Source organism: Mesorhizobium sp. PUT5 (genome assembly GCF_052216645.1).
Taxonomy (GTDB): Bacteria; Pseudomonadota; Alphaproteobacteria; order Rhizobiales; family Rhizobiaceae; genus Mesorhizobium.
This window is the reverse complement of the sequence record NZ_JBQOSO010000003.1, coordinates 2,681,955-2,737,533: the sequence shown is the minus strand read 5'-3', so window position 1 is coordinate 2,737,533 and position 55,579 is coordinate 2,681,955. Positions and strand designations below refer to the sequence as shown.

General features: G+C 64.4%; 56 protein-coding genes, 1 tRNA gene and 3 pseudogenes (2 of these 60 only partly in view). 44 read left to right on the top strand and 16 right to left on the bottom strand.

The genetic code is table 11. The annotated features are described in order from the left end of the window. Positions 1–1,063, bottom strand: the 5' portion of a protein-coding gene (locus ACTDI4_RS14900; protein ID WP_442841888.1) for a hypothetical protein. 464 nt of this gene lie to the left of the window's left edge; only the first 1,063 of its 1,527 coding nucleotides appear in the window; the start codon lies at positions 1,061–1,063; its stop codon lies beyond the left edge, outside the window. A 372-nt stretch (positions 1,064–1,435) separates the two neighbouring features. Here ACTDI4_RS14900 and ACTDI4_RS14895 point away from each other — a divergent pair, with 372 nt between their 5' ends. The 13 genes from ACTDI4_RS14895 to ACTDI4_RS14835 all read left to right on the top strand — a co-directional run bounded on the left by ACTDI4_RS14895 (position 1,436) and on the right by ACTDI4_RS14835 (position 10,587). After that, the gene (locus ACTDI4_RS14895; RefSeq protein WP_442843362.1) at positions 1,436–1,798 is read left to right on the top strand and encodes a transcriptional regulator domain-containing protein; all 363 of its coding nucleotides are present in this window, start codon (positions 1,436–1,438) and stop codon (positions 1,796–1,798) included. A 115-nt stretch (positions 1,799–1,913) separates the two neighbouring features. Beyond that, on the top strand, positions 1,914–2,360 hold the full coding sequence (locus tag ACTDI4_RS14890) for a DUF2285 domain-containing protein (protein ID WP_442843361.1): 447 nt from the start codon (positions 1,914–1,916) through the stop codon (positions 2,358–2,360). 154 nt (positions 2,361–2,514) lie between these two features. Continuing rightward, positions 2,515–2,784 (top strand): helix-turn-helix transcriptional regulator, encoded by a 270-nt coding sequence (locus ACTDI4_RS14885; protein WP_442841887.1) that lies wholly within the window; start codon positions 2,515–2,517, stop codon positions 2,782–2,784. Then, the gene (locus ACTDI4_RS14880; protein ID WP_442841886.1) at positions 2,785–3,861 is read left to right on the top strand and encodes a replication initiator protein A; all 1,077 of its coding nucleotides are present in this window, start codon (positions 2,785–2,787) and stop codon (positions 3,859–3,861) included. Beyond that, complete coding sequence (gene parA, locus ACTDI4_RS14875) at positions 3,858–4,511, top strand: ParA family partition ATPase (protein ID WP_442841885.1); 654 nt, start codon at positions 3,858–3,860, stop codon at positions 4,509–4,511. The genes ACTDI4_RS14880 and parA overlap by 4 nt, the downstream gene beginning before the upstream one ends. Then, positions 4,508–5,263: a DNA-methyltransferase gene (locus ACTDI4_RS14870; protein ID WP_442841884.1), complete on the top strand. Its 756-nt coding sequence runs from the start codon at positions 4,508–4,510 to the stop codon at positions 5,261–5,263. The genes parA and ACTDI4_RS14870 overlap by 4 nt, the downstream gene beginning before the upstream one ends. Then, positions 5,260–5,514, top strand: a complete 255-nt coding sequence (locus ACTDI4_RS14865; protein ID WP_442841883.1) for a hypothetical protein — start codon at positions 5,260–5,262, stop codon at positions 5,512–5,514. Before ACTDI4_RS14870 ends, ACTDI4_RS14865 begins: the two co-directional genes overlap by 4 nt. Beyond that, on the top strand, positions 5,511–6,029 hold the full coding sequence (locus ACTDI4_RS14860) for a DUF2840 domain-containing protein (protein WP_442841882.1): 519 nt from the start codon (positions 5,511–5,513) through the stop codon (positions 6,027–6,029). Before ACTDI4_RS14865 ends, ACTDI4_RS14860 begins: the two co-directional genes overlap by 4 nt. Further along, complete coding sequence (locus ACTDI4_RS14855) at positions 6,026–6,571, top strand: S26 family signal peptidase (RefSeq protein WP_442841881.1); 546 nt, start codon at positions 6,026–6,028, stop codon at positions 6,569–6,571. The genes ACTDI4_RS14860 and ACTDI4_RS14855 overlap by 4 nt, the downstream gene beginning before the upstream one ends. A gap of 35 nt (positions 6,572–6,606) precedes the next feature. Next, complete coding sequence (locus tag ACTDI4_RS14850) at positions 6,607–6,942, top strand: DUF736 domain-containing protein (protein WP_442841880.1); 336 nt, start codon at positions 6,607–6,609, stop codon at positions 6,940–6,942. Positions 6,943–6,946: 4 nt separating this feature from the next. Next, complete coding sequence (locus ACTDI4_RS14845) at positions 6,947–7,858, top strand: lytic transglycosylase domain-containing protein (protein WP_442841879.1); 912 nt, start codon at positions 6,947–6,949, stop codon at positions 7,856–7,858. Positions 7,859–8,171: 313 nt separating this feature from the next. Further along, positions 8,172–10,223, top strand: coding sequence for a relaxase/mobilization nuclease domain-containing protein (locus tag ACTDI4_RS14840; RefSeq protein WP_442841878.1), 2,052 nt, complete (start codon positions 8,172–8,174; stop codon positions 10,221–10,223). 163 nt (positions 10,224–10,386) lie between these two features. Continuing rightward, entirely contained in the window at positions 10,387–10,587 is a 201-nt protein-coding gene (locus ACTDI4_RS14835; protein ID WP_442841877.1) for a DUF2934 domain-containing protein, read from the top strand. Positions 10,588–10,980: 393 nt separating this feature from the next. Here ACTDI4_RS14835 and ACTDI4_RS14830 read toward each other — a convergent pair. From ACTDI4_RS14830 to ACTDI4_RS14795, 8 genes and pseudogenes are all read right to left on the bottom strand, one after another. Continuing rightward, positions 10,981–11,321: pseudogene (locus tag ACTDI4_RS14830) on the bottom strand (MgtC/SapB family protein); the annotation flags it as partial. Positions 11,322–11,365: 44 nt separating this feature from the next. Then, positions 11,366–11,890 carry a cytochrome b gene (locus ACTDI4_RS14825; protein WP_442841876.1) on the bottom strand — a complete coding sequence of 175 codons (525 nt, stop codon included), beginning with the start codon at positions 11,888–11,890 and terminating at the stop codon, positions 11,366–11,368. Further along, positions 11,887–13,419: a thymidine phosphorylase family protein gene (locus tag ACTDI4_RS14820; RefSeq protein ID WP_442841875.1), complete on the bottom strand. Its 1,533-nt coding sequence runs from the start codon at positions 13,417–13,419 to the stop codon at positions 11,887–11,889. Before ACTDI4_RS14820 ends, ACTDI4_RS14825 begins: the two co-directional genes overlap by 4 nt. Beyond that, positions 13,416–14,774 (bottom strand): MBL fold metallo-hydrolase RNA specificity domain-containing protein, encoded by a 1,359-nt coding sequence (locus ACTDI4_RS14815; RefSeq protein ID WP_442841874.1) that lies wholly within the window; start codon positions 14,772–14,774, stop codon positions 13,416–13,418. Before ACTDI4_RS14815 ends, ACTDI4_RS14820 begins: the two co-directional genes overlap by 4 nt. A gap of 8 nt (positions 14,775–14,782) precedes the next feature. Then, positions 14,783–17,152 (bottom strand): xylulose 5-phosphate 3-epimerase, encoded by a 2,370-nt coding sequence (locus tag ACTDI4_RS14810; protein WP_442841873.1) that lies wholly within the window; start codon positions 17,150–17,152, stop codon positions 14,783–14,785. Positions 17,153–17,186: 34 nt separating this feature from the next. Beyond that, on the bottom strand, positions 17,187–18,185 hold the full coding sequence (locus ACTDI4_RS14805) for a ribose-phosphate pyrophosphokinase (RefSeq protein ID WP_442841872.1): 999 nt from the start codon (positions 18,183–18,185) through the stop codon (positions 17,187–17,189). Positions 18,186–18,216: 31 nt separating this feature from the next. Further along, a complete protein-coding gene (locus ACTDI4_RS14800; RefSeq protein ID WP_442841871.1) occupies positions 18,217–20,328 on the bottom strand; it encodes a heavy metal translocating P-type ATPase in 2,112 nt (703 codons plus the stop codon). Positions 20,329–20,543: 215 nt separating this feature from the next. Continuing rightward, positions 20,544–20,699 (bottom strand): annotated as a pseudogene (locus ACTDI4_RS14795) (universal stress protein); the annotation flags it as partial. A gap of 339 nt (positions 20,700–21,038) precedes the next feature. On the opposite strand from ACTDI4_RS14795, the gene ACTDI4_RS14790 reads away from it, so the two are divergent. The 3 genes from ACTDI4_RS14790 to ACTDI4_RS14780 all read left to right on the top strand — a co-directional run bounded on the left by ACTDI4_RS14790 (position 21,039) and on the right by ACTDI4_RS14780 (position 23,389). Beyond that, positions 21,039–22,166: a YVTN family beta-propeller repeat protein gene (locus ACTDI4_RS14790; RefSeq protein WP_442841870.1), complete on the top strand. Its 1,128-nt coding sequence runs from the start codon at positions 21,039–21,041 to the stop codon at positions 22,164–22,166. 58 nt (positions 22,167–22,224) lie between these two features. After that, a complete protein-coding gene (locus ACTDI4_RS14785) occupies positions 22,225–22,848 on the top strand; it encodes a Spy/CpxP family protein refolding chaperone (protein WP_442841869.1) in 624 nt (207 codons plus the stop codon). A gap of 88 nt (positions 22,849–22,936) precedes the next feature. Continuing rightward, the gene (locus tag ACTDI4_RS14780; RefSeq protein WP_442841868.1) at positions 22,937–23,389 is read left to right on the top strand and encodes a DUF411 domain-containing protein; all 453 of its coding nucleotides are present in this window, start codon (positions 22,937–22,939) and stop codon (positions 23,387–23,389) included. A 173-nt stretch (positions 23,390–23,562) separates the two neighbouring features. Here the strand turns inward: ACTDI4_RS14780 and cueR are convergent, their stop codons facing one another. Then, positions 23,563–24,012, bottom strand: coding sequence for a Cu(I)-responsive transcriptional regulator (gene cueR, locus ACTDI4_RS14775; protein ID WP_442841867.1), 450 nt, complete (start codon positions 24,010–24,012; stop codon positions 23,563–23,565). 62 nt (positions 24,013–24,074) lie between these two features. Next, a complete protein-coding gene (locus ACTDI4_RS14770) occupies positions 24,075–26,573 on the bottom strand; it encodes a heavy metal translocating P-type ATPase (RefSeq protein WP_442841866.1) in 2,499 nt (832 codons plus the stop codon). Positions 26,574–26,731: 158 nt separating this feature from the next. Here ACTDI4_RS14770 and ACTDI4_RS14765 point away from each other — a divergent pair, with 158 nt between their 5' ends. Together ACTDI4_RS14765 and ACTDI4_RS14760 are read left to right on the top strand one after the other, a co-directional pair. Further along, positions 26,732–26,926: a heavy-metal-associated domain-containing protein gene (locus tag ACTDI4_RS14765; RefSeq protein ID WP_442841865.1), complete on the top strand. Its 195-nt coding sequence runs from the start codon at positions 26,732–26,734 to the stop codon at positions 26,924–26,926. A 246-nt stretch (positions 26,927–27,172) separates the two neighbouring features. Then, entirely contained in the window at positions 27,173–28,672 is a 1,500-nt protein-coding gene (locus ACTDI4_RS14760) for a multicopper oxidase family protein (protein WP_442841864.1), read from the top strand. 95 nt (positions 28,673–28,767) lie between these two features. On the opposite strand, the gene ACTDI4_RS14755 is transcribed toward ACTDI4_RS14760, so the two are convergent. After that, on the bottom strand, positions 28,768–30,105 hold the full coding sequence (locus ACTDI4_RS14755) for an ATP-binding protein (protein ID WP_442843360.1): 1,338 nt from the start codon (positions 30,103–30,105) through the stop codon (positions 28,768–28,770). A gap of 62 nt (positions 30,106–30,167) precedes the next feature. Continuing rightward, positions 30,168–30,893: a response regulator gene (locus tag ACTDI4_RS14750; RefSeq protein ID WP_442841863.1), complete on the bottom strand. Its 726-nt coding sequence runs from the start codon at positions 30,891–30,893 to the stop codon at positions 30,168–30,170. A 181-nt stretch (positions 30,894–31,074) separates the two neighbouring features. Between ACTDI4_RS14750 and ACTDI4_RS14745 the strand changes: the two genes are divergently transcribed. Together ACTDI4_RS14745 and ACTDI4_RS14740 are read left to right on the top strand one after the other, a co-directional pair. Beyond that, positions 31,075–31,560, top strand: coding sequence for a calcium-binding protein (locus tag ACTDI4_RS14745; RefSeq protein ID WP_442841862.1), 486 nt, complete (start codon positions 31,075–31,077; stop codon positions 31,558–31,560). Positions 31,561–31,765: 205 nt separating this feature from the next. Beyond that, entirely contained in the window at positions 31,766–32,152 is a 387-nt protein-coding gene (locus ACTDI4_RS14740; RefSeq protein WP_442841861.1) for a DUF302 domain-containing protein, read from the top strand. 289 nt (positions 32,153–32,441) lie between these two features. Here ACTDI4_RS14740 and ACTDI4_RS14735 read toward each other — a convergent pair whose 3' ends face one another. Then, positions 32,442–32,819, bottom strand: coding sequence for a hypothetical protein (locus tag ACTDI4_RS14735; RefSeq protein ID WP_442841860.1), 378 nt, complete (start codon positions 32,817–32,819; stop codon positions 32,442–32,444). 1,000 nt (positions 32,820–33,819) lie between these two features. On the opposite strand from ACTDI4_RS14735, the gene ACTDI4_RS14730 reads away from it, so the two are divergent. The 19 genes and pseudogenes from ACTDI4_RS14730 to ACTDI4_RS14640 form a co-directional block, all read left to right on the top strand. Then, positions 33,820–34,602, top strand: coding sequence for a Crp/Fnr family transcriptional regulator (locus ACTDI4_RS14730; protein ID WP_442841859.1), 783 nt, complete (start codon positions 33,820–33,822; stop codon positions 34,600–34,602). Continuing rightward, complete coding sequence (locus ACTDI4_RS14725) at positions 34,580–35,545, top strand: LysR family transcriptional regulator (RefSeq protein ID WP_442841858.1); 966 nt, start codon at positions 34,580–34,582, stop codon at positions 35,543–35,545. The genes ACTDI4_RS14730 and ACTDI4_RS14725 overlap by 23 nt, the downstream gene beginning before the upstream one ends. Before the next feature lie 122 nt (positions 35,546–35,667). Next, positions 35,668–37,662: a conjugal transfer protein TraG gene (locus tag ACTDI4_RS14720; protein WP_442841857.1), complete on the top strand. Its 1,995-nt coding sequence runs from the start codon at positions 35,668–35,670 to the stop codon at positions 37,660–37,662. Between the two features lie 9 nt (positions 37,663–37,671). Next, on the top strand, positions 37,672–38,136 hold the full coding sequence (locus ACTDI4_RS14715) for a CopG family transcriptional regulator (protein ID WP_442841856.1): 465 nt from the start codon (positions 37,672–37,674) through the stop codon (positions 38,134–38,136). A 145-nt stretch (positions 38,137–38,281) separates the two neighbouring features. After that, positions 38,282–39,265 (top strand): P-type conjugative transfer ATPase TrbB, encoded by a 984-nt coding sequence (trbB, locus tag ACTDI4_RS14710; RefSeq protein WP_442841855.1) that lies wholly within the window; start codon positions 38,282–38,284, stop codon positions 39,263–39,265. Next, positions 39,262–39,594, top strand: coding sequence for a TrbC/VirB2 family protein (locus ACTDI4_RS14705; protein WP_442841854.1), 333 nt, complete (start codon positions 39,262–39,264; stop codon positions 39,592–39,594). The genes trbB and ACTDI4_RS14705 overlap by 4 nt, the downstream gene beginning before the upstream one ends. Then, positions 39,594–39,857 (top strand): VirB3 family type IV secretion system protein, encoded by a 264-nt coding sequence (locus ACTDI4_RS14700; RefSeq protein ID WP_442841853.1) that lies wholly within the window; start codon positions 39,594–39,596, stop codon positions 39,855–39,857. Before ACTDI4_RS14705 ends, ACTDI4_RS14700 begins: the two co-directional genes overlap by 1 nt. Before the next feature lie 13 nt (positions 39,858–39,870). Further along, positions 39,871–42,309, top strand: coding sequence for a conjugal transfer protein TrbE (gene trbE, locus ACTDI4_RS14695; RefSeq protein WP_442841852.1), 2,439 nt, complete (start codon positions 39,871–39,873; stop codon positions 42,307–42,309). After that, entirely contained in the window at positions 42,306–43,067 is a 762-nt protein-coding gene (gene trbJ / locus ACTDI4_RS14690) for a P-type conjugative transfer protein TrbJ (protein ID WP_442841851.1), read from the top strand. The genes trbE and trbJ overlap by 4 nt, the downstream gene beginning before the upstream one ends. 10 nt (positions 43,068–43,077) lie before the next feature. Continuing rightward, positions 43,078–43,362 carry a putative entry exclusion protein TrbK-alt gene (gene trbK-alt, locus ACTDI4_RS14685; RefSeq protein WP_442841850.1) on the top strand — a complete coding sequence of 95 codons (285 nt, stop codon included), beginning with the start codon at positions 43,078–43,080 and terminating at the stop codon, positions 43,360–43,362. Between the two features lie 3 nt (positions 43,363–43,365). Beyond that, on the top strand, positions 43,366–44,715 hold the full coding sequence (gene trbL, locus ACTDI4_RS14680; RefSeq protein WP_442841849.1) for a P-type conjugative transfer protein TrbL: 1,350 nt from the start codon (positions 43,366–43,368) through the stop codon (positions 44,713–44,715). Continuing rightward, a complete protein-coding gene (trbF, locus tag ACTDI4_RS14675) occupies positions 44,712–45,401 on the top strand; it encodes a conjugal transfer protein TrbF (RefSeq protein WP_442841848.1) in 690 nt (229 codons plus the stop codon). Before trbL ends, trbF begins: the two co-directional genes overlap by 4 nt. Continuing rightward, on the top strand, positions 45,398–46,381 hold the full coding sequence (gene trbG, locus ACTDI4_RS14670; protein ID WP_442841847.1) for a P-type conjugative transfer protein TrbG: 984 nt from the start codon (positions 45,398–45,400) through the stop codon (positions 46,379–46,381). The genes trbF and trbG overlap by 4 nt, the downstream gene beginning before the upstream one ends. Beyond that, positions 46,378–47,532: a TrbI/VirB10 family protein gene (locus ACTDI4_RS14665; protein ID WP_442841846.1), complete on the top strand. Its 1,155-nt coding sequence runs from the start codon at positions 46,378–46,380 to the stop codon at positions 47,530–47,532. The genes trbG and ACTDI4_RS14665 overlap by 4 nt, the downstream gene beginning before the upstream one ends. A gap of 3 nt (positions 47,533–47,535) precedes the next feature. After that, complete coding sequence (locus ACTDI4_RS14660) at positions 47,536–47,757, top strand: DUF2274 domain-containing protein (protein ID WP_442841845.1); 222 nt, start codon at positions 47,536–47,538, stop codon at positions 47,755–47,757. A 145-nt stretch (positions 47,758–47,902) separates the two neighbouring features. After that, positions 47,903–48,247 carry a hypothetical protein gene (locus ACTDI4_RS14655; protein WP_442841844.1) on the top strand — a complete coding sequence of 115 codons (345 nt, stop codon included), beginning with the start codon at positions 47,903–47,905 and terminating at the stop codon, positions 48,245–48,247. Next, entirely contained in the window at positions 48,244–48,600 is a 357-nt protein-coding gene (locus ACTDI4_RS14650) for a toxin-antitoxin system TumE family protein (RefSeq protein ID WP_442841843.1), read from the top strand. Before ACTDI4_RS14655 ends, ACTDI4_RS14650 begins: the two co-directional genes overlap by 4 nt. Continuing rightward, positions 48,597–48,986, top strand: a complete 390-nt coding sequence (locus tag ACTDI4_RS14645; protein ID WP_442841842.1) for an HVO_A0114 family putative DNA-binding protein — start codon at positions 48,597–48,599, stop codon at positions 48,984–48,986. The genes ACTDI4_RS14650 and ACTDI4_RS14645 overlap by 4 nt, the downstream gene beginning before the upstream one ends. Continuing rightward, positions 48,983–50,023, top strand: a pseudogene (locus tag ACTDI4_RS14640) (recombinase family protein); the annotation flags it as partial. The gene ACTDI4_RS14645 and the pseudogene ACTDI4_RS14640, both read left to right, overlap by 4 nt. Positions 50,024–50,599: 576 nt before the next feature. On the opposite strand, the gene ACTDI4_RS14635 reads toward ACTDI4_RS14640, so the two are convergent. After that, positions 50,600–50,689: transfer RNA gene (locus tag ACTDI4_RS14635), tRNA-Ser, on the bottom strand. Between the two features lie 354 nt (positions 50,690–51,043). Here ACTDI4_RS14635 and ACTDI4_RS14630 point away from each other — a divergent pair. The 3 genes from ACTDI4_RS14630 to ACTDI4_RS14620 all read left to right on the top strand — a co-directional run bounded on the left by ACTDI4_RS14630 (position 51,044) and on the right by ACTDI4_RS14620 (position 53,263). Beyond that, positions 51,044–51,367 carry a hypothetical protein gene (locus ACTDI4_RS14630; protein WP_442841841.1) on the top strand — a complete coding sequence of 108 codons (324 nt, stop codon included), beginning with the start codon at positions 51,044–51,046 and terminating at the stop codon, positions 51,365–51,367. Between the two features lie 34 nt (positions 51,368–51,401). After that, positions 51,402–52,061 (top strand): peptide-methionine (S)-S-oxide reductase MsrA, encoded by a 660-nt coding sequence (gene msrA, locus ACTDI4_RS14625; RefSeq protein ID WP_442841840.1) that lies wholly within the window; start codon positions 51,402–51,404, stop codon positions 52,059–52,061. 212 nt (positions 52,062–52,273) lie between these two features. Next, on the top strand, positions 52,274–53,263 hold the full coding sequence (locus tag ACTDI4_RS14620) for a BMP family lipoprotein (RefSeq protein WP_442841839.1): 990 nt from the start codon (positions 52,274–52,276) through the stop codon (positions 53,261–53,263). Positions 53,264–53,393: 130 nt separating this feature from the next. On the opposite strand, the gene ACTDI4_RS14615 is transcribed toward ACTDI4_RS14620, so the two are convergent. Beyond that, positions 53,394–53,597 (bottom strand): SlyX family protein, encoded by a 204-nt coding sequence (locus ACTDI4_RS14615; RefSeq protein WP_442841838.1) that lies wholly within the window; start codon positions 53,595–53,597, stop codon positions 53,394–53,396. 198 nt (positions 53,598–53,795) lie between these two features. Between ACTDI4_RS14615 and ACTDI4_RS14610 the strand changes: the two genes are divergently transcribed. Both ACTDI4_RS14610 and ACTDI4_RS14605 read left to right on the top strand, forming a co-directional pair. After that, entirely contained in the window at positions 53,796–55,328 is a 1,533-nt protein-coding gene (locus ACTDI4_RS14610) for an ABC transporter ATP-binding protein (RefSeq protein WP_442841837.1), read from the top strand. Then, positions 55,325–55,579, top strand: partial view of an ABC transporter permease gene (locus ACTDI4_RS14605; protein ID WP_442841836.1) — the start only. The gene runs 903 nt beyond the window's last position; the window shows 255 of its 1,158 coding nt (coding positions 1–255); its start codon is at positions 55,325–55,327; its stop codon lies off the right edge, out of view. The genes ACTDI4_RS14610 and ACTDI4_RS14605 overlap by 4 nt, the downstream gene beginning before the upstream one ends.

Below are 55,579 nucleotides of genomic sequence, written 5' to 3'. Positions count from 1 at the left end.
CGAGTTGCCCGAGAGCCAGCTCCTGCTCGACCTCCTGCCTGAAGCCGGATGTGGAAGAGCCGGCGTAGCCGTCGAACATGGCCACGGAAGCATGTTTGTACTGGATCTTGCCGGCGACGACCCCGAAGGGCCGGTTTGCTATGTACCAAGCCAACGTCCGCCTGAACTGGCGGGTATTGAAGCGCCAGACGTCTTCTCCCACTCGGGGGATCGCAGGGCTATCGTCTGCGCCATATCGTTCATCAAGGTGTTCGCGGAACCGGTTGATCTTCTTGGCGATAAGGATCGGCGTTTCGGCATTGTTCGTCTCGCGGTCATCAAGGGCAAGCCAAAGCCGCTCTGTTCCTGCGCTTTGCCGGGATCGTTCCGAGAGACGTTCGGCAACCCTGATCGCCTGGACGGCGGGTTCGATGGTGATCCATTCGACCTGGTCGCCGCGAGCCCCGCGGTCCTTCCAGGTCACGCCCTCTATCGCCAACCGTTCCGGTTGCCCATCCCGGCCGAGACTGCGTTTCAGGCAACCGGCTTGCAGCGACTGCACCTCGCCGTCGCGCATTCCCGTCAGATAGCTACATACGATGTAGGCGGCCGTTTGCAGATGCCTTTCTTCCCGCGCCAGGCTGATGGTATCGAAGCGCTCCCGCCACGGCCGGCCAGTGTCGGGGTCGGGGGAGATCGGCGTGTCCATCCCGCCGACCTCGAATCCAAGTTCATCAGCAGCACGGTGAATCATCGACAACAATGCCGGGTCTTTAAAGACCGTCGTTAGATGCAGTCCGCACTGCATGGTCACGAACTTCAGATTGATGACATTGCCATTGAACTTGCCATCCCGTGACAGCCTACCGGTCACCCCTCCGATCGAAAGAGGCTTTTCCCAGACGGGAATGCCTCGTCCTTCGCGGCCACGCTTTTCGATCCAGGATTCGAGCATGACTGCGGGCCGCGTGTGGCGGCGGCGCGAACGAGCCGCGAAGCGGGCGCTCAGCGCATCTTCTTCAGCTCGCGCGGCCAAAATATCTTCGGCAAAGTGCCTTATATATTTGAGAGACCACCGCAGCATTGGGCCGATCACAGCCTCCGATATGCGCGCGGTCCGATTCTCCGCACCGCGTGTGCCCTGGCCGGTTGCCCGATAAACCGGCCGGCCGCGGGGACGGGCTCGAGCCCGCCCCGGCGGGAAAATCGCATCGCCTCACCTCAAGCGAAGAGGGATGTCGTCGACGTTGATCCTGTGCTGCGAACGTCACAGCGGTAAGACAGAACGCAGAGTCAGGATAAGAGCGTGATGCCCTCCGCCGAATATGACGGCGACGACGACACCATCATCAACGAGATCGACCCATTCGCCTGAGCCTGACGGGGCCATTGGCCCCCGCTGCCTTTGCGGCAGCATTCTTCGGGCGTCAGCCGTCATCGCAAAATCACGCAAACAATGTTAATAAGAAATATACCAATATTGATTGAGTTTCCAGATCAACATATCGGCTTACGCTGTCTTCAAATAATAGATCATGACGTCCAACCTCTTTATTCGGGCAATGCTTTGCATCGCCCGGAATCGAGAGGTAACGCCATGCTGAGCATCGATTGGCGTTTGCCGGCGGCCTACGACCATACAAAGATCATTCCCGCTGCCGGCTTCGCTTGGGACTATCTCCGCCGCGACGAAGACTATCATCGCGACTTCGCACGGATCAGACGCATCAGGAGACCGGCCGCACGGTCCTTGGCGATCTTTTCGCAGCGCTGGGGGTTGCGATTTCCCACGCGACCCAAACGTCCTGCCGGATCGTGAATCGCTGTTCTGGCTTCCGAGCCTTCAGCCGGAGGCCCTGCTTCTGGCCGTGACGCCGGAAGCCGGCACCGATGCGGCTGCGCCAGTCGCGTTGATCGCTCTTGACGGGCTCGATCTGCGCCATGCCGATGACGGCTGGCATGGCATCTGGCAGGTAGACGGCACCACACATCAATTCTGGCTGACCGAAGCGCCGCCCGACATGGCGGCCGATTTCGTCGTTACCTTGCCCCTCGACGCGCTGTTCGAGCTGCGCGCCCACGCGGCGCGGCGTTTCTGGCGGGCGCTCAACGGTCGCAATCCCGGCCACGCCTTCCGTGCGATGCCGGACCAGCTCCGGCAGTTTCATATCCTCTCGCTCCGCGCGCTCGACGCGCATCTGCGCGGCGAAAGCTACCGGACCATCGCGGAAGTGCTGCTCGGCTTTCACGGTGCCAAGGAAGATTGGGAAATCGACCCGCGCAAGAACCAGAGTCGCCGCCTTGTCGCCCATGGTCTGCGCATGATGCACGGCGGCTATCGCATCCTGCTTCACTATCCGGTCAAGCTGCGCCGCCGATAGGCGCACCTCATACGGCCTTTGCACCGATCAGGGGTGCCGCCAGAGCATACCCGCAAATGCGGCACGCTACCGGGCGTCGATCCTTCGCCATGGTTCGCCATAGCCCGCTGTCGCCACCCGACAGCCGCCCCAATGACGAACCAGAGGTGATCACATGCCCGACCTGACGGCGGAGTTGCCGCCACGACTCCTGCGCACGCCCGAAGCCGCGCGTTTCCTTGGAATCTCGCTTCGCACCCTTGAGAAGCATCGCACCTACGGCACAGGGCCGGTCTATCGCAAGATCGGCGGCCGCGTCGTCTATGCCGTTGAAGACCTGCAAGCCTGGTCGGCACTCGGCGCGCGTAAATCTCCGAGTGACAAGGACGCCGGTCGTGTGTTCCCGGCACGTCGCCTGACGCCGGCCGAGCGGAGCGGCCGCTAGATGCTGCGCGACGACAACCATCACCGCGAGCATCCGCCCGAGGCCAGCGAACGAACCCGCCTCGATCCCTTCGTGGTCGCAACCGGCGACGCCCCGCCGCGCGACCAGCGCGACCTGATGGAGCGGCCGTTTTTCTCACTGGCGAAGACGCCGCGCACGAAGCCGATCCTTTACAAAGCCGCCGATGTCGAGGTGCAGGTGCTCGGCATGCCCGAGCATGGCATGGCGACGATATGGGACGCCGACGTGCTCATCTGGGCCGCCTCGCAGATAGTCGAGGCCGAAAACCATGGGCTGCGAACCTCACGCTTCATCCGCTTCACGCCCTACCAACTTCTGCGCGGCATCGGCCGTCCGACCGGCAACCGGCAATATCTGCTGCTGAAAGCAGCGCTCACCCGCCTGCAGTCGACCGTCATCGCCACCACGATCCGCAATGGCGCGCATTGGCGGCGTCGGCAGTTCTCCTGGATCAACGAATGGGAAGAGACGACGCGCGCGGGCCGCGTCGAGGGCATGGAGTTCGTCCTGCCCGAGTGGTTCTACAACGGCGTCATCGACCGCTCGCTGGTGTTGACCATCGACCCGGCCTACTTCCGGCTGACCGGCGGCATCGAACGCTGGCTCTATCGCGTCGCCCGCAAGCACGCCGGTCGCCAGCATCACGGGAGGCTGTTCGAGGTTGCGCACCTTCACGCCAAGTCCGGCAGCCTCGCGCGCATTTCCGATTTCGCGCTCGACCTGCGCCGCATCGCCGCCCGCCAGCCGCTGCCCGGATACCGCCTTCTGATCGAACGCGAGGATCGCCGCGAGCTGCTGCGCATCCGCCCCGACCAACAATTCACAGTGCCTGTGGACAAAGGTGTGAATGGCATCGGCACATCAGGCGCAAAGGGTATCGGCACATCAGGCGCAGGACTATCGGCACATCAGGCGCACGAACCACAGTTAAGCCTCTGGCCTATAACGCTGAATCCGACTGCTAACTTAGAATCTAACAGAGAATCTAACTCTTCTTCTTTGACGCGCGCGCGTGCGACCCATGGTGCCGGTGCCGCCCGGAGGGGCGAGCCATGATCGTCGCGTTCCTCAATCAGAAGGGCGGTGTCGGCAAGACCACGTTAGCGCTGCATCTCGCCGGTGAATGGGCGCGACGCGGCAACCGCGTCACGTTGATCGACGCCGATCCGCAAGGGTCCGCGCTCGACTGGTCGCAGCAGCGGGCGCGTGAGGGAAGCCCGCGCCTGTTTGGCGTCGTCGGCCTGGCCCGCGATACGCTGCACCATGAGGCGCCCGAGCTAGCGCGCGATGCCGATTATGTCGTCATCGACGGGCCGCCGCGGGTCGCCGGTCTCATGCGCTCGGCGCTGCTCGCCGCCGACCTGGTGCTGATCCCGGTGCAGCCGTCACCGTTCGATGGATGGGCCTCGGCCGAGATGCTGGCGCTTCTCCGCGAAGCCCGCATCTACCGGCCCCAGCTCGCAGCCCGCTTCGTGCTGAACCGCTGCGCTACCCGCACCATCATCGCCCGCGAGACGGCCGAGACGCTGGCAGACCACGATCCGCCGGTGCTCGCCACGACCATCGGCCAGCGCGTCGTCTTCGCCGATGCCGCGCAGTCTGGCCGGCTCGCCTCCGAGATCGACGAAGACAGCCCGGCCGCGCGCGAGATCGTGGCGCTGGCCGCCGAGATCGACCGCCTGCGCATCGGGAGGGCCGCGCCATGACAGTCCTCACCGATACGATCCTAGCCGGCGACTGCCGCGCGCTCATGCCCGCGCACGGCCCATTCGATATGATCCTCGCCGATCCACCCTATGGTGACACCTCGCTCGCCTGGGACCGGCGCGTCGACGGCTGGCTGCCGCTGGCGCTCGCCGCGCTGAAATCCTCCGGCTCCCTCTGGGTGTTCGGTTCGCTTCGCAGCTTCATGGCGACGGCCGATCAGTTCGCCGCCGCTGACCTCAAGTACGCGCAGGAAGTTATCTGGGAAAAGCAGAACGGCAGCAGTTTTCATGCTGATCGCTTCAAGCGCGTGCATGAGCTGGCCGCACAGTTCTACCGCGTCGACACTCCGTGGAGCGCCGTCTTCAACGTGGTGCAGACGACGCCGGACGCGACCGCGCGCGCGGTGCGGCGCAAGCGCCGCCCGCCGCACACCGGCCATATCGACGCTGGCCACTATCTCAGCGAGGACGGCGGGCCGCGCCTCATGCGCTCGGTCATCTATGCCCGCAACTGCCACGGCCGCGCCATCCACCCGACCGAGAAGCCGTCCGCGCTTCTGGAAATCCTGATCCGCACGAGCTGCCCGGAAGGCGGCCTGGTCGGCGACTGGTTCGCCGGATCGGGCGCGGCCGGGGAAGCCTGCCGGCTCTCCGGCCGCCGCTATCTCGGCTGCGAGATCGACGCCGATATGGCCGAGTTGGCGCGGGCGCGTATCGCCGCCGTGCTGCCGTTCGACGGAGGCGCATCATGACCGGCCGCACCGGCAAGCGCGGCTTCGCGTCCCGTCCCACCGATCCCGAACACTGGATCAAGGCCGCCGATACGCCACCCGGTCGCGCCGAGGCGGCCGCGAATTTTACCGCCCGGCTGACCGTCGACATCACGCCCGAGATGCGCGGTCGCATCAAGGTCGCCGCCTTCCGGCGCGGCCAGACCGTCACCGACATGTTGCGCGACCTGCTCGCCCGCGAATTCCCGCCCACCGAAGGAGACACCCCATGACCGGCAATGCGGCCCGCCGCATGCGCGGCCGTCCGTTGCCGGACGGGCCTGCGCCTTTCACCACATTGGTCGAGCTGACCTGGCAGCAGAAGAAGATCGAGCATTGGATCAGGTTCGGCAACAAGAGCTACGAACAGATCCTCGACCGGCGCCGCAGCATCGTCGGCTTCCCGCCGAACTGCATCTTCGCCTTTGTTCGCTGGGCCTCCAACGACTTCGGCACGATCATCTCGCGCATCGACATCGTCCGCGCCATCGGCCGCGGCGAGCCTTTCCAGACGCTGCCCTTCGTGCGGCCCGGCGGCGACATCCTGTTGCGGCTCGATAGCTGGCCAAAGGTCGAGAAGGCGTTGCACGCGATCGACGCCGTGGAAGCCCTCGGCCTCGATCCAGCCGACGTGGCACCGGAGCACTGGCGGCACGTCCACAACCGTCTGACCGCCGGCCACGAGCTGCGCGCCTACTCGCCCGAGCAGCACGCCGCCTGGATCAAGCGGCGGAGGATCGCACCATGACCCGGTTCGGCTACGTCATGGTGACGTATTTCGTGACGATGGGCGTCGCCATCGCCGCCTTCATCCCGACGCCGACGAAGCTGATCTGGAACGCCAGCGCGAGCGCACCGATCGGATTCTACACGGTGCAGCCGGCCAGCCGGCTCGAGGTGCCGGAACTGGTCGCCGTCGATCCGCCCGAACCGCTGACGCGCTTCATGGCGGAGCGCGGCTACATCGCGCGGGGCGTACCTCTGCTCAAGCGCGTCCTCGGCCTGCCGGGACAGCGGGTTTGTCGTTCCGGGCGCACGATCACCGTCGATCACGTCGAGATGGGGGACGCTCTCGACCGCGACCGGATCGGCCGCGATCTGCCCGTCTGGCAGGGCTGCCGCGTGATCGCCGACGGCGAAATCTTCCTCATGAATTGGGAGGTCCGCGACAGCCTGGACGGCCGTTACTTCGGACCCATCCCCGCAAGTTCCGTCATCGGTCGGGCGACACCGCTCTGGACCGATGAGGAAGGCAACGGCCGCTACGAGTGGCGCGCGCCGACGCACTGAAACCCACCACCAAACTCAACCACAGGAGGCTTTCCATGGCACAGATCGGTCAGTTCACCGCCGAGAACTCTGGCTTCGTCGGGCGTGTTCATACGCTCACCCTCTACCGGGAAATCACCATCGTCCCGGCAGAACCATCGGACGCCGAGAACGCGCCGCAGTATCGTGTCCACCATGGCGCGGAAGACGGCCCGGAGATCGGCGCGGGCTGGAAGGAGGTCGGCGAGAAGGCCGGCGACTATGTTTCAGTGCTGATCGACGATCCGGCCTTGCCGACGCCGATCCGCGCCAACCTCTTCCAGAACGGCAACGACAAGACGGCCTGGTCACTGCATTGGAACCGCCCGAAACCCCGCGCCGGACGGGACTGAGGCCATGCGGTATCGCGTCATCCTCGCGTTCAAAAGCCTCATCCCTTTGTTCGCGGAAAAGCCGTCTCATCCCTTCGTCCCGCTCGGTGATCTGATGGCCGGCGCGCGCAGCGAAGGTCAGGGGCGGCCATCGGCCGGCGCTTCGCGCGCACCCTTGACCGCAGCGAGCACGCTGGCAGGCTGGCGTCGAAGCGGAGAAGGATCGCATGCGTTCATAGCGATCCTTCTCTTATCCGGCTTCGCGTTCATGCTCGCATCGCCCGCCGCGACCATGGCGCAGAGCGCGCCAGTCGCGCAGCCGATCGCGAGCCAACCCTATGCCGCCCATATCGCCGAGGCGTCGCAGCGCTTCGGCATTCCGACGGCATGGATCAGGGCAGTCCTGCGCGCCGAGAGCGCAGGCGATGTGCGCGCGATTTCGTCAGCCGGGGCGTTGGGCTTGATGCAGGTCATGCCCGACACCTGGGCCGCGCTGCGCATCCGCTATCGTCTCGGCCGCGATCCCTACGATCCACGCGACAACATTCTCGCAGGCACCGCCTATCTGCGCGAGATGTATGATCGCTACGGCAATGTCGACGCGATGCTGGCCGCCTATAATGCTGGTCCCGGTCGCTATGACGAGCATCTGGCGACGGGCCGCGCATTGCCGGCCGAGACGCGGGCCTATGTCGCGGTGATCGCTCCTCAGATCGACGGCGGCGAGATCACTGGCCCCGTCATGGTCGCTGCCGCCGATCCCAATGCCTGGAGGCAGGCGCCGCTCTTCGTGGCGCGTTCGGTCGACGGCCGCGCTGCCGAATCCATGCAGCCACGCGACGGTTCAACGGCTGTTCCGGTGCGCGATGTCACCGCCATCGCGCCGCAATCGAACGGCCTGTTCGTCGCGTCGGCCAGCACCGGAGAACCGCAATGATGACGGCGTGCTGGTGCGCGGCGGCGTGCATTCCGGTGTGCAGGAGGAAGGCGCAGGGTTCGGTTCAAGGGTCGGCAGGAGGGGCGGAAGGAGCAGGAAGGGCGGAGGGCAAGATAAAGGAAACCGGCACCATCTCGGCCCGGTTTCTGAAATTGTTGTTGTCTGCACACTGGTTAGGGTCGCCCGACGCGGCACCCCAATTTTTCGGGCATAGTGCCGGTCATTCTCTCAACGCCTTGGCTTTGCTGGCTTTCCAGCGGCACCATAGCCCGAAATCAGGAATTTCGGGGTGTTTCTGGCCGGAAGCACGACCATGAGCGCCGACGACGAGGACCGCTTCCGGCCGAAGCCCGGCCGTATCCGCTCCGATGCCCGAGGCGGCGCCCAGACCAAGAGCTTCTTCACCAAGGTCAGGAAGATTGCCCGGCAACAGAGCACCGTCCGATCGCGCCCGTCGACGTGGGGCAACGCCGGCGCCCCTGCAAAGAGCGGCACACGATCCAGCACCGCTGGCGGGCCTGGTGTCCGGCGCGGGCGCGGCGCCGCCTTCGTGCAATTCCGAAACCTCTCCGGCGGCTGGCGTCACAGCCAGCCCGGTAGCCGGCGCGTCGTCGTCAAAACCCGCTACGTCCAGAACGCCGGCCGGAGCGGCAAGGGCGCCGCCCATCTGCGCTACATCCAGCGCGATGGCACCTCGCGCGACGGCGAGCGCGGCCAGCTCTATTCGGCGACCGAAGATCGCGCCGATGGCGATGCCTTCCTCGATCGCAGCAAGGACGACCCCCGCCAGTTTCGCTTCATCGTCTCACCGGAGGACGGCACCGATCTGAGCGACCTGACCGCCCATACCCGCGACCTCATGAGCCAGGTCGAAGTCGACCTCGGCACGAAGCTCGATTGGGTGGCGGTCAACCACTTCAACACCGGCCATCCCCATGTGCATGTCATCATTCGCGGCCGCGACGACTTGGGCAAGAATCTGGTCATCAACGGCGACTATCTCGCCAACGGTATCCGCGAGCGCGCGAGCGAGTTGACGACGCTGGAACTCGGCCCCGTCACCGAGATCGAGCAGCGCCGCAAGCTCTCGGCCGAAATCGACCAGGACCGCTTCACCCGGATCGACCGTGCGATGACCGGGGAAGCAGAGGACAGGTTCCTCGACCTGCGCCACAAACCAGCCGATCCCGGCGGTCAGTTCGACCGGACGCTCCGGCTGCGTCGGCTCGACAAGCTGGAGCAGATGGGCGTTGCCACCGAGCACGCGCCGGGCGTCTGGGAACTGAGCGAACGGCTGGAACCGACCTTGCGCGAGCTGGGCGAGCGCGGCGACATCATCCGCTCCATGCACAACGCGCTCCGGGCCGATGGCCATGACCGCGACCCGATGACCTTCCGCATCCATGAGGCCGCGCCCGAGACACCGATCGTTGGCCGCGTCGTCGACAAATATCTGTCGGACGAGCTGGGCGAGAATCTCACCGTCGTCATCGACGGCATAGACGGGCAGACGCACCATGTCGCCGGCATCGAGCAATCGAAGCTGGAGGACGCGGGGATCGGCAGCGTCGTCGAGATTGGCCCGGCCGACACGGCAGGCCGCCCCTCGGATCGCGCCATTGCCGATATCGCCGAAGACGGCATCTACCGACCGAGCCGGCATCTGGAACAGGCGAAGTTCGAAGGCCGCGTGCCGGGCGGCGACGATGAGGGTTTCGTGGATGCTCATGTCCGCCGGCTGGAGGCGTTGCGCCGCGCCGGCATAGTCGAGCGGATAGACGCGAACCAATGGCGCATCCCCGACGATTTCGAGAGCAAGGCGGCGACCTATGACGCTGGCCGCAACCGGCAGGCCAATATCCGCATCCTCTCGACCTTCGATCTGGAAAAGCAGATCGGGGCGGATGGCGCCACCTGGCTCGATCGCCGGCTGATCGCTGGCGGCGCCTCCGATCTTGCGCCGGCTGGCTTCGGGCAGGAGGTGCAACAGGCGATTGATCGTCGCCGCGAGCATCTGATCGAACAGGGCGACGCCACCCGTCAGCGGAACGGCCGCGTCTTCTACCGCCGCAATCTTCTCGTCACCCTGCGCGAACGCGAGGTTGTCCGCGCCGGCGCCGAGGTTGCGGCGACCAAGTCCATGGCGTTTCGCGCGGCCGCAGACGGCGAGTCCGTCAGCGGCAAGTTCACCGGGACCTTGCAGCTATCGAGCGGCAAGTTCGCCATCGTCGAGAAGAGCCACGAGTTCACTCTTGTCCCCTGGCGGTCGGTTATTGACCGGCAACTCGGCCAGGAGGTCATGGGCGCTGTGCAGGGCGGATCGGTGTCGTGGCAGTTGGACCGAAAAAAGGGATTGGGATTGTGAACCCCCAAGACGCTGCACACGGATCTGCGCGATGCGAGGAAGGCGTTCTTCCTAAACTATGGAGTTTGGGTGCCAGCTTTAACCTGGATCAATGACTTCCTGCCGCGCGGACTGGATTCTGGCTCGCCTGAACCCTGTCCCACAATAGATGGAGATAACCCCAATGAGCGCAGAGCAGGAAGTGCTGGCCGACGAGTCGGTCCGGTTGAAGATCGAGCGTCGCGCATATGAGATCTGGGTGAGCGAAGGCAGCCCTAACGGTTGCGAGCTCGACCATTGGCTGCGGGCCGAAGCGGAGGTTGCGTCGGCAGAACCCGAAGGCGAACCCGCTCCCAAGAGCGCCGCACAGAAGAAGACCTCATAGTTTTCGAACCGTTGGCATCGAGAGGATCTCCATGGAAGAGCATATTAGACGTGAGCTTGGTATCCTCTGGTCTTGTTCTGCGTCGACGGGTGGCGGATTTGGGCACGAGCGATCCCGGATGGGGCGCTTGGCTACGATCAGGGCGGCTCGATCGAACTCGATGGACAAAGAGGGCGCTTGGTGAGAGCCCTCGAACCATTTCTCCGGCGGACACGGTTGCGTACTTCTCAATGGAGATTGCACTCCGTCCCGAGATTCGCACCTATAGCGGCGGGCTTGGCGTCCTGGCAGGCGAGACGGCCCGCTCGGCGGCTGATCTGAACCTCCCGATGGTCTTTGTAACCTTGATCAGTCGGGAAGGTTATGTTCGTCAGGAGCTGAGCGCCGGTGGCGGGCAGCCCCGCCGGCGGCGGCACGCTGATCTCCGACTGCGGCAAGGGCGCCCAGCGCGAACATGCCGAGAGCCGCGACGGTCCCGGTCACGCTGTAGTCCTCATCTCGGGAGGATTCGCGTGCCTTGTACCATGCGAAGACGGCAGTGAAGCCAAGGAAACCAGCGATCAGGATCGAGGGCGCATCAAGGCTGGCGCTGAGCGCTGCGAGAAGGCCGCCCAATAGTCCCGAAATCCCATATGTGCGGATGCCGGCAGTCGCACGCCGTCCGGTGTTTCACGCTCACGCCAGCCGCGTTCCAGGCCGACGAGCAGGCCAAGTCGAGGGATCAGCGAGTCCATAGCCTAAACCATGTCGAACGGACCGGCGTTGTGTGGGAGCGGGGTCATGACGCGCGCCTGATCATTCTGAGCAGCACATCGTCGCGTCGATAGATGTGATGCCAAAGGGCCGCCGCGACGTGGGCCAAAGCGACTGCCAGAAGCGCCCAGCTCAGCAAGCTGTGAAGAGGTGCGAACCTGAAGCTCAGATACATCGCGGCCGTGCCCGTGACCGGCAAGGCGATGATAAGTCCGTAGAGCATCGTGTGTATCGCCACAGCCGCCCATCGCTCAAGCCTTGCTGAGCCTTCGGGAGGTGGGGGCGTCCCATGCGTGAGGCGTAGCACGAGTTGCGCAATCGCGAAAAATAGGATGAGCCATCCGCTCCACGCGTGGACCTCGTGCAGAAAAAGATCGATCGGCTTCGGCTTGAAGAAAAGATGGGCCATGTGCGTGCGCTGGATCGCCCAGGAGGTGGGCACTTGGACCAAGCACAGGATAAGAACAGCCCAATGCATCAGCCGCCGGCCGATGCTGAACTCCGCCGCTTGCCGGAAGCTTCTTCTAAACGCGCCGAACCACCGCTTCACGGTTCGATCTCAACGATATCGCCGGACCGCGCAGCGTATTCCAGCGCATAGGCGAGCTCGCCTTTGGTCTCGGCGTGGACGTGCAGCATCGGCTGACTCTTGTCGATCTCCTGGCCGAGCCGAACCTCCATGTGAATGCCCGCGGCCTTGGCTTGAGGCGCCCCGGCAAGCTTGGCGAGCCGGGCCAGTTTGCGATTGTCGATATGGACGATCCGTCCGCCGCGCGGTGCATCCAGAGGATGGATGTTGGCGGCGACGGGCGGCGTGCGCATGCCGCCTTGCACTTCGCAGATCGCCTCGAACTTCTTCCAGGCCCGCCCATCGGCGAGGGTTTCAAGCGCTACGGCTGCGCCTTCCCCCTTCCCGGCCTTCCCGCCGATCTCCAGGGCAGCGCCGGCGAGTGTCGCGGAACGCCTGCGCAAATCGTCCGGTGCGTCGCTCACGTTTTGAAGAACTGCAAGAACATCAAGGGCCTCGAGGGCTGGCCCGATACCCCGGCCGACCGGCTGCGATCCATCGGTCTGGAGACATGTGGCGGTCAGGCCGAAACGAGCCGCGACCGCGGTCATGCGCTCGGCGAGGTGACGGGCAGCTTCCTCGGTGCGGACCTTGGCGGTCGGACCGACCGGGATATCCAGAACGACATGGGTAGAGCCGGCGGCGATCTTCTTCGACAGCACGGAGGCGATGAGTTGGCCTTCGGTATCGACGTCGAGCTCCCGCTCGACGCGCACGAAGATGTCGTCGGCAGGGCTCAGATGAACCGCGCCGCCCCAGGCGATGCAGCCACCTTCGGCCTCGACCACGCGTCTCAGGGTCGCGATATCGAGGTCTACTGGGGCGAGCGTCTCCATCGTGTCGGCCGTGCCCGCCGGCGAGGTGATTGCGCGGGACGACGTCTTGGGCATGATGAGGCCGTGCGCTGCGACGATCGCGACGACAATCGGGGTGGTTCGATTGCCCGGCAGCCCGCCGATGCAGTGCTTGTCTACGACGATCGGCGCATCCCAGCGCAAGCGGTCGCCGACCTCGACCATGGCGCCCGTCAGGTCGGCTGTCTCATCCTCGTCAAGAGGCAGGGCGGCGCTCGCCGTCAGGAAGGCGGCGAGATGCACATCGGTGTAGCGGCCGGCGACAACGTCTTTGACGATTGCCGCGAAAGCGGACGCATTAAGGCGATTGCCGTAGATGCGCCGGCGCACGCTTGCCAGCGATTCGAGCGCGGGGGCATGCGTGACCTCAACGGCCTCGCCGTCCGCGACGCCAAGGATCGCCCAGGCGGTCTCCGAGAGCGCGACCTCGTCGAGCGAGATCAACTCGTCGCCCTCGACCTGGAAGAGGGTTGCCTGCACCTCTCGGCCGCCGCACGAGACGAGAACCTGCGAGCGTGCGGCAAGACCCTCCGAACGGCAGACATGGCAGTCGGTGCGCATGATCACGACCGCCTGATGCTGTGTGTGCATGCGCAGACGCTTTGCGCGGAGCGTCGGCTGTGTAGGGCCGTCAGGCCGTTCGAGGGCTACGGTCATAGATCGAACACCTGATCCTGGCGTGGAACGGTGGCGTTCCATCCCAGATCTTTATCGATGCGGATGCGAAGCGCCTCGGCGGCCTCATCCTCACCATGCACGATGAACACGCGCGACGGACCGTGACGGAAGCCGGAGAGCCAGCGCATCAACTCGTGGGCATCTGCGTGAGCGGAGAGCATAGACAGGTCGTCGACCTCCGCGCGGACGGGAATCCATTGGCCGTGGATTTTGATCTCGCTTGCGCCCTGCAACATGGCGCGCCCGCGCGTTCCTGCGGCCTGGAAGCCGGAAAACAGGATCGTGTTCTTCTGTTCGGGCGCGAAAGCCCTGAGGTGATGGAGCACGCGGCCGCCGGTCGCCATGCCGCTCGCCGAGATCACCACTTTGGGATACGGGCTCGCCGTGATCGCCTTGGAGCCTTCAACATCCCTCGTATATGTGGCGATCCCGCAGATCGCATTGCAGACCTTCGGCGGCAGGCGATGATCGGCGCGATGGGCATGAAGCAGGTCGGTCGCGTCGATCGCCATCGGGCTGTCGAGATAGACCGGGATGTTCGAAAGCCGGCCGGCGGTCTTCAGCTTCCACAGGTGAAAAAGCAGCGACTGCGCTCGGCCGACGGCGAAGGCCGGGATCACGACGGTGCCGCCGCGCTGGACCGTGCGGTCGATGACAATGCCGAGGCGTTCGGTGGTGTCACCCGGCTCGTGGATGCGGTTTCCATAGGTGGATTCGATGACGATATAGTCGGCTTCCGGGACGGGTTCGGGATCGGGCATCACCGGATCGCCGTAGCGTCCAAGATCGCCGGAGAAGGCGATGCGACGCCCGGCCCATTCTATGTCGGCGGTCGCGGCGCCCAGGATGTGCCCGGCATGGCGGAACATCAGCGTCGCGCCGCCGGGAAGCTGAACGAGCTTCCCAAAGGGAACGGCTGACAAGAACTCCAGCGCGCGTTCAGCATCACGAATCCCGTAGAGCGGCAAAGCGGGCTTGTGCTTCGAGAAACCCTTGCGGTTCGCGTACTCCGCGTCTTTCTCCTGTAGGTGGCCACTATCCTTGAGGATCAGCTCGGCTACGTCGCTTGTGGCGCCGGTGGCGAAGATGCGGCCGCGAAAGCCGTCACGCACGAGCTTGGGCAGATAGCCGGAATGGTCGAGATGGGCGTGGGTCAGTACGACGGCGTCGATGCTGGCGGGCTCGACCGGTAAAGGTGCCCAGTTCAGCTCGCGCAGGTTCTTGAGGCCCTGGAACAGGCCGCAGTCGATCAGGATGTGTTTTCCATCATGAGTCAGGAGATGTTTCGAGCCGGTGACGGTGCCGGCACCGCCGAGAAAGGTCAGTGTGAGCATGGCGGTCCTCAGATCGCGGGTTGGGAGAGATCGGCGGGGTTGCCCCGGCCGTCGATTGCGGCGCGTTCAGCTTGCGTAAGCAGTTCGTCGCGCGACCATCCGGCAAGCTGGACCGCTGCATCGGTCAGATGCGCCCAGGAGCAGCGATTGGCGAACAGCATGCCGGCGACATCGAGCGTGCCGCCCCGGCTGATATAGCCACGCGCGACTGTCCGTGTCGGGCCGCCGTCCAGCCGGCGCAACAGGCCGAGCATCGGCTCGGGCCGCGTATGGGTTACGACGACGCGGGGCAGTTCCGTGGGAAACAACGCCGCCACCTCTTCGTCGTTTGCCGCGAAAGCGGCTTCGAGCGGATCGCGCGGCGCGCGGAAGCGGCCGGGCTCGCAAACAGCCGTCACCACGATCCGGTGGCCATGTCCCTTCAACCGATGGGCGGCCTTGAGTGCTTCCTCGAGCTGATAGGCGCCGACCGCCACCAACTGCAGGTCGGCTTCGCCGGGATCGCCATCGATATGGGCCGCGCCCTTGGTCACGAACCGACCGGCCGCCGCGCCATCGAGCCGGTGCGGCATGTCCCGCTTCGACACGATCAGGCAGGCCACCTGGCCGCTTCCGTCATAGACCGATCGCAGCGCGGCCATGGCGCTGTTCGCGTTGACCGGAAACAGCACCCGCGCGGTGTCCGACATCTCGCCGAGCAGCGCCTCGCCGATCGTCGGGTCCTGGTGCGATTGCTCGTTCTTGGAGTTCTCCCAGGTGTGGGAGGTGACGACGAGGGGCACCGAGATCCAGCCGGGCTCCAGGCCGATCTCGCGCTGACGCCGGGCGAAGACGATCTCCTGACGCAGGCCCCCGAGCATCTTCATCGCGAAGGCCTCGTAGCTGACGATCAGGTTGAGCCCGCCCTTGTTGGCGAGTGCGGCACCGGCCACCGCCTCTTCGTTCAGCGCGGTGATGACCGCGCCGTCCACGGCGTCGGCTATGCCAGTCTCCGATGTGTTGACGCGGTGCCGCAGACGATCGAGTGCAGCGCCCATGTGGTTGGAGCGCATCTCGTCGGGATTGCCGACCCGCGGCCGCAGGTCCGGATTGGCGTCGACGACGCGCACGAACCAGCGGTCGAGTGCGTGCATTGCACAGTCCGGCGGATCGCCCGCGCAGGTCCATTCAGGTTCGGGAAGCTGCGGCGTTTGCGGGCGTCGCAGTGCGAGCGGATGCCGGCTTTCAAGCGGCCGGTTCTGACCGTCGTGGACGGCCAGCGCGCCCACCGCGCGCTCGATCTCGCGCGGAGGCACGAAGAGCGCCGCCGCAGCCTCGTTGAAGGCGTTTTGCGCCGCGTCGTCGCGCGACGGATTGCCGTCGATCGGCAGGTTGTGCGCGGCATTGGTGCCGGCGCCCGGAAAGCCAAACCCCTTGACTGTCTCGGCGATTACGTAGGGGATGGGCGCGGGATATCTGTGGCCGGGATCGGCGGCGAACCGTTCAAGACGCTCCTCGGCCACGAGGATCGCCCAGGCAAAGGCGGCCGGGTCGCGGCCGTCAATGGCGAAGGGATCGAAGCCGTTGTGGCGAAGATGGGCGGCAAGCCAATCGGAACCGCCCTGCTGCGCAATCTGTGCGCGCTCCTCGATCCGCCGCCCATTAAGGATCATGACCGGGATTGCATGGCCGGAGTCCTCGGCTCGCCACCAGCGGGGCGTCCAGTCCGAGCCGCGCTGCTCCTCGAAAGCACCGTCGCTCAGGAAGGCGACGAGGCTCTCCCCCGGAAGCGGCATGTGGATATATTGAACCTCGGCGAAACCAAGATAGCCGCCCTCGGAGATCGCGCCGGCGGTATTGGGGCCGGCGTGGCTGCCGAGCGGGACCGCCGCGCGGCCCTCCGCGTCGATGGCGTAGGAATAGAAGTCGGCCGCGAGTTGAGACAGACCCTTCTCGGTCCGGTCGTAGCGGCCCTTCTGCCTCGGTGAGACGTCGCCGGTTAGCGCATTGATGGCCTCGATCGCCGCGACGCAATGGCCTTGCCCCATCAGCCAGGAGCGGGTGGTTCCAGTAAGCGCATTGGCAACGAGGTAGCCGACAAAGGCGGGGACCATGTTGAGCGAGCCGCCAGTATGGCCTTCGGGCGTCGGCTTGAAGGCGTCGGCGGGCAGAGGCGCGCCGGAGAGATCGACGCGCCGGGCATAGGACATGTGGACGACGGTCCACATCGCGGCCGAGGTCAGGCGGTCGGCGGCAGCAAGGATGCGGTAGAGGGCTTGCGGGTCAATGCGGCCGGACGCGGCCAGCGCATTAACGCGCTCCACCGTTTCATTATTGTGGGCAATTAGGCCATAGCCCTTGCGCCAGGTCTCGAATGATCCCGTTGTCGTCTCGCTCATGCCGTTACCGCTTTCAGTCAGTTTTTCTCGTTTGTCAGTTCACGCCGCCCGTCCAGGGCGGCGGATCGCTGGCGGGAAAGGAATCAAAGCCAGCCTGTTCCACTTCGTCCAACGGCTCCGGCGGACGCCGGTGACGCACAAGATCGCTGTCGCCGGCATCCGTGGACCCAATGGCGGCTGCAATCAAAGGGGCGAGCGTGACTGTATTGCTCTCGTGCTGCACGGAATCGGCCGAGACGATGCGGTCGCAGAGCGGGGCGAGGCGTTGGAAGGAATCCTCGGCGAATATCCCATGCACCACGGCAACGACAGGCCGGGCAAAGCCTTGAAGATATAGCTTTCCGGCAGCGTCAACTAGCGTGTTGCCAGAGGAGGCGATATCGTCGGCGAGCACAAGCTGTCGGCCACGCCATTCCGAAAGGTCCGGCAGCTCGATATCGACATTGCGGTCTCCATGGCGGACCTTGCGCAGCACAGCATGCGGGGCGCCGATGCGCGCGGCAATGGCGGAGACCCACTGTTCGCTTTCCTCGTCGGGGCCGACGATCAAAGGCTTCTCGACCTCGTCGGCGATCCAGTCAGCCAGGAGCGGCGCGGCATGCAGCGTATCCGTAGGGATCGTGTAGAGCGCCGAAAGAGCCGGATAGCGATGAAGATGCGGATCGACCGTGACCAGCCGGTCGAAGCTCGATGAGACGAGCCGCGCGAAGCTCCTTGAGGTCACCGCCTCACCGCGCTGGAAAAGGCGATCCTGACGCATATAGGAAAGGTACGGGGCAATCAGGTTGACCTCGCGCGCGCCGAGCGCGCGGGCGGCGTCGGCGACGAAGATCAGGCGCAGGAATCCGTCATCGGGCCGGACCAGCGTGCAGACTAGGTCGACGGCCTTGTCCTTCACCTCTGAGAGGATGCGAATATAGGTCTCGCCGTCGGGAAAGCGGCGCGTCTCCAGCGCGCCAAGCTCCCAATCTCCTTCGTCGGCAAGGCGTCGCGCGAATGCCTCGTTGTCCGGCAGCGGAAGGATCAGCCGCATGACGGAGTTCCAGGTCGTTCGTTGATCGCCGTCATTTGTGCCTCCGGTAGGAGCGCAGGAACTGGGCGTTGATTGCGACGATGACGGTGCTGGCCGACATGAACACGGCCGCCACCGCCGGCGTCATCATGAAGCCGGTTCCGAAGGTGATGCCAGCCGCCATTGGAATCGCGACTGCGTTGTAGGCCGTCGCCCAGATGAGGTTCTGCACCATCTTGCGGTAGGTGGCGCGCGAAAGGCCAAGGATCGCGCCGACGTCGCGTGGGTCGCTTCTGACCAGCACCACATCGGCGGATTCCACGGCGACGTCGGTACCCGCACCGATGGCGATCCCGAGATCGGCCACCACCAGCGCGGGCGCATCGTTCACGCCGTCGCCGACCATGGCGACGGAGAGCCCGCGCGCTTGCAGTTGCTCGATCTTCTGTGACTTCTGGTCCGGCAGCACCTCGGCGAAATATTCGGCAATGCCCAATTCCTCGGACACCGCCTTGGCAACCCCCTCGGCATCGCCGGTAAGCATCACGGAGTTGATCCCGAGTGCCTTCAACTCGGCGATAGCCGCCTTCGATTCCGATCGCACGATGTCGGCCAGCGCGAATAGCGCCCGCGGCTCGCCGTCGCGGACCAGGACTACTACGGTCTTGCCCTGAGCCTCCAACTGCTTGAGCCGCTCGTGGCCGATCGCTTTGCCTTGCCTCGCGAGGTGCCCGGGGCTCACGATACGAATGTCGTGGCCATCGACCTTTGCGACGATGCCCTCTCCGGTGATGTTGCTGACGTCGCTCGCCTTCAAGACGGTCAAGCTGCGAGCCCTGGCCTCGGCGACGATGCCATGGGCAATGGGATGCTCGGACTGGCTCTCGGCCGCTGCGGCCAAGGCGAGTTCCTCGTTCTCGTCACCGCCGGCGAGCAGCACGATGTCGCTGACGCCAAACCGGCCCTCCGTCAGCGTGCCGGTCTTGTCGAAGACCACCACGTTCAGGTTGCGCGCGCGTTCAAAGGCTGCACGGTCGCGGATTAGAAGCCCGTTACCCGCGCTGAGCGAGGTGCTGACGGCGACGACGAGCGGAACGGCAAGGCCGAGCGCATGCGGGCAGGCAACGACCATGACCGTCACCATGCGCTCGAGCGCGAACTCGAGCGGCGCGCCGAGAACGAGCCACCAGACGAAGAGCGTACCAAAGCCGACGGCGAGAGCGATGTAGGTGAGCCATGAGGCGGCGCGGTTGGCGATGTCCTGCGTCCTGGACCGCGTCGCCTGCGCCTTCTTCACCAAGTCGATGACCTGTGCAAGATAGGTGGCACCGCCAGTAGCGGTCACCTCGATGGTCACGGCGTTGGCGCCGTTGATCGCGCCGCCGATCGCGGTGGCACCGACCGTCTTGGAGACTGGGCGCGATTCGCCGGTCAGCATCGCCTCGTTGAAACCGGACGACCCCTCGATGATCTTCCCATCGACGGGCACCTTGGCACCGGGCCGCACCAGTACCCGGTCTCCTGGCTGGAGGGCGGAGATGGGAACCTCGTGCGTCGAGCCGTCGGCGTCGATTTTCGTCGCACTGTCGGGGAGCAGCCGGACCAACTCTTCAAGGGCGCGTGACGCGCCCATGACCGACCGCATCTCGATCCAGTGGCCGAGGAGCATGATGGCGACCAGCGTCACCAATTCCCAGTAGAAGGCTTCTCCCGGAAAGCCGAACGTCGTCGCGGCGGAGAAAAAGTAGGCGGCAGAGATCGCCAGCGCGATCAGCGTCATCATCCCGAGTTGCCGCTTGCCCAACTCGGCCATGAAGCCGGTGAGGAACGGCCATCCGCCATAGACGTAGACGATGGTGGAAAGGCCGAAGAGCACGAGCCCGTCACCGGGAAACGCCAATGTCTTGGCTAGGCCAAGCCAATGCTGGATCATCGGTGACAGCAGAAGAACGGGCGGTGTCAGGACCAGCGTGACCCAGAACCGCCTCCGGAAATCAGCGATCATCGCGCCATGGTCGTGGCCGCCGTGCCCGGCATGCTCGGAATGGCTGGAGCCGGCCGCGGCTACCATCTTCGGGTCGCTGTAGTAATCCTCACCCCCTCTATGCCCCGTTGCATGCGTCTGATGGTTCTTACGGCTATGGTGGGAATGCGGTGAACTCATCAGGATCTTCCTTGTTGTGACCGAAGCAGCGTTGGGCTGGCAAAATTCTACGACCGCTCGAGCAGACGCAAGGGTTGGGCAGGACTATCGCTCCAGTTTGGAACATCGTCGCTTCGTGCCTCTGAATCCTTGATCCAGGTTAAAGTCTGCTACAGCCCATAACTGGGCTCGGATCGAGGGGCCTCACGCGGCGTAACGACTGTCCCGTGGCGAAACTATCTCACAACCAAGACAGGGAGCGATGACCGGCTGACCACTTCGTGGGTCTGGCGGCCGAGGAGCAGGCGCCCGAGCCCGCGGCGGCCATGCGAGGCCGTGACGATCAGGAAGCACTCCTTCGCGGTTGCGGCTCCGAGGATTGCTTTAGCTGGCTACCCCAAGCCAACCGATCCTTGCGGAATCGAGCGCACCAAGTTCACGCGCCGTCGGTAGAACGCACTTGCGCTCGCCCGCTCGGAAAAGATTTTCAGCGTCTGCAAGTTCTACGCGGAGGGAATCTCCATCTTTGATCCAGGTTAAGTGCCGACACATCCCATTCATCTATGTCTTGAAAAGGGTGGCCGGTTGGCTCCGTCGAATTGCGGTTTAAACCACCCCGGTGCCAGCACTGGCGAATAGCTACCCACTCACCCCGGTGCCCACGAACGGCTTGGCGGGCGAGGAAAGCAACACAGCAAGTATGTCGGCAGAGAGCCGAGGAGAAGAGGATTATGACAAGGAACCATCTTAACAACACGACGGCAATAGCTGCTTCGCTTTCGGAAGACCGGACGACGATTCCGCGGCGCGCTGCCATACTTGCGCTTATCGCGGCATCTGCCATGGCCTTGGCGATGTCCTTCACATCTGTAGCGAAAGCAGAGCCCGCGGCGACGGGCATCGTCTACACGGCTGACGAATATGGTAATTCTGTCAGCCGCATCGACTTGGGAAGTGGAAAGGTCGATATCGTTCCGGTCGACATCACTCCACACAATGTCCAGTTCGTGCCTGGCAGCAACCTTCTGCTTGCAGTCGGAGTTCCCCTGCTGGACGGAAAGGAAGAAACACATGGAAACAGTAGCGGCGGCCACGGCAGCTCAATGGCGGCGGGCGAACTGATCCTCCTCAATACGGCTGACATCTTGTCCGGATCAAAGGTTTCGATCGCCGTCGGCGGCCATCCCGCCCATGTGATCGCCGATGCGGAAGGCAACCGCGCCTACGTCTCAAATTCCGAGGACGACACCGTGTCGGTCATCGACCTCGAGAAGGGCGAGGCTGTCGCGACCGTATCCACAGGCGACTATCCGCACGGCCTAAGGATGAGCCCGGACGGCAAGTCCATCTACGTCGCCAACGTTGAAGACGGCACTGTCTCGGTCATCGACACGGATTCGCTCTCCGAGGTGGCACGAATCAAGGTCGGCACCGCACCCGTCCAGGTTGGCTTCACCCCCGACGGGAGCCGCGTCTACGTCTCCCTCCGCGACGAGAACAAGGTGGCCGTGATCGATACAGCCACTCGCCGGGTAACGGCGCGTATCGATGTCGGCCGCGCGCCCATCCAGGTCCACGCGACGTCGGACAGCCGCTACGTCTATGTCGCCAATCAGGGCACCGAGACTAAGCCCGACGACACCGTTTCGGTCATCGACGTAGCAAGCGGAAAAGTCGTGAAGACAATCAGGACGGGGGCAGGCGCGCACGGCGTCACCGTCAGCGGTAACGGCGAATTCGTCTTCGTCACCAACATCATCGACGGCACCGTTTCGGAGATCTCGGTCGAGAGCCAGTCTGTCGTCCGCACCTATCGGGTCGGCAAGGGTCCCAACGGAATCACCTATCAGGCTCGCTGAACTAAGTGGGGCGGCATCCCGCCGCCCCACTTTTACACCAGACAAAGGAGCAAAGACCATGACCACTCTCATGAAGGGAATGCTTGCAGCGTCACTGCTGCTTTCCACGCCCGCTCTCGCGGAGGAGGCTCATCATACACCTTCCGCAACCGCAGGAGATTCCGCTGCCGATATCGTACCGCTGCCGAGTACAACGAACACCATACCCGGCGGTGACGCCACGGGAATGATGGGCGCCGACATGATGAAGATGATGAAGGACATGATGGCCAGCCATGCTGGAATGATGCGGGGCATGATGTCGGAGGAAGGGAGAGCCGACGGTGCACCCATGCGGGAGATGATGTCGCCCGAACACATGGAAGGGCGGATCGCTTTCCTGCGAACCGAGCTGAAGATCACCGAGGCGCAGCAGCCACTCTGGGAGGCGGTCGCCGAGGTCTTGCGTGCCAATTCTGCCGCATCCAAGGGCATGCTGCCTGCAATGATGGGTGGAATGACGCAGCCGGATGCATCCTTGAGGCCGCTACCGCAGAGGCTCTCGGACATGGAGCGCATGCTTTCGGCCCGTCTTGATGGGCTGCATCGCCTGAATGCAGCGCTCGAACCCTTCTATGCGTCCTTGGGCGAAACCCAAAAGGCGACAGCCGATGATCTGCTCATACCGATGGGCGTGATGTGAACGGCGGTCGTATCAGCGTTGTCGGTTAACGCCGAGGCCGCTGTCGAGGCGATGTCCATACCAACACAATGAAGGAAACGAGGCTCAAATGATCACCTACAAGAAGTCGATTCTGGCCGCTTTAGCGCTTCTGGCGTCGGCGTCGGCAGCGGCGGCAGGACCGATCACAGTGTACAAGACGCCGTGGTGCGGCTGCTGCCATGCATGGGCCGAGGCCGTCGAGAAGGCGGGCTACCAAGTGACGTCGGTGGACTTGGAGGATCTTACGCAGGTCAGGAAGCAGGCCGGCGTGCCCGCCGACATGGAAGGCTGCCACGTCGCAGCAGTTGATGGCTATTTTCTGGAAGGTCATGTGCCGCTCGAAGCGATCGGCAGGTTGCTTTCCGAGCGGCCGGACGTCGCGGGCCTCGCGGTCCCGGGGATGCCGCAGGGATCGCTTGGCATGGGAAGTGGCCCTGTTGACAACTACGAAGTCTATGCCGTCCCGCGTGAGCAGTCCGAAACTCCTTCGGTCTTTTACAAGGTGGGTGGTCGAGGGTAGCGGCTGGGAAATCGGGCAATATTGGAGTTCCAGCATCTCGCTGCAGAGACGCTCCCAATCAATGCCCCCGCTGCAAATATAAACGAATGTGGTCGACGCTTCTTGGTCATCAAGCCTGAAATCATTGCCGAAGGCTTGAACAGGTGGCCACGCCGCGCCGATGCTGTATTCCCTCATTGCGACAGACGTGCAATTGCACCGGGACGAGACTGGATCGACAGATCCTCGTCCTCCGGGTCCGTCTCAAGGCTTTGCAGGATCGGGCAGTGAGGGCGGTGGTCACCGCGGCAGGCGTTGACCAGCATAGAGAGCGAATGGGCCATGTCCTGCAGACCCTTGATCTTCTTTTTTAGTTCGGTGATGTGGCCTTGCGCCAAGCGCTTGACCTCGGCGCTCTGCCGGGTCTCATCTCGCCACAGGCCAAGAAGATCGCTGATCTCGGCAACCGAAAAGCCGAGATCGCGCGCGCGGCGGACGAAACGCAGCATATGGACGTCGGTGTCCGAATAGTCGCGGTAACCGGAAGGCGTCCGGTCGGCGGCGGGAATGAGGCCGGTCTGCTCGTAGTAGCGGATCATCTTGGCCGAAACGCCCGATTCTTTTGATGCCTGGCCGATGTTCATCGATAGTCTCCCTAAAATGGCGCGGCCGCCGGCCCGGATATGGGGTCGGCTGCCGCGGCTTGTCAGTTCGCCATCTTGAACGTGCGCAACCGCAGCGCATTGCCGAGCACGAACATACTCGACAAGGCCATGGCGCCGGCAGCAAAGACTGGCGACAGCAAGATGCCGTAGGCTGGATAGAGCAGACCTGCCGCGACCGGGATCAGCGCCGTATTGTAGGCAAACGCCCAGAACAGGTTCTGCCGGATGTTGCCGATCGTCGCCTTCGACAGCGCGATCGCGTTCGGTACGCCCTGCAGGCTGCCCGACATCAGCACCACGTCCGCCGCCTCGATGGCGATGTCGGTGCCGGTGCCGATGGCCAGCCCCACATCCGCCTCGGCCAGCGCCGGGGCGTCGTTGATGCCGTCGCCGACAAAGGCTATTTTGCCGAACCGGGCGCGAAGGCGGCGCACCGCGTTGACCTTGCCGTCCGGCAACACTTCGGCCGCCACCTCGTCGATCCCGAGCCGCGCCGCGATGGCCTTGGCCGTGCGCGCATTGTCGCCGGTGATCATCGCCACCTTGAGGCCGAGGGCGTGCAGGGCCTTGATCGCCGTGGGCGTGGTGGCCTTGATCGGATCGGCCACGGCGATGATTGCCGCGAGCTTGCCGTCGATTGCCGCATAAAGAGGCGACTTGCCCTCGTCGCCCAGGCGCGCCGCAACCTTGGAGAACAAGGCCACGTCATGACCGAGCCGGGCCATGTAGCGGTCGGCGCCGATCTCGACGCGGCTGTCGCCAGCCTTGGCGGCAACGCCAAAGCCCGTCACCGATTGGAAACCGGACACGGCCGGCGGGAGGATGTCTTCCGCGGCAGCGGCGGCCACGATGGCGCTGGCAATTGGATGCTCCGACATGGCCTCGACGGCGGCGACAAGTCCCAGAACCGCCGAACGGTCAAAGCCAGCGGCCAGTTCCAGATCGGTCAGCGCAGGCTTACCTTCTGTCAGCGTGCCGGTCTTGTCGAACGCCACCACCCTGGCATCCTTCAGCAGTTGCAGCGCCTCGCCCCTGCGGAACAGCACGCCGAGTTCCGCGCCGCGGCCGGTGCCGACCATGATCGAGGTCGGCGTCGCCAGCCCCATGGCGCACGGGCAGGCAATGATCAGCACGGCGACGGCATTGACCAGCGCGAAGGTCAGCGCCGGCGACGGGCCGAAAGCGAGCCAGGCGGCAAAGGTCAGCGTCGCGACGGCAAAGACAGCCGGCACGAACCACATCGTCACCCGGTCGACCAGCGCCTGGATGGGAAGCTTGGAGCCTTGCGCCTCCTCGACCATGCGGATGATCTGCGACAGCACGGTGTTGCCGCCGACCGCCGTTGCCCGGAAGGCGAACGCGCCCGTCTGATTGACCGTGCCGCCGACGATGCCGCTGCCCACCGTCTTGGCGACCGGGATCGGCTCGCCGGTGATCATCGATTCGTCGACATAGCTGGCGCCTTCGACCACTTCGCCATCGACAGGCAAGCGTTCGCCGGGACGCACCTCGACGATATCGCCGGGCACGACCGAGTCGATCGGCAGGTCGAGCGTGGCGTCGTCGCGGCGCACGCGCGCCGTCTTGGCCTGCAGGCCGGCCAGGCGCTTGATCGCTTCCGAGGTCCGGCCCTTGGCGCGCGCCTCCAGCAGGCGGCCGAGCAGGATGAGCGTCACGATGACGGCGGCGGCTTCGTAGTAGACATTGATCGTGCCGGCCGGCAACAAACCGGGCGCAAAGGTGGCGACCAGCGAATAGCCATAAGCCGCCAGCGTGCCGACGGCCACCAGCGAGTTCATGTCGGGGGCAAGCCGCCAGAGCGCCGGCAGTCCCTTGCTGTAGAAGCGCATGCCCGGACCAAAGAGCACCAGCGTCGTCAGCGCGAACTGGATGTACCAGCTCCACTGCATGCCAATGGTCGCCTCGATGAGGCCGTGCACGCCCGGAACAAGATGCGCGCCCATCTCGATGGCAAAGACCGGCGCGGTCAGCACGGCCGCACCAGTGAAGGCGCGGACCAGTTCGCGGTGCTCGGCGTCCTTGCGCTCGGCTCGCGCGGCATCTTCGTCGCCGCTGCCAGCGGCCACGCCGATCAGTTCCGCCTCATAGCCGGCAGCCGCGATGGCCGCGATCAGGGTCGCGGCATCGGCGCTGCCGTGGATGGAGGCGCGTTTGGTCACCAGATTGACAACCGCGTAGCTCACGCCCGGCACCGCCTTCAGAGCGCGCTCCACGCGGCCGACGCAGGAGGCGCAGGTCATGCCCTCGATCGCCAGCTCGGTCGAGCCTGCCGAACCTGCGGACGACACCGGTACGGAATAGCCGGTGCGCTCGACCGCCTCGACCAGCGTCGCGCGGGCAATGGCCGCATTGGTCGTGATGCTCGCGCGTTCGGTGGCCAGATTGACAGACACGTGCTCGACGCCGGGAACGGCCTTCAAGGCTTTTTCGATGCGGCCGACGCAGGACGCGCAGGTCATCCCCTCGATGGGGAGCGATATCGTTCCTGGCATGTCTGTTGGGCGCATGGGGGCATTCATCGCCACCTCCTTTTTCTCGAATTTCAAGTTCGAACACAAGATGAGGCTTCCAACCATGGTAAGGTCAAGGCCCATTTTTTCTTCTTAGCACCCCTTGACCTTACCATGGTTGGAAGCCTCATCTTGAGCGTCATGAGACCCAACCAAGGAGAATTCTCATGGAACTCACAATCGAGAACATGACCTGCGGCGGCTGCGCCAAATCCGTCACCAAGGCGATCCAGTCCGTCGATCCCAACGCCAGGATCGAGACCAACCCCGCCGCACGCAGCGTCAAGGTCGAGACGACAGCGAGCACGGCAGCCCTTCAACAGGTTCTCGAAGAAGCCGGCTATCCGGCAAGTGCGACCTGAACAGGGGCGAATGGGAAAACTCGCCGAAGAGGTGATCAAGACCAGGAAGGCGAGATTGCCATGATGGAGGCATGGCTCGCCGACCACGGCGAGTAATCATCGGATGGCAGCTCCTGAGAGCCGCCCTTGGCCAAGAAAAGAAACTCAAGACAGGGTTGAGCGGCCTCGCCGTCGACTGTCAAACGACCGAGAGGAAGACGATCAATGCATCGGCGGACATTTATAACGAGCCTTGTGGGTCTCGTCGTGGCCAAGCCTGCAGCAGCCCAGATGAAGCACGATATGGGTGGCATGAGCGGCCACGGTAATCACAAGATGCCCATGACGGGCACGAACCCCATTTTGTCGGAAGGGCGGCCGCTCAAGGACTTGCCCCGTCTCCCCAACCAGTCAGCTGTGCCTGGTGTATTCAAGGCAAAGCTTGCAGCAGAGCCGGGTGTCGTACGGTTCGCCGAGGGGCTCGATACGCCTGCGCTACTTTATAACGGCACTAATCCCGTGATCGAAGCCAGCGAGGGCGACAAAGTCGAAATCAGCTTCAGCAATGGAATTCCGGGCGAGCCCACGACGATCCATTGGCATGGCATGCCAGTGCCGGCCGACCAAGATGGCAATCCGAGCGACCCCGTAGCCTCGGGTGGCGAGCGCATCTATGCATTCGACCTGCCGGAAGGCAGTGCGGCATCCTATTGGTTTCATCCCCATCCCCATAGTTTGACCGCCGAGCAGGTCTATCGCGGACTAGCCGGCATCTTCCTGGTCAAGCCGAAAGACGATCCCATCCCGCCGGAATATGGTGACACGATCCTCATGCTCACCGATCTCAGGATTGCCGCCGATGGAACGATGCCAGACAGCACGATGGTCGATTTTATGAACGGCCGCGTCGGCGATCATGTGCTGGTCAATGGTCAGAAGAACCCGGCGATGGTAGTAGCGTTTGGTGAAAAGCGCCGCCTGCGTCTCTTCAACGCGACGAATGCGCGGTTCCTCCGGCTCAAGTTCGAGAATGCCAGCATGACCGTCATTGGAACGGACGGCGGCCTGATCGAAAAGCCTGCCGCCGTCGACGAGCTACTGCTCACGCCGGCCGAACGCGTTGAGTTGATTGTTTTCTTCGACAGGCCCGGAGCCGCCAAGCTCACGACGCTCGACTATGAACGCGGCTGGATGGGGCCAGATAAGCCCAATGAGGCCGGCATGATCCTGCTGACCGCACACGTATCGGATGAGGCGGCGGGTGCGATGCCGCCCCTACCGGCAAAGCTGCGGTCCATCGAATCCCTAGGAAACCCGGTGGTCACGCGCCGCTTTGTGCTGACGGAATCCATGGGCGGAATGGACCATGGGGGCATATCGATGCAGGGCATGGATCACTCCAACATGTCCATGTCTTCCGACAGCATGGGAATGAAGTTCATGATCAATGGCGCCACCTTTAACATGAACCGCATAGACGAGGTCTCGAAGGTCGGGCAGGTCGAGCTTTGGGAAGTCGTCAACGAGGCGGATATGGATCATCCGTTCCATGTGCATGGGACACAGTTTCAAATCGTAGAGCACGAGAAGAACGGGAAGATCTCTACGCCTTTTTATCGCGCGTGGAAGGACACCGTGAACATCGTGGCCGGCGAGACGGTCCGGATACTGCTGCGCCAGGATCTGCCGGGGCCGCGCATGTATCACTGCCACATCCTCGAACACGAACAGCTTGGCATGATGGGTACGGTTGACGTTCAAGCCTGATCTGGATCAGTGAATGAAACAAAGACCTGCCGCGACGGTGTTCGCGGCGGGTCTTTTTCATTGGGGGCGAACGACGGGACCTCATCGCACCTTGATCAGGCCTCTCCGATGGGCAAGCGAACAACGGCTTCCAGGCCTCCATCGACCGCGTTTCGGAGCAGGACCGTCCCGCCATGTGCCTGAATGATGGTCCGGGCAATTGCGAGGCCCAGGCCGACGCCCCCTGTGTCGCGGCTGCGTGATCCTTCCAAGCGGACAAATGGCTCAAATACAGCCTCAAGCTGATCATCGGGCAATCCCGGCCCCTTGTCGGCGATGGTGATGACGGCCATTCCCGGTTCTTGCGTCAGCGTTACCTTCGCCACGCCGCCATAGCGAACCGCATTGTCGATCAGGTTGCGCAGCGCGCGGTTCAGAGCCTGCGGGCGGATAGTGGCGGGCAGCGGCTGCGATGCGGCAAGGGTGGCCCTGTCCCCGCCAATATCACCCACCAGATCACCCAGCAGCACGGCGAGGTCGACTTCGGCGGCGGGCTCCGCCCTCGTCACACCGCGTGCGAATTCCAGCGTGGCCTCGACCATAGCCTGCATTTCCTCGACCAGTGCCTTCAGCCGGATGCTGTCCTCGGTTTCATCAAGCATCTCGATTCGGAGCCGCATCGCGGTCAGGGGCGAACGCAGGTCATGGCTCAGGGCGACAAGCATATGCGTGCGCTCGTTCACGAAGCGGGTCAGCCGGCCTTTCATCCGGTTGAAGGCCTGTGTGGTCTCGCGTACTTCGGACGGCCCCGTCATCGGCAGCGGATCGGCATCAAGGCCGCGGCCCAGCCGGTCGGCGCCGACGGCGAGGGCGCGCATCGGGCCGACGACACGCCGCGCAGTCCACCAGGCCACCAGAGCCACGGCCACCGCCATCAACAGCAGCGGCAACAGGGCTTGCGGCGAAAGCTGCGGGCCGGGGCGATGAAACATCGTGCGCACGTTCAGCCAATCGCCCGCAGCGAGACGGATCGACAGCGTCAGTTCGATGGGGTCGGTGTGTCCAGCCATCATCGCCTCGTGCATTGGGCGCATAGCGGCGGGCATTGTATCCGGCATCGGCAGGGGAGCGACGGAAAGTGCATGAACATCGGCGCGGACTTCCCGGTCCGGCTCGCCAAGGATCTGCCGGATCTGGCTGAGAACCAGGTCCGCCTCGGCGCTGTCGCGGGACGCTTCAGGTTCTGGTCCCACCTCGAACCTAACCAGAGGCGAGTCTGCCGCCCGCAGGATGGACGGGCGCAGATCGGGTGGGGCACTGTCCAGAAGCAAGACCACATTCGCTGCGCGCCCTGCGGCCTCCAGCCCCAAGGCAGCCCGGACCGCCCGGTTCCGCTCATCTGTCAGCAGCAAAAGGCCAAGCCCCTGCGTGACGGCCAGCGCCAAAAGCAGCATGACCAGCAACTGTCCTCCCAGGGATTGAGGAGACAGCCTGCGCAGGAAAGGGGAGCGCGGGTTCACGGTATCTCCCTCACATCGGCAGCAAGGCTGTACCCGCCACCCCAGACCGTAGCAATCAGCGCAGGCTTGGCGGGATCGGCCTCGATCTTGCGGCGCAGGCGGCTGATCTGGTTGTCGATGGTGCGGTCAAACACTTGCGCTGCGCGGCCCGAGGTCAGATCCAGCAGTTGTTCGCGGCTGAGCACGAAGCGCGGCCGTTCGAGGAACACCGTCAGCAGGCGGAATTCGGCGGTCGTCAGCGAAACTTCGTCGCCATCGGCTTCGGTGAGGGTTCGGCGGTCGGTATCCAGTACCCAACGGTCGAATGCCAACCTGTGCCCGGCAAGGCTGCCGCCCACCACTTCCGCCCGATCGGATCGGCGCAAGATCGCCTTGATCCGGGCCAGCAACTCGCGCGGGTTGAACGGTTTGGGCAGATAATCATCGGCGCCGACCTCCAGCCCCACGATGCGGTCGGTTTCATCGCCCAAAGCGGTCAGCATCAGGATCGGAATGCTGCCTTGTGCGCGAAGGCGTCGGCAGACCGACAGGCCATCTTCGCCCGGCATCATCACATCCAGCACGATCAGATCGAACTGACCCACCTTCATCGCCGCATCCATCGCCACGGCGTCAGCGGCGGAAGTCGCGCGCATGCCGTTCCTTGCCAGATACTTCACCAGCGCGTCGCGGATCTCGCGGTGATCATCGACGATCAGGATATGGGGTGGCTGGGTCATCATTTTGTCTCCTGATGCTGACCCTAGCTGAACCTGTTGGCATTGCGGGCAGAAGATTGTCGTAAACCTCTTGCTGCGCCGCCGCTTGCGACAGTTTGATACAAATCACCGGTCCGCCTGACAAACCTGTGGGACACCTGCCCCCCAGATTGCACCCATCGCAATCCAATCCAGGAGAGACGGAATGAAAAGCTCGACAAAATTCGCCCTTGCAGCCATTGCCGCCCTTGGCCTTGCCGCCGTTGCGTTGCCGGTGAGCGCCCAGCAAACCCAGATGCAGCATGGCGGGATGATGGGTGGCCATGACGGCATGATGATGGGCGGGATGGGCATGACGATGGGCGGGGCTCAAAGCTACGCGATGGCCACCTTCGACACCAACAAGGACGGCACGCTCAGCCCCGAGGAAATGACGGCGGGCATTCAGGTCGAACTCAAGACCTATGACACCGATGCCAACGGCACCCTGTCGCTGGAGGAATTCGCGGTGATGCACGCGGCCCATACCCGGCCGATGACGGTGCGCGCCTTCCAGATGCACGACGCCGACGGCGATGCGCAAGTGACGGAAAGCGAAATGGCCGCGATGGCTGCGATGATGCAAAGCCATATGGCCAGACAGCAGGACGGCATGCCGGGCATGGGCAAGGGCATGATGGACGACGACTGACAAGCGCTTGTCTCCACCAATCGGGCCAGAGGCCGGTTGGCGGGGTACCAAATCACGGATCAGGAGGCATCGATGATGAACGGCTATGGTATGGGTCTGGGCATGGGCTTTGGCTGGATCTGGATGATTATTATCCTGGTGCTGGTCGGCCTCGCGATCGCGGCGTTGGTCAAATACCTGCGCAAATAGTTCGGAAGGTGAGTCAATGGATTACACGATCAACCGCGTGATCGCGGATGCGGATTTTGATGCGGTTGACACCCGCACCCGTGCGGCCTTGGCCGCGCATGGCTTTGGCGTCCTCACAGAGATCGACGTCAAGGCAACGATGAAGAAGAAACTGGATGTCGAGATGCCGCCCTACCGCATTCTTGGCGCCTGCAACCCGAAAATGGCGTATCAGGCGATCGGGATGGAGCCGCGCGTGGGGGCAATGCTGCCCTGCAACGTGATCCTGCGTAAGGTCGAAGGCGGGGTTGAGGTGAGTGCGATCGATCCGGTGGCCTCGATGCAGGCGATCGACAATTCCGGGTTGCACGCAGTCGCGGGCCAGGTGCGCGATCTGCTGGCGAAGGCCGTTGCTGCGATCTGATCAGGCACACAGCGACAATCCGCGCTTGACCTTCCAATACTGGGAAGGAGCACCTTGATACCGGAGGCCCGTGCATCGGCCGTCACGCGGAGCAGTCCGCGAAAGGAGAACGCCATGACCACGACCTATCCGCACGCAGGTCATGTCCATGCAGACCTCGAAATGTCTGCGGGGCACGCGGGGTCCGCAACCGGCGTCGAGCCGCTTTTAAGCAAGTCCTCGGCGACGAAGAGATCATGGATACCATTGAGTTCACAAAGAGCACGTGGCCGGATGTGATCCGCGGCCGTCAGGAGCGCCGTAATGCTCCCGTTGTCTCCGGGTAGGCCATGGGCAGCATCTCGAAGCTGGCGGCGAGATCGTGAACAGGGCACACGCAAGATCCGAGCCGTACGTCGATCCCCGCGGCCGACAGTTTGTCTCTCTCGGGCTGCGAAATGAAACCGCAAACGAGTCGCGTGACACCGCTCTTAAGGATGAGATCGCATATCGACTGCTTCGTCCGTTCCGTGTTGGCAAGAAACCCGTGCTTGGTGGCGCGCGGGTCGATAACGAGAATTCCTTCGCATTTTGCAAAGAATGGACTGAGCATCGTCTTGCCGTGAGCATGAGCCACAAGCAGTGCGATACAGAGCGTTCGATCAAAGAGCGATGTGGTGGATGTCATGCTCAATGCACAGGAGAATGATCCAGTTTAGTATGGTAGCGCCACCGGGGCGCCCTATCTTTAACCTCGATCAAGCACATTCTCGTTCATTGGACCAGTTGCGGCGCAGTCCCGGTGCGTGTCGAGTTTCATACATTCGCCGTCGCTGCGAGCCGGGCGTTTGATCAGGATCAATGCGAGATGGGGTTTTGAATAATGGAGTAACTTAGCGCAATGTTTCGCACTGGACGGAAGGATCAAACATTGCTCTAAGTCACAGGACTCTGATGGTGTTGAATATAACGAAGATCAAACTTAGCAAGTGAATTACCCTATGCTGCGGATTCTCGCATTCCTCTTTGTTTGTGCGACCTTCGTCCTCGGACCGGGCGGAGAATCTGCGACTGCTCATGATGGTTATGTAGCCGAAGCAGTGTTTTCGGATGTCGACAGGACGATTGGCGCAATTGCGAGCGCTACCACACCTCATGAGAACGATTGCCCCCCAAACCAGGTCTATTGCAAGGCCATGTGCGCGCCGTGCCAAGCGCCACTTCCTTCATATCGAAGCCCAATTCTCGGAATCAGCGAGAAGTCGTTAACAGCCTTCTATTTTCGCAACGACTGCTTGCGCTCGATTATTCTCGGCCGCGATCCCCCAGTCCCTCGAAGCCTCGTCTAGCCGGCCGACCAGCCTCTAGCAGTCGTAACCTGCATCCGCAGAGTACACCACTGCTGGCATGAGAAGTGTGCCTGGTCGAGCCAGGTCCGGTGCCGCCTTGCCCCGTAGCGATGGCGCCACGGGACCACACTCCATCAATCTTTGATTGGCTGCGAAAGCAGCTGCCCGAACGGGCTTAAGCCCGGGAGGTGTAATGTGAGCTGGGATCGAGCGACTTTACCAAAAGAGACAGCATCGATCGTCCGCAACGGTTGGACACCAATCGAGCGCGGTCGGAATGGACCAGGTTTTCGTGAATTGGCGTCATCGTCTGGAGTCGCGCGCCTGGCAAATGGACTATTGCGCGAGCTGAAGCAACTCCCAAACAGCCTGACAAAAAGCATTGCTGATAACCAGCGTGGGCAGGTCGATCGGGATGGCGCCGATGTGTCCGCCGACATCAATCGGTTTCGGCTAATATCAGGATACCGATCCGGAGATCGCAGGATCGAAGCTGGCCGGGACCTGTTCAGCATCGGCTCGCCCGAGGACGCCATCTTCAACCTGCTGGACGGCTGGGTGGCGCTTTACACGCTACTGGAAGATGGACGACGGCAGATCGTGCAATTCGCGCTCCCCGGTGCCGTCCTCGGTCTTTTTCCAACGCGTGGCGCGCAGGCGACCTTCGGCGCGCAGGCACTGACGGACACGGTGTTGTGCGTGATACCGCATAGCAAACTGTCCGAGTTTACCCGCGACGAGCCGGATATCGCCATGCGGCTGGCGCGTTCGCTGGCACGCGACTGCAACTTGGCATTTGATCACATGACAAGCATCGGCCGTCGATCGGCGCGCGAACGGGTTGCCCATCTTCTTCTGGAGTTGTTCGTTCGGTATCGGGCGCAATGGCCCGGGCATCGGATAGAGGAGATGTGTCTCCCATTGACCCAGGAGCAGATCGGGGATGCCACGGGTCTCACCTTCGTGCACGTGAATCGCGTCTTGCGTGTTCTTCGCAAGGAGCGAATTGCGGAGTTCCACTATCGGCGCCTCCGGATCCTCGACCCCGACAAGCTGATCGAAATAGCCGGGATCGATCCGCAAATCGCGATGGCTTGGCTTGATCAGCGTCCCGGATCGTGAATCGCAGTGGAACTGCAAACCAGGCGTCGATGTGGCGGAGCCTCCCCTTGGCGTGCCAACGGCATCGAACCGCTTCGTTCGCAGCGGATATCTCCAACCCATCGTTCCGAAATGGGGAACTCCAACCGGTCCTGCCCGGACAAGAGTACCGACGCACCGGGAGCAAACAACCGCTGTCGTCGAAACATCTGCCGACGACGATTACGAGGAGAGTGAACTTGAACTGCCAGGCTCCACCATGCGGCGGCGATTGATTGAAAAAGGCATCGAGCAACCATCGGCACTGTTGAAGGGGCGCATTCCGCTAACATCGCTCGTCCAAACCTTGGCGGTCGCGGAGTATCTGAACTTCCGCCATGCAGCCAATGTGCTCGGCGTCAGCCAGTCGAGTGTCAGCACGCGCGTCAAGCTGCTGGAGCAGGAGCTTGGAATCATGCTGTTCGAGCGCCTGCCGCGCGGCGTGCGGCTGACCAATGCTGGCCGCCGCTTCGTGGAAGAAGTCGCCGCGGGCGTCGAACGGCTCGATCATGCGGTGAAGACGGCAGGAATGCTGGCGCGCGGCGAGGACGGGCTCATTCGCGTTGGTGTTCATGCCCTCCATCCGGTCGGCTTCCTGATCGACTTGCTGAACCGTTACCGCGAACTGCATCCCCGTGTCGATATCCAGATCACCGAAGGTGCGACACGCGACACGTTAATGCAACTCCGTGCCGAAAATCTGGACGTCACCTTTGTGGCAGGCACACCTGTCGTCCCCTTCATCAACCCCAAAACCGGGGTCCCTTTTGCACGAAAATACAGGGTCCCGATTCCACGGTCATTGACACGCACGCGAAATTGCTGGGAAAGCCATCTCGCCCGCGCGCAATGGATGACGAAACAGGGCTACCGACGGATTCTCGAACAGGCCGTCGAAGAGGAGCGGAGCACGGTGCTGCACTGACGCGGAGCGTCCTTTTTCTTCGCCATGGTATCCGGCAGCACGCCGGCCTTTGTTTTTTGTTGCTTCTCGCCCGAACGCTTATTCTCTGATCGGCTCCGTCTCTTTTGCCGATTGGAGCCTTCATGTCGGGAACGCGCGTCCTTTGGGGTCAGATCACCGTCGTCTTCGCCGTCATCTTGACGATGACCTGGGCGGCAAGCCAATGGACGGCGTGGCGGCTCGGCTTTCAGGCGCAGCTTGGAACGCCGTGGTTCGAGCTGGCCGGATGGCCGGTCTACTACCCGCCCGCGTTCTTCTGGTGGTGGTATTCCTTCGACGCCTACGCCCCGTCGATCTTCGTCGAAGGCGGGATCATTGCGGCGTCGGGCGGCTTGATCGCCATTGCCGTCGCCATTCTCATGTCGATCATCCGCGCCCGCGAGGCGAGGAACGTCGCCACCTACGGCTCCGCCCGCTGGGCTGGAGATGCTGAAATCCGCAGCGCCGGTCTTCTCGGCCCCGATGGCGTCGTACTCGGCAAGCTGGATCGTGCCTATCTCCGCCACGATGGCCCGGAGCATGTCCTTTGCTTTGCGCCGACGCGATCCGGCAAGGGCGTGGGCCTCGTCGTGCCGACGCTGCTGACCTGGCCGGGCTCGGCGATCGTCCACGACATCAAGGGAGAAAACTGGACCCTGACGGCCGGCTTCCGGTCACGGCATGGCCGCGTACTGCTGTTCGATCCGACCGATACGAAGTCGTCGGCCTACAACCCCCTGCTTGAGGTCCGGCGCGGCGAATGGGAGGTGCGCGATGTGCAGAACATCGCCGACATTCTCGTCGACCCGGAAGGAAGTCTCGATAAGCGAAACCATTGGGAAAAGACGAGCCATAGCCTCCTGGTCGGCGCGATCCTGCATGTCCTCTATGCAGAACCCGACAAGACATTGGCCGGCGTCGCCAGTTTTCTGTCCGATCCGAAGCGCCCGGTCGAAGCGACGTTGCGCGCCATGATGTCGACGCCGCATCTTGGGAAAGCCGGCGTTCATCCCGTCATCGCGTCGTCGGCGCGCGAGCTGCTGAACAAGAGCGACAACGAACGCTCTGGCGTCCTGAGCACGGCCATGTCGTTCCTGGGACTCTATCGCGATCCCGTCGTGGCGAAGGTAACGACGCGCTGCGACTGGCGCATCTCCGATCTGGTCGGAGGCCGCAAGCCCGTGAGCCTCTACCTCGTCGTGCCGCCGTCCGACATCAACAGGACCAAGCCGCTGATCCGGCTGATCCTCAACCAGATCGGCCGGAGACTCACCGAAGAGCTGAAGGCATCAGGCCAACGTCATAGGCTGTTGCTGATGCTCGACGAGTTTCCGGCCTTGGGGCGGCTGGATTTCTTTGAATCGGCGCTCGCCTTCATGGCCGGCTACGGCCTCAAGAGCTTCCTGATCGCGCAGTCGCTCAACCAGATCGAGCGCGCCTATGGGCCGAACAACTCGATCCTCGACAACTGCCATGTCCGCGTCGCCTTCGCCACCAACGACGAGAGGACCGCGAAAAGAGTGTCGGATTCGCTCGGCACCGCGACGGAGCTGCGCGATTCCACCAACTACGCGGGGCACCGGCTTGCGCCCTGGCTTGGTCATCTGATGGTGTCACGGCAGGAAACGGCGCGGCCGCTGCTGACTCCCGGTGAGATCATGCAGCTCCCACCCGCCGACGAGATCGTCATGGTGGCGGGAACGCCGCCGATCCGCGCGAAGAAGGCGCGCTATTTCGAGGATGCGCGCCTCACCGAACGCATCCTGCCGCCACCCGAGCCTGTCGAACCCCATGCCCGCGCGGCAGCGCGATCGTCGGACGACTGGTCAAGCCTCGCGATCCCGGTCACGGCGCCACCGGCGGCGGCCAAGGACGGCGGCGGCAATGACGGCGATCCCGCCAATGCCGGCATCCGCCGTGAACCGGAGTTGCCCGAGCATGAGGAAATCGTCACGGCTGCGCGACCGCCTGAGCACGAGTTCGACATCCTCGATGATGAACCGGACGTCGACACCGCCAAGGCGCGGGCGATGCGGCAGCAAATGCGCATCGTTGCGCGTCAGGCGTCGATGAACCCGTCCGATGGCATCGAACTGTAGGAGACGGCCATGCAGACCAAAACCCGCATGAACGTCTATTTCGATCCGGCGCTGTTGAAACAGGTCGAGGCGCTGGCGCTCCGGCGCGACGTCTCCAAATCCGCCGTGATCGAAGCCGCTGTCGCATCCTTCCTCTCGGCCGACGCCTCCGAGCGGCTGGAGGCGGTGTTCGCCCGGCGCATGGACAAACTCGGCCGCCAGATCGACACGCTCGACGAAGATCTCGCCATCCTGGGCGAGACCGTCTCGCTGTTCATTCGCTTTTGGCTGACCGTCACGCCGCCGCTGTCAGAAACTGCGCAGGCGTCGTCGCGTGCCAAGGGCGCGGAGCGGTTCGACGGCTTTCTGCAATCGCTTGGAAGAAGGTTGGCAACGGGTGACAGGTTCCTGAAAGAACTATCGCGCGACGTCGACTCGCTGCGCCGCGGAAGCATTGGTTCCGATAGTGACAAGCCGAATGGCGATCCCGCCTGAATATTCAATCCCGCCGTTTACCGCCTTTTCTTCGCTATGGCCGCACGGCCTTCGATACTTGTTGCCGAGGCCCAATTTCCGGCTCCTTTAATCATCCCCGATCCAGGGCCGCGTGTCGAGCGGTCCCACGGAAGAAGGGGGCGACATGGCGGAAACTCACCGGAAATCGGAGGCGACGACGCGGGGCGCGCGCATGCTGCGCACCGCGCTTGGCCCTGCTATCGCCCGGTTTCTTGAGGACGCAAGCGTCGTCGAGGTGATGCTCAACCCGGACGGGCGGCTCTGGATCGACCGGCTTTCCGAAGGACTGTCCGACACCGGCGAGCGCCTGTCGTCCGCCGATGGCGAACGGATCATCCGGCTCGTCGCCCATCACGTCGGAGCCGAAGTGCATCCCGGTTCGCCACGCGTCTCGGCCGAGCTGCCGGAGACGGGCGAACGGTTCGAGGGGCTGCTCCCGCCGGTCGTCGCCGCACCCGCTTTCGCCATCCGCAAGCCGGCCGTCGCCATTTTCAGCCTCGCCGACTACGTCGCCGCCGGCATCATGACGGAGGCGCAGGCCGAGGTGCTGCGCCAGGCCGTGGTGTCGCGCGCCAACATCCTCGTTGCCGGCGGCACCTCTACCGGCAAGACCACGCTCACCAATGCGCTGCTGGCCGAAGTCGCCAAGGGCACCGATCGCGTCGTCATCATCGAGGACACGCGCGAACTACAGTGTGCGGCGCCCAACCTCGTCGCCATGCGCACGAAGGATGGCGTCGCCACGCTCTCCGATCTGGTCCGGTCCAGCCTGCGCCTGCGACCCGACCGCATTCCCATCGGCGAGGTGCGCGGCGCGGAGGCTTTGGACCTGCTCAAGGCGTGGGGCACCGGCCACCCCGGCGGCATCGGCACCATCCACGCCGGCACCGGCATCGGCGCGCTGCGCCGTCTCGAACAGCTCATTCAGGAAGCCGTCGTCACCGTCCCGCGTGCGCTGATTGCCGAGACGATCGACCTCGTGGCTGTCCTGTCCGGCCGCGGATCACAGCGCCGGCTTTCCGAACTCGCCCGCGTCGAGGGCCTCGGTCCCGACGGCGATTACCGCGTCATCCCCGCAACCCCAGCCCCCAGAGGAGACCCCACATGATCCGTCATGCCTTGCGCATTCGCCGCCACATCGCCACGGCCGCCGCCGTCGCCTATGTCAGCCTGATCCTCACACCGGCCGCCCATGCCTCCGGCTCGTCGATGCCGTGGGAGGCGCCGCTGCAATCCATCCTCCAGTCGATCGAAGGTCCGGTCGCCAAAATCATCGCCGTCATTATCATCATCGTCACCGGCCTGACGCTGGCCTTCGGCGATACGTCGGGCGGCTTCCGACGCCTGATCCAGATCGTCTTCGGTCTCAGCATCGCGTTCGCCGCGTCGAGCTTCTTCCTGTCGTTCTTCTCCTTCGGCGGCGGAGCGCTCGTCTGATGGAGGAGCCGGTCCCCGGATATTCCGTCCCTGTCCACCGCGCGCTGACCGAGCACATCCTGCTCGGCGGCGCCCCGCGCGCGCTCGCCATCATGAACGGAACGCTCGCGGGGGCGGTGGGCCTCGGCCTGCGGCTCTGGCTGGTCGGGCTGGCGCTCTGGGCCATCGGCCATTTCGCGGCGGTCTGGGCAGCCAAGCGTGATCCGCTCTTCGTCGACGTGGTGCGCCGCCATCTGCGCATCCCCGGCCACCTTGGCGTTTGAGAAGGCCACACCCATGATGAACCTCGCCGAATACCGCCGCACCGCCACCCGCCTTGCCGACTTCCTGCCCTGGGCTGCGCTCTGCGGCGAGGGCGTCGTGCTCAACAAGGACGGCTCCTTCCAGCGCACCGCGCGTTTCCGTGGCCCCGATCTCGACAGCGCCGTGCCGGCCGAGCTGGTCGCTGTCGCCAGCCGTCTCAACAACGCCTTCCGCCGCCTCGGAAGCGGCTGGGCCATCTTCGTCGAGGCGCAGCGCCACGCGGCCGCGACCTATCCAACAAGCAAATTCGCCGATCCAGCATCCGCCCTGATCGACGCCGAACGCAAGGCGGATTTCGAGGAAACAGGCAGCCATTTCGAGTCGAGCTATTTCCTGACCTTCCTCTATTTGCCGCCCGCCGAGGATGCGGCGCGCGCGGAAAGCTGGCTCTATGAGGGTCGCGAGCAATCCGGCGTCGATGCCCGCGAGATACAGCGTGCCTTCGCCGATCGCACCGACCGCGTGCTGCAACTGGTCGAAGGCTTCATGCCGGAATGCGCCTGGCTCGATGACGCCGCGACGCTGACCTACCTGCATTCGACGGTTTCCACGAAGCGCCATCGCGTCCGCGTGCCGGAAACCCCGATCTATCTCGACGCGCTGCTGGCCGACCAGCCGCTGACCGGCGGGCTGCAGCCGCGATTGGGATCGACGCATCTGCGCGTCCTCACCATCGTCGGATTCCCCACCGCGACCACGCCCGGAATCTTCGACGAACTGAACCGGCTCGCATTTCCCTATCGCTGGTCGACACGGGCGATCCTGCTCGACAAGACCGACGCCATAAAGCTGCTGACGAAGATCAGGCGGCAATGGTTCGCCAAGCGCAAGTCGATCGCCGCGATCCTCAAGGAAGTCATGACCAACGAGGCCAGCGTCCTCGTCGACACGGACGCCGCGAACAAGGCCGCCGATGCGGACCTCGCGCTTCAGGAGCTTGGCGCGGATTACGCCGGTCAGGCTTACGTCACCGCCACGGTGACGGTCTGGGATGACGATCCGCGCCTTGCCGACGAGAAGCTGAGGCTGGTGGAGAAGGTCATTCAGGGCCGCGATTTCACAGCCATGTCCGAGACGATCAATGCCGTGGATGCTTGGCTCGGCTCCTTGCCCGGCCATGTCTACGCCAATGTCCGGCAACCGCCGATTTCGACGCTCAATCTCGCCCACATGATCCCCCTGAGCGCCGTGTGGGCGGGGCCGGAACGGGACGAGCATTTCGATGCGCCCCCGCTGCTTTACGGCAGAACGGAAGGCTCGACCCCGTTCCGGTTTTCCCTCCACGTCGGCGATGTCGGCCACACCCTGATCGTCGGCCCCACAGGCGCCGGCAAATCGGTGCTGCTGGCGCTCATGGCGCTGCAATTCCGGCGCTACGAGGGAAGCCAGGTCTTCGCCTTCGATTTCGGCGGCTCGATCCGCGCCGCCGCTCTCGCCATGGGCGGCGACTGGCACGATCTCGGTGGCGGCCTGACTGAAGGCGCGGACACCTCGGTTTCGCTCCAGCCGCTGGCCCGCGTCCACGACACCTATGAACGCGCATGGGCCGCCGACTGGATCGTCGCCATCCTCATGCGCGAGGGCGTGCCCGTAACGCCCGACGTCAAGGAGCATCTCTGGTCGGCGCTGACCTCGCTCGCGAGCGCCCCGGTCACTGAGCGCACCATCACCGGCCTTTCGGTCCTGCTGCAATCGAACGACCTCAAGCAGGCGCTTCGGCCCTATTGCGTCGGCGGACCCTATGGCCGGCTGCTCGACGCTGAGATCGAGCATCTGGGCGAAGCGTCGGTGCAGGCGTTCGAGACCGAGGGCCTGATCGGCACCGGTGCCGCGCCCGCCGTGCTCGCCTATCTGTTCCACCGCATCGGCGACCGGCTGGACGGCAGCCCGACGCTGCTCATCATCGACGAAGGCTGGCTCGCCCTCGACGATAAAGGGTTCGCAGGGCAATTGCGGGAATGGCTGAAGACGCTGCGCAAGAAGAACGCCAGCGTGATTTTCGCCACGCAATCGCTCTCCGACATCGACGGCAGCGCAATCGCGCCCGCCATCATCGAAAGCTGCCAGACGCGGCTCCTCCTGCCCAACGAGCGCGCGATCGAGCCACAGATCACGGCGATCTATCGCCGCTTCGGGCTCAACGATCGCCAGATCGAAATCCTGGCAAGAGCCACGCCGAAGCGGGACTATTACTGCCAGAGCCGACGCGGCAACCGGCTGTTCGAGCTGGGCCTGTCCGACGTCGGGCTGGCGCTGACCGCCGCGTCTTCCAAGACCGATCAGAGCGCCATCGCCCGCATCCATGCCGAACATGGAAGCGACGGCTTCCTCGCCGCCTGGCTGCGCCTGCGCGGCGTCGAATGGGCCGCCGACCTCATTCCCGACCTCACCAACCTGGAGACACCATCATGAAGATCCGTCGATCCCGCGCGACCCTGCTTGCCGCATCCATCCTCTCGTTTCCACTTGTCCTGTCGCCGGTGCTGGCGCCTCCCGCCGCCGCACAGTGGATCGTCTACGACCCCACGAACTACGTCCAGAACGTGCTGACGGCGGCGCGCACGCTGGAGCAGATCAACAACCAGATCACCTCGCTCCAGAACGAAGCCCAGATGCTCATCAATCAGGCCCGCAACCTTGCGAGCCTGCCATATTCGTCCCTTCAGCAGCTTCAGCAGTCAGTCCAGCGTACGCAGCAGCTTCTCAGCCAGGCGCAGCGCATCGCCTTCGACGTGCAGCAGATCGATCAGGCGTTTCAGGGCCAATACGGCAACGTCTCGCTCTCGGCCACGCAGCAGCAGCTTGTCGCCGATGCGCGCAGCCGCTGGCAGAACACGGTCGGCGGCTTGCAGGACGCCATGCGCGTGCAGGCCGGCGTCGTCGGCAATATCGACACCAACCGCGCCGAGATGACCGCGCTGGTCGGCCAGAGCCAGGGCGCGACCGGAGCGTTGCAAGCGACGCAGGCCGGCAATCAGCTTCTCGCGCTTCAGGCCCAGCAGCTTTCCGACCTGGTCGCTCTGATCTCGGCCAATGGCCGCGCCGATGCGCTCACCGAGGCCGAACGCGCGGCCGCCGCCGAACAGGGCCGCGAACAGCGCCGCCGCTTCCTGACGCCAGGCTCGGGCTACCAGCCCGGCAATGCGCAGATGTTCCCCGGCGGCAATTGAGGGCTTGAGGATGGACGGCAAGATGCTGGCCCGGCTGGGCGCTATCGTCTTCGTCGCCGTCGCGATCACCGCGACGGCGATAGAGATGACCCGAAAGGAAGACGCGCCGGCATCCGAGCCGGTGCGCCTCATCGAACCGTCGCGCGATCCGCTGCGCGAGGCCCAGCGCCGGTGCCAGCGTCTTGGCGAGGCGGCCGCAAACGACCCCGAATGCCTCGCGGTCTGGGCCGAGACCCGCGACCGCTTTCTTGGTCGCACGCCGGCCCCGTCCGCACCCGCCGGCGAAGGGCGGTGATCCATGGGCGGCAGCGGCGTCATCGACAATTTCCTTGGAGTCTTCACCTCCTATATCGACTCAGGCTTCGGCCTGCTCGGCGGCGAGGTGGCCTTTATAGCCACCACTCTCATCGTCATCGACGTGACCCTTGCAGCCCTTTTCTGGGCCTGGGGCGCGGATGACGACATCATCGCCCGGCTGGTCAAGAAGACCCTCTTCGTCGGCGTCTTCGCCTACATCATCGGCAACTGGAACAATCTGGCGAAGATCGTCTTCGACAGCTTCGCCGGCCTCGGCCTCATGGCGTCGGGCACCAGCTTCACCACAGCGGATCTCCTGCGCCCCGGCAAGGTGGCGCAGACCGGCCTCGACGCCGCCCGGCCGCTGCTCGAATCCATCTCCGACCTGATGGGCTGGATCGCCTTCTTCGAGAACTTCATCCAGATCGCTTGCCTGCTGTTCGCGTGGGCGCTGGTGCTTCTGGCGTTTTTCATCCTCGCCATCCAGCTCTTCATCACGCTCATCGAATTCAAGCTCACCACCTTGGCGGGCTTCGTGCTGATCCCCTTCGGCCTGTTCGGCAAGACTGCCTTCATGGCCGAACGGGTGCTCGGCAACGTCATCTCGTCGGGCATCAAGGTTCTGGTGCTGGCCGTCATCATCGGCATCGGCTCGACGCTGTTTTCGCAGTTCACAGCCGGCTTCGGCGGCACGACACCCAGCATCGACGATGCGATGGCCGTCGTTCTCGCAGCCCTCTCGCTGCTTGGCCTCGGCATCTTCGGCCCCGGCATCGCCAACGGTCTCGTCTCCGGCGGCCCGCAGCTCGGCGCAGGCGCGGCCGTCGGCACTGGCCTTGCCGCTGGCGGGATGATCGTCGCCGGTGCTGGCGCCGCTGGCCTCGCCGCGAAGGGCGGAGCCGCCGCGCTCTCCGGGGGAGCCGCAGCCGTGCGCGGCGGCGCGGCCGCAGCCGGAGCCGCTTCCACCGCCTACAGCCTCGGTTCCCTGGGTCAGTCCGGCGCGGCCGGTGTCGCCTCCGGTGTTGGCGGCATGGCGCGCGCAGCCGGTAGCGCGGCCGTGTCGCCGCTTCGCCGTGCCGCCCAAAGCGTCAAATCCAGCTTCTCCGAAGGCGCAAAGGCCAGCTTCGGCGCGACCGGCGGCTCTTCCACCATGGGCACGGTCGGCGGCGAAGCCGGGTCGGCCGCTGCCCCGGCCGGATCTTCCGCCGGCGGGCCGCCTGCCTGGGCGCAGAGCATGAAGCGCTCGCAGCAACTCTCCCACGGCGTCACCGCCGCAGCGCACGCCGTTCGTTCCGGCGACAGCCATGGCGGCGGCTCCTCCATCAATCTTTCCGAAAGCGACCGCACATGAGCTTCTTCAAACGTCCCGCCACCCATTACGGCAAGACCCCCGAACCCGAGACCCCATACCAGAAGGCCGCACAGGTCTGGGATGAGCGCATCGGCTCCGCCCGCGTGCAGGCTAAAAACTGGCGCTATATGGCCTTCGGCTCGCTGATCCTGTCGGCCGGCTTCGCCGCCGCGCTCGTCTGGCAATCGGCGCGGGGAACCGTCGTGCCTTGGGTGGTGCAGGTCGACAATCTCGGCCAGTCGCAGGCCGTCGCGCCCGCGCAAGCCGATTACCGCCCGACCGATCCGCAAGTGGCATGGCATCTCGCACGCTTCATCGAGCAGGTCCGCGCGATCCCGGCCGACGCCATCATCGTCCGGCAGAACTGGCTCCGGGCCTACGAGTTCACCACCGATCGCGGCGCAACGGCGCTTAACGACTATGCGCGGGCGAACGATCCGTTCACGAGGGTCGGCCGTCAGCAGGTGGCGGTCGAGGTCTCCAGCGTCATTCGCGCGTCTCCGGACAGCTTCCGCATCGCCTGGACCGAGCGCCGCTACGAAAACGGCCAGCTCGCCGCCACCGACCGATGGACCGCCATCCTCACCATAGTCGTGCAGCCGCCGCGCGACGCCGAACGCCTGAGGGCCAATCCTCTCGGCATCTACGTCAACGCAATCTCGTGGTCGCGGGAGATGAGCCAATGATCCGACCGACGATCCGCACAACCGGAAAACCGGCTTTCCGTAAATCCGCTTCCGCGCTTGTGCTGCTTTCCGCGTTCACGCTTGCCGGCTGCGCCACCAACAGGCCGCCGCTAATCAGCTACGACGCCGACGTGCCGCCGTTGCCGGCTGTTCCCGCCGTGGTCACGGACCAGACGCCGCGGCCGCTGCATGTCCCGCCGGCCTGGACGCCAAGCAGGGGCGGAACCGCCGCCGGCACGCCGACAGCCCGCGTCGAGAACGCCAATGCCGCCGCCCGCGTCGAGCCACGTCGCGAGGGCTATTACAACGCCATCCAGATTTACCCCTGGAGCGAAGGCGCGCTCTATCAGGTCTATGCCGCTGTCGGCCAGATCACCAACATCGCGCTCGAACCCGGCGAAAGCCTGACCGGCGCGGGACCGATCGCAGCTGGCGACACCGCTCGCTGGATCATCGGCGACACCGAGAGCGGTTCGGGTATCACCCGGCGCGTGCATGTGCTGGTCAAGCCGACGCGCGCCGACATCTCGACCAACCTCGTCATCACCACCGACCGCCGCATCTACATGATCGAGTTGCGCGCGCGGGATGCCCTCTACATGCCGGCCGTCGCCTGGGCCTATCCGGCGCCGCCCGCAGGGCAACGCCAGAGCGTGCCCGCAACCCCGGTCATTCCAACGGCCAGCGCCCGAAACTACCGCTACGGGTTGACCGGCGACACGCCGCCCTGGCGGCCGGTCTCGGTCTATGACGACGGCCGCCGCGTCTATGTCGAATTCCCGCGCGGCATCGTGCAGGGCGAGATGCCGCCCATCTTCGTCATCGGCTCGGACGGCGAGCCGCAGATCGTCAACAGCCGCATCCACCAGAACATCCTGATCGTCGACCGTCTGTTCGGCGCTGCCGAACTTCGTTTTGGCGGCGGCGACCGCCAGCAGACCGTCAGGATCGTCCGAACCGACGGGAGGCCCGCGTCATGAGCGACACAGAAACCACCCCGGCCGCGCCGATGCGTCTGCGCGCCGACGCGCCGCGCGTCACCCGCCTGTCCCGAAAGGTGCTCGCCGGCATCGGCGTGGTGGCTTCCCTCGGCATCGGCGGCGCGCTGATCTATGCGCTCCAGACCCGCGATGCCGGCACTGGCGGGGACGAGCTTTATTCCACCAACAACCGCGCCACGGCCGACGGTCTCGCGGGCCTGCCGCGCGACTATACCGGCCCGGTCCTCGGGCCGGCGCTGCCCGGCGACCTCCGCCGACCGATCCTCGACGCTCAGAACCGGGGGCAACCCGTCGTGCCGCCCGCGATGACGACGCCGGCGGTTGATCCCGAGGAACAGCGCCGTCTCGCCGAAGAGGAAGCCGCGCGCCTGAGCCGCGTCTTCTTTCAGACGGCTCCCGGCACGGTCGCCACGGCCGGAGCGGCGGGCGATATGTCGATGCCCAACCTCGCCGGCCTTGGCCTGCCTGGTCAGATGGGAACGCCGACGGCGCAGGACCGACAGGCGGCGTTCCTCAACGCAGCCGTCGACCGGCGTACCGTCGCGGCCGATCGCGTCATGGCCCCGGTGTCGCCTTACGTGCTTCAGGCGGGGGCGGTGATTTCCGCCGCGCTCATCACCGGCATCCGTTCCGATCTGCCCGGACAGATCACCGCGCAGGTCACGGAGCACGTCTACGACAGCCCGACGGGCCGCATCCTGCTCGTCCCGCAGGGCACGCGCATCATCGGCCAATACAGCAACGATGTCGGCTTCGGGCAACGCCGTGTCCTGCTCGTCTGGAATCGGCTGATCTTCCCGAATGGCCGCTCGATCGTTCTCGAGCGCCAGCCGGGCGCCGACACGCAGGGCTATGCCGGTCTTGAGGATGGCGTCGACTATCACTGGTGGGATCTGATGAAGGCCGCTGGCCTGTCGACCCTACTCGCGGTCGGGTCCGAACTGGCAGTCAGCGACGAGGATCGCCTGATACGCGCTATCCGCGACGGCGCGCAGGACACCATCAACGATGCCGGCCAGCAGATCGTTCGCCGCCAGTTGCAGGTCGCGCCCACGCTGACGATCCGGCCGGGATTCCCGGTCCGCGTGATCGTGACGCGCGATTTGGTCCTGGAACCCTATGGAGGCTAACCCATGGCCAAACTCAAGCTCGGCCCAATCGTCGATGACAAGCCCGTCAAGATCACGATGGAGCTTCCGGCCGCTCTCCACCGCGACCTCGCAGCCTATGCCGAAGTGCTGGCGCGCGAGACCGGACAGCCGGTAGGCGATCCGGTCCGACTCATCGTGCCCATGCTGGAGCGATTCATCGCCACCGATCGAGGGTTCGCGAAGGCGCGACGGGCCTCGGACTGATCCGTCTCGGATACTTCAGCGCATTGCGGGGTGCCGCCAGCGCACACCCACAATTGCGGCACGCTACGGACCGCCGATCCTTCGCCATGGTTCGCCACAGCCCGCTGTCGCCGCCGACAGCCGAACGCAACGGTGAACCAGACACATGCCCGATCAACACACTCCTCGACGTAGAAGCCGTTCCCGGCGTCCCGCACCGGAGACGCTGCCGGACGATCTCTACTTCTATCTCGACACCGCCAATGACGATCAGCCCGCCGAACCGGAGCGCCGTCCCAAGCGGGCGCGGCGTCGCTCGTCACCGCCGAAGGATGACCCCACGACCTGGCGCGTGGTCGACGACTGGCCGGAGAAAGTGCCGATCACCGAGGCCGAGATCGAGGTGTTCGAGCGCTATTTCGCGGATGTCTTCGACAGGCTGTTCGGCCCCATTGACGACCCCAAAAATGCCTTGACTTCGTTATCTCAAATTGATAACAAAAAGCCATGAGCGAGGGTCGCGATCCGGGCCTCGATACGCTTCTCGATCTTGACGGTCAGGTACTCGTCGTCGATCCCGAAGGTGGTCATTGGGTCAAGTTCGTCGTCACGCGCGTTCCGGTCTCAGCCGAAAAGCCGCATGGCCTCGACTACTCGCTCACGCTTCACGGGCCCTCGGGCGAACGGCTGGTCGGCTTCGACAACGCCCATCCGGTCGGCCGAGGCAAGCGCAGCGAGCCGATGGATCATCGCCACAGGCTCCAGGCCGTGAAGCCATACGACTATCAGGACGCGGCCACGCTGCTGGCCGACTTCTGGCAGTTGGTGGATGCGGTGTTGAAGGAGCGAGGCGTGCTGTCATGACGACGTTGAAAGTCGGAATAGCCGACTACGAGGAGATGAAGGCCCGCACCATGCGGATCGCGAAAGGCGAGGAGAAGCCTGCCACCGGAGATCCGAAGGTGTGGTTCACCTCCACGGAATCATTCGCCAAGGTACTGTCGGCGGGCAATCGCGAACTGCTGCGCATCATCGACGAGCATGCGCCGGGTTCGCTGGAGGAACTGGCTCAGATCACCGGCCGGGCCAAATCCAACCTGTCGCGCACGCTCAAAACCATGGCCGGCTACGGCCTTGTCCGCATGGAGAAGGGCAAGGGGCTCAAGCTCGCGCCCAAGGTGGTTCATGACCGGGTAGAACTGGCCTTGCCGCTGACCGAGCGCCGCAAGGCGACGGGAGGCCGGCGATGAATACGCACAGCCCCCATGTCGCCATCCGCGCCGCGCTCTATCTGCGCGTCTCGACCACGCGGCAGGCCGAGCATGATGTTTCGATCCCCGATCAGCGCAAGCAGGGCGAAACCTGGTGCGCCTCGCGCGGCTTCCAGCTTGTCGAGACCTTCGTGGAGGCTGGGGCTTCCGCCACGAACGACCGCCGGCCCGAGTTCCAGCGCATGATCGAGGCGGGCACGTCCAAGCCCGCGCCCTTCGATGTCGTCGTGGTTCACAGCTTCTCGCGCTTCTTCCGCGATCACTTCGAGCTGGAGTTCTACGTCCGTAAGCTCGCCAAGAACGGCGTCAAACTCGTCTCCATCACGCAGGAGATGGGTGACGATCCCATGCACGTCATGATGCGCCAGATCATGGCGCTGTTCGACGAGTATCAGTCGAAGGAAAACGCCAAGCACGTCCTGCGCGCCTTGAAGGAGAATGCGAGGCAAGGCTTCTGGAACGGCTCGCTGCCGCCCATCGGATATCGCGTGATCGATGCCGAGCAGCGTGGATCGAAGATGAAGAAGAAGCTGGAGATTGACCCGCTGCACGCCGACACCGTGCGGCTGATCTTCCGCCTCGCGCTGGAAGGTGACGGTATGTCCGGCCCGATGGGCGCGAAAGCCATCGTCACCTACCTCAACAGAAACCGCATGTTCACCCGCAACGGCGGGCGTTGGGGCATCGGCCAGCTTCACCGCATCCTGACCCGGCGCACCTATATGGGCGAGCATCAGTTCAACCGGCGCTCCAAGGCCAACGAAGTGAAGCCCAAGGAGGAGGTCGTCACCGTCCCGGTGCCGCCTCTGATCGACGCCGAGACCTTCGAGACGTTGCAGAAGCGTTTGCAGGCTCGCAACCCGAAGGTGCTCCCGCCGCGTGTGGTCAGCGGCCCGACCTTGCTGACGGGCATCTGCTATTGCGGCAATTGCGGCGGGGCCATGACGCTGCGCACCGGCAAGAATGGCCGCTACCGCTACTATGCCTGCTCGATTAGGGCGCGGCAGGGAGAAACCGGCTGCAAGGGCCGCGCGATCCCGATGGACAAGCTGGACGGCATCGTCGTCAACCATATCGAGGAACGGCTGCTCGATCCCGAACGACTGGAAGACCTGCTTACCTCGGTCGTTGACAGGCGGCAGGAGGGCGTCGAACGGCGCAGCCAGCATATCGCCGAGTTGCACCAGCGCGCGGCCGAGGCAGATATGCGTCTCAAGCGGCTTTACGATGCCATCGAAGCCGGCTCGCTCGATCCGGCCGAATCCGCGCTTGGTGAGCGTATTGCCGGGCTGACCGCGATTCGGGATCAGGCACGGACCGATGCAACCCGCATCCAGGCCATGCTGGAAAGCGCCTCCCATCGGTCCATCACGCCGGAAGCGGTAAGGGAATTCGCGGGTGACGCCCGAGAGCGGATCAGACTCGGAAAGGGCGGCTATCGGCGGGACCACCTGCGCGCGCTCGCACAGCGCGTCGAGGTCGCCGACGACGAAATCCGCATCATGGGGACCAAAAGCAACCTCTTGAGGACGCTTGTGGCTGCTAAAGGAGGGAAATCGGCGGGAATCGGCGTTCCCACTTTTGTTCCGAAGTGGCGGAGAGAGCGGGATTCGAACCCGCGATACGGTTCCCCGTATACACACTTTCCAGGCGTGCGCCTTCAACCACTCGGCCACCTCTCCGTCTCTGCGCCTGGTCGCGGCCGGTTGTGCCGCCAGGGTCGGGCAAGCGCTGCCCTCGGGACCATCCGGCGGGAAGCCGCCGCAGGCGCCGTCGATCCACCGGCACCCGATCCCAGCGCCCAGCCTGGAGCGGGGACGCGGGGCTCATCTAGTCGATCCGAAGGCGAATGCCAAGCCAAAATGGCGGGAAAAGTCGCGGCGGTGGACGGTTCCTGCTTCATGCCGCTTCCGGCACGGGGCAGGGCGCGGCGGTGGGTGCAGATTCGAGCTGCCCAATTCGGTCCCGGCGATTGCGCCGGCGCGCGCCGCGTCCTATCTGTGATCAGGAAACAGATGCTGGACGGACGGTCACCGATGCTGCGATTCCTGTTCCGGCTGGCTGCCATGGTGGCGCTGGCAGTGTCGGTCATCATGGCCGTGCTCGACGCCACGCGCACGGTCGCCGCTTCGCAACTGGTGATGACGCCGCTCAAGACGAGCTGGAATGCCGTCTCGCCGCAGACGCTCGGCGCCGCCGAAGCCTATGTGCGGGAAAAGGTGCAGCCCGTCCTGTGGGACACCGCCGTCAATTGGATGCTGAACCAGCCGGGCTTTGCCGTGTTCGCGGTGCTGGCATTCCTGCTCTATGCCGTCGGCTACAAGCCCAGGCGCAGGGCAGGGCGTCACGCCGCCGCCTGAGCCCGGCGCTGTAGACGCGAAAGGGAGACCGGACATGTTTTTCCTCAGCGACATGCTGAACAAGAAGCTGAACCTGCCGAAGCCGGGCGAGGCGCTGCCGGGCCGCGAGAAGCCCATTCCCACCGCCGAAACGCATTTCGTTTCGGGGCGGCCGCTGAAGGGCCCTTATCCCGACGGGCTGGAGACGGCGCTGTTCGGCATGGGCTGCTTCTGGGGTGCGGAACGCCTGTTCTGGCAGACCGAAGGCGTGTGGGTGACGGCTTCAGGCTATGCCGGCGGCCTCACGGCCAATCCGACCTACCAGGAAACCTGTACCGGCCTGACCGGCCATGCCGAGGTCGTGCTGGTGGTGTTCGATCCGAAGGTCGTGTCCTATTCGGACCTGCTGAAGATTTTCTGGGAAGCGCACGACCCGACCCAGGGCATGCGCCAGGGCAACGATGTCGGCACCACCTACCGCTCGGCCATCTTCACCTTCGGCGAGGCCCAGCACCAGGCCGCGCTCGCCTCGCGCGACGCCTACCAGGCGGCGCTTGCGGCCACCGGGCGCGGGAAGATCACCACCGAGATCGCGCCCGCGCCGGAATTCTACTTCGCCGAGGCGGAACACCAGCAATATCTGGCCAAGAACCCGGACGGCTATTGCGGGCTGAAGGGCACGGGCGTGGCCTGCGCAGTGCCCGTTTCGGTCTGAGGCCGACCTTTCGAGACCGGCCGCCTGCCTGCCAGGCGCGCCGGTTCCCGCCCTTTCCCGGGGGCCAAGATTCCGGATGAATTTTGTTTGCGGCCGTGCAAGATAGGCCGCGCGCGGGAGGGCGACACTCCTGCCGGAGCCGCATTCCGGGCGCCGATGAGGCGGCGGTCGCGGAAGTACGACTGAAGAAGACAAACCGACAGGGTGTGGACATGAAACGTATCGTTCTCGGCCTTCTGGCCGCTACCGCAATGGCTCTTCCGGCCTTCGCCGCGGACGTGCAGCCGGCGCTGCTCTACGATCTCGGCGGCAAGTTCGACAAGTCGTTCAACGAAGCGGCCTATCACGGGGCGGAGAAGTTCAAGGAAGAAACCGGCATTGCCTACGTCGAGTTCGAGGTGTCGAACGCCTCGCAGCGCGAGCAGGCGCTGCGCCGCTTCGCCGAGGACGGCCGCAACCCGATCGTCATGGCCGGCTTTTCCTGGGTGGATTCGCTGACCAAGGTCGCTGCCGAATATCCCGAGCTGAAGTTCGCCATCATCGACGACGCGGTCGATCTGCCCAATGTGCGCTCGCTGAAGTTCAAGGACAATGAGGGCTCCTATGTGGTCGGCGTTCTGGCGGCCATGGCCTCCAAGACCAAGAAGGTCGGCTTCATCGGCGGCATGGACGTTCCGCTGATCCGCAATTTCGAATGCGGCTATGTCGGCGGCGCCAAGGCCGCGGGTGCAACGGATGTCATCCAGAACATGACCGGCGACACGCCGGCCGCCTGGAACGACCCGGCCAAGGGCGGCGAGATCGCCAAGACGCAGATGGACCAGGGCGCGGACGTCATCTATGCGGCGGCGGGCGGCACCGGCGTGGGCGTGCTGCAGGCGGCGGCCGACGCCGGCAAGCTGGGCGTCGGCGTGGATTCCAACCAGAACGGCCTGCATCCCGGCAAGGTGCTGACTTCCATGCTGAAGCGGGTGGACGTGGCCGTCTACAGCGCCTTCATGGACGCCAAGGACGACAAGTTCACTGCCGGCGTCAACAATCTCGGCCTCAAGGAGGGCGGGGTCGACTATGCGGTGGACGAAAACAACAAGGATCTCATCACACCGGAAATGCAGGCGGCGGTCGAAAAGGCCAAGGCCGACATCATCGACGGCAAGATCCAGGTGCACGACTACAACACCGACAGCAGTTGCCCCTATTGATCTGCCTGACGATGTGAATGGCTGTGGATCGCCGGGCTTTGCCCGGCGGTTCCGTTTCCGGAGGGGTGATGAAGGCCATCGTCGAGCCGATGGGGCCCCACATATTGCCGCCAGCCGAAAGGGCGCGCTCCTACCAGTGCGGCGGCTTCGTCACCGGCACCTCCGGCGCCGTCTGCTCCTCCAGAGAGAGGAAGCGCATGGTCAAGGCGTCCAGCTTGCGCTGCAATGCGTCGATGGTCTTCCACTGCTCGGCGATCTGGCCGGACAGTTCCTCGATCATGCGCTCCTGCTCGGCCGAACGGATTTCCAGTATTGTCAGCTTGTCGGCGGGCATGCCGGCCTCCTGTTCCATTGCCACAGCCCCGCCGGTCCGAGCCCGTGCGCGGCCGCAGGCCTGAATGCTTCGCCGCTTTCGACATTGGCAAGGGCACCGGCATTTGTCGAGAGGCGGAGCCCGCCCGCGCCGATTGGCAGGGGGCGAACGGCATGCTAGTCAGCATGGCCAAGCGATAAAAACAATGGGAACCGCCGCATGGCGCCAGCCGCAATCGAGCTGATCGGCATCAACAAGAGCTTCGGCGCCGTGCATGCCAACCGCGATATCAACCTGGAGATCGCGCGGGGCACCATTCATGGAATCGTGGGCGAGAACGGCGCCGGCAAGTCGACGCTCATGTCGATCCTCTATGGTTTCTACCAGGCCGACAGCGGCGAAATCCGCGTCAACGGCAAGCCGACGGCGATCAGGACGTCGAACGACGCCATCGCCGCCGGCATCGGCATGGTCCACCAGCACTTCATGCTGGTGGAGAACTTCACCGTTCTGGAGAACGTCATCCTCGGCGCCGAGAGCCAGGCGCTGCTCGGCTCGTCCATCGCCAGGGCGCGCTCGGAACTGGTGCGGCTGGAGCGCGAATACGGGCTCCAGGTCGATCCCGAGGCGCTGATCGAGGAATTGCCGGTCGGTCTCCAGCAGCGGGTGGAGATCCTCAAGGCGCTCTATCGCGGCGCCGAAATCCTAATCCTGGACGAGCCGACGGGCGTGCTGACGCCTGCGGAGGCGGACCACCTGTTCCGCATCCTCGGCCAGCTCAAGGCGCAGGGCAAGACGGTGGTGCTGATCACGCACAAGCTGCGCGAGATCATGGCCGTCACCGACACTGTCTCGGTGATGCGGCAGGGCGCCATGGTGGCCACCCGCAAGACCTCCGACACCACGGTCGAGGAACTCGCCGAACTGATGGTGGGGCGTCGCGTGCTGCTGCGCGTGCAGAAGGGCGAGGCCAAGGCCGGCGCGGTGAAGCTGTCGGTGCGCAATCTGGTGGTGAAGGACCAGCGCGGCGTCACCATGGTGGACGACGTGTCCTTCGACGTGCGTGCCGGCGAGATCGTCGGCATAGCCGGGGTGGCGGGCAACGGCCAGTCGGAGCTGCTGGAGGCGATTTCCGGCATCCGCCATGCCGTGTCGGGCAGCGTGACGCTGGACGGAAAGCCGATCGACCTGACCGGTGCGGCCGATCCGGCCGAACTGCGCCAGAGGGGGCTGGCCCACGTTCCGGAAGACCGCCACCATGTCGGGCTCGTGCTTCCCTTCGAGGAGAACGAGAACTCGATCCTCGGCTATCACGGCCAGGCGCGCTACCTGAAGGGGCCGCTTCTGGATGTCGACGCCATCCTTGCCGACGCCAGGGACAAGATCGACAAATACGACATCCGTCCCCCCAATTGCCGGCTCAAGACGGCGAATTTTTCCGGCGGCAACCAGCAGAAGATCGTGCTGGCGCGCGAGATGGAGCAGGACCCCGGCGTGCTGATGGTCGGCCAGCCGACGCGCGGCGTCGATGTCGGGGCCATCGAGTTCATCCACAAGCGGCTGATCGCGATGCGCGATGCGGGCAAGGCGGTGCTGCTCGTCTCGGTCGAACTGGACGAGATTCGTTCCCTGGCCGACCGCATCCTGGTGATGTTCGCCGGCCGCATCGTCGGCGAGCGTGGCCCCGACGCCACGGAAGGCGAACTCGGCCTGCTCATGGCGGGCGTCGAGCAGCGCGAGGCCGCAGAATGAGCACGCCCTACGCCAAGCTGCCGGCCTGGGCAGATTACGGGCTGATCCCGCTTCTCAATCTCCTGGTTGCCTTCGCGGTCGCCGGTCTGGTGGTGCTGCTGGTGGGCGAAAATCCGCTGGACGCCGCCGTCATTCTGGTGAAGGGCGCGTTCGGGCGCGGGCAGGGCATCGCCTTTACCCTCTACTACGCCACCACCTTCATCTTCACCGGGCTTTCGGTGGCGGTGGCCGTGCATTGCGGCCTGTTCAAC

Bases quoted from the DNA above. Each gene is read 5' to 3' on its own strand.
- ACTDI4_RS14895 (WP_442843362.1), top strand. From the start codon at position 1,436: ATGTTAATAAGAAATATACCAATATTGATTGAGTTTCCAGATCAACAT.
- ACTDI4_RS14885 (WP_442841887.1), top strand. From the start codon at position 2,515: ATGCCCGACCTGACGGCGGAGTTGCCGCCACGACTCCTGCGCACGCCC.
- ACTDI4_RS14880 (WP_442841886.1), top strand. From the start codon at position 2,785: ATGCTGCGCGACGACAACCATCACCGCGAGCATCCGCCCGAGGCCAGC.
- parA (WP_442841885.1), top strand. From the start codon at position 3,858: ATGATCGTCGCGTTCCTCAATCAGAAGGGCGGTGTCGGCAAGACCACG.
- ACTDI4_RS14870 (WP_442841884.1), top strand. From the start codon at position 4,508: ATGACAGTCCTCACCGATACGATCCTAGCCGGCGACTGCCGCGCGCTC.
- ACTDI4_RS14865 (WP_442841883.1), top strand. From the start codon at position 5,260: ATGACCGGCCGCACCGGCAAGCGCGGCTTCGCGTCCCGTCCCACCGAT.
- ACTDI4_RS14860 (WP_442841882.1), top strand. From the start codon at position 5,511: ATGACCGGCAATGCGGCCCGCCGCATGCGCGGCCGTCCGTTGCCGGAC.
- ACTDI4_RS14855 (WP_442841881.1), top strand. From the start codon at position 6,026: ATGACCCGGTTCGGCTACGTCATGGTGACGTATTTCGTGACGATGGGC.
- ACTDI4_RS14850 (WP_442841880.1), top strand. From the start codon at position 6,607: ATGGCACAGATCGGTCAGTTCACCGCCGAGAACTCTGGCTTCGTCGGG.
- ACTDI4_RS14845 (WP_442841879.1), top strand. From the start codon at position 6,947: ATGCGGTATCGCGTCATCCTCGCGTTCAAAAGCCTCATCCCTTTGTTC.
- ACTDI4_RS14840 (WP_442841878.1), top strand. From the start codon at position 8,172: ATGAGCGCCGACGACGAGGACCGCTTCCGGCCGAAGCCCGGCCGTATC.
- ACTDI4_RS14835 (WP_442841877.1), top strand. From the start codon at position 10,387: ATGAGCGCAGAGCAGGAAGTGCTGGCCGACGAGTCGGTCCGGTTGAAG.
- ACTDI4_RS14820 (WP_442841875.1), bottom strand. From the start codon at position 13,419: ATGACCGTAGCCCTCGAACGGCCTGACGGCCCTACACAGCCGACGCTC.
- ACTDI4_RS14815 (WP_442841874.1), bottom strand. From the start codon at position 14,774: ATGCTCACACTGACCTTTCTCGGCGGTGCCGGCACCGTCACCGGCTCG.
- ACTDI4_RS14810 (WP_442841873.1), bottom strand. From the start codon at position 17,152: ATGAGCGAGACGACAACGGGATCATTCGAGACCTGGCGCAAGGGCTAT.
- ACTDI4_RS14805 (WP_442841872.1), bottom strand. From the start codon at position 18,185: ATGCGGCTGATCCTTCCGCTGCCGGACAACGAGGCATTCGCGCGACGC.
- ACTDI4_RS14800 (WP_442841871.1), bottom strand. From the start codon at position 20,328: ATGAGTTCACCGCATTCCCACCATAGCCGTAAGAACCATCAGACGCAT.
- ACTDI4_RS14790 (WP_442841870.1), top strand. From the start codon at position 21,039: ATGACAAGGAACCATCTTAACAACACGACGGCAATAGCTGCTTCGCTT.
- ACTDI4_RS14785 (WP_442841869.1), top strand. From the start codon at position 22,225: ATGACCACTCTCATGAAGGGAATGCTTGCAGCGTCACTGCTGCTTTCC.
- ACTDI4_RS14780 (WP_442841868.1), top strand. From the start codon at position 22,937: ATGATCACCTACAAGAAGTCGATTCTGGCCGCTTTAGCGCTTCTGGCG.
- cueR (WP_442841867.1), bottom strand. From the start codon at position 24,012: ATGAACATCGGCCAGGCATCAAAAGAATCGGGCGTTTCGGCCAAGATG.
- ACTDI4_RS14770 (WP_442841866.1), bottom strand. From the start codon at position 26,573: ATGAATGCCCCCATGCGCCCAACAGACATGCCAGGAACGATATCGCTC.
- ACTDI4_RS14765 (WP_442841865.1), top strand. From the start codon at position 26,732: ATGGAACTCACAATCGAGAACATGACCTGCGGCGGCTGCGCCAAATCC.
- ACTDI4_RS14755 (WP_442843360.1), bottom strand. From the start codon at position 30,105: ATGCTGCTTTTGGCGCTGGCCGTCACGCAGGGGCTTGGCCTTTTGCTG.
- ACTDI4_RS14750 (WP_442841863.1), bottom strand. From the start codon at position 30,893: ATGATGACCCAGCCACCCCATATCCTGATCGTCGATGATCACCGCGAG.
- ACTDI4_RS14745 (WP_442841862.1), top strand. From the start codon at position 31,075: ATGAAAAGCTCGACAAAATTCGCCCTTGCAGCCATTGCCGCCCTTGGC.
- ACTDI4_RS14740 (WP_442841861.1), top strand. From the start codon at position 31,766: ATGGATTACACGATCAACCGCGTGATCGCGGATGCGGATTTTGATGCG.
- ACTDI4_RS14735 (WP_442841860.1), bottom strand. From the start codon at position 32,819: ATGACATCCACCACATCGCTCTTTGATCGAACGCTCTGTATCGCACTG.
- ACTDI4_RS14720 (WP_442841857.1), top strand. From the start codon at position 35,668: ATGTCGGGAACGCGCGTCCTTTGGGGTCAGATCACCGTCGTCTTCGCC.
- ACTDI4_RS14715 (WP_442841856.1), top strand. From the start codon at position 37,672: ATGCAGACCAAAACCCGCATGAACGTCTATTTCGATCCGGCGCTGTTG.
- trbB (WP_442841855.1), top strand. From the start codon at position 38,282: ATGGCGGAAACTCACCGGAAATCGGAGGCGACGACGCGGGGCGCGCGC.
- ACTDI4_RS14705 (WP_442841854.1), top strand. From the start codon at position 39,262: ATGATCCGTCATGCCTTGCGCATTCGCCGCCACATCGCCACGGCCGCC.
- ACTDI4_RS14700 (WP_442841853.1), top strand. From the start codon at position 39,594: ATGGAGGAGCCGGTCCCCGGATATTCCGTCCCTGTCCACCGCGCGCTG.
- trbE (WP_442841852.1), top strand. From the start codon at position 39,871: ATGATGAACCTCGCCGAATACCGCCGCACCGCCACCCGCCTTGCCGAC.
- trbJ (WP_442841851.1), top strand. From the start codon at position 42,306: ATGAAGATCCGTCGATCCCGCGCGACCCTGCTTGCCGCATCCATCCTC.
- trbK-alt (WP_442841850.1), top strand. From the start codon at position 43,078: ATGGACGGCAAGATGCTGGCCCGGCTGGGCGCTATCGTCTTCGTCGCC.
- trbL (WP_442841849.1), top strand. From the start codon at position 43,366: ATGGGCGGCAGCGGCGTCATCGACAATTTCCTTGGAGTCTTCACCTCC.
- trbF (WP_442841848.1), top strand. From the start codon at position 44,712: ATGAGCTTCTTCAAACGTCCCGCCACCCATTACGGCAAGACCCCCGAA.
- trbG (WP_442841847.1), top strand. From the start codon at position 45,398: ATGATCCGACCGACGATCCGCACAACCGGAAAACCGGCTTTCCGTAAA.
- ACTDI4_RS14665 (WP_442841846.1), top strand. From the start codon at position 46,378: ATGAGCGACACAGAAACCACCCCGGCCGCGCCGATGCGTCTGCGCGCC.
- ACTDI4_RS14660 (WP_442841845.1), top strand. From the start codon at position 47,536: ATGGCCAAACTCAAGCTCGGCCCAATCGTCGATGACAAGCCCGTCAAG.
- ACTDI4_RS14655 (WP_442841844.1), top strand. From the start codon at position 47,903: ATGCCCGATCAACACACTCCTCGACGTAGAAGCCGTTCCCGGCGTCCC.
- ACTDI4_RS14650 (WP_442841843.1), top strand. From the start codon at position 48,244: ATGAGCGAGGGTCGCGATCCGGGCCTCGATACGCTTCTCGATCTTGAC.
- ACTDI4_RS14645 (WP_442841842.1), top strand. From the start codon at position 48,597: ATGACGACGTTGAAAGTCGGAATAGCCGACTACGAGGAGATGAAGGCC.
- ACTDI4_RS14630 (WP_442841841.1), top strand. From the start codon at position 51,044: ATGCTGCGATTCCTGTTCCGGCTGGCTGCCATGGTGGCGCTGGCAGTG.
- msrA (WP_442841840.1), top strand. From the start codon at position 51,402: ATGTTTTTCCTCAGCGACATGCTGAACAAGAAGCTGAACCTGCCGAAG.
- ACTDI4_RS14620 (WP_442841839.1), top strand. From the start codon at position 52,274: ATGAAACGTATCGTTCTCGGCCTTCTGGCCGCTACCGCAATGGCTCTT.
- ACTDI4_RS14615 (WP_442841838.1), bottom strand. From the start codon at position 53,597: ATGCCCGCCGACAAGCTGACAATACTGGAAATCCGTTCGGCCGAGCAG.
- ACTDI4_RS14610 (WP_442841837.1), top strand. From the start codon at position 53,796: ATGGCGCCAGCCGCAATCGAGCTGATCGGCATCAACAAGAGCTTCGGC.